38 protein-coding genes and 1 pseudogene are annotated in these 46,104 nt (G+C 66.0%); 29 read left to right on the top strand and 10 right to left on the bottom strand.

The features are described from left to right. Positions 1-70: 70 nt before the first annotated feature. From A5906_RS14020 to A5906_RS14005, 4 genes are all read right to left on the bottom strand, one after another. Complete coding sequence (locus A5906_RS14020; RefSeq protein WP_080135782.1) at positions 71-1,117, bottom strand: ABC transporter substrate-binding protein; 1,047 nt, start codon at positions 1,115-1,117, stop codon at positions 71-73. 30 nt (positions 1,118-1,147) lie between these two features. Further along, positions 1,148-2,242: an ABC transporter ATP-binding protein gene (locus A5906_RS14015; protein ID WP_080136100.1), complete on the bottom strand. Its 1,095-nt coding sequence runs from the start codon at positions 2,240-2,242 to the stop codon at positions 1,148-1,150. Positions 2,243-2,348: 106 nt separating this feature from the next. Further along, the gene (locus tag A5906_RS14010; protein WP_080135781.1) at positions 2,349-3,098 is read right to left on the bottom strand and encodes an aspartate/glutamate racemase family protein; all 750 of its coding nucleotides are present in this window, start codon (positions 3,096-3,098) and stop codon (positions 2,349-2,351) included. 3 nt (positions 3,099-3,101) lie between these two features. Next, the gene (locus tag A5906_RS14005) at positions 3,102-3,812 is read right to left on the bottom strand and encodes a GntR family transcriptional regulator (protein WP_080135780.1); all 711 of its coding nucleotides are present in this window, start codon (positions 3,810-3,812) and stop codon (positions 3,102-3,104) included. A gap of 199 nt (positions 3,813-4,011) precedes the next feature. On the opposite strand from A5906_RS14005, the gene A5906_RS14000 reads away from it, so the two are divergent. Genes A5906_RS14000 through hydA (A5906_RS13980) form a run of 5 tightly spaced genes read left to right on the top strand, consistent with a single transcriptional unit; the run spans position 4,012 to position 8,783 of the window. Then, positions 4,012-5,016, top strand: coding sequence for an ABC transporter substrate-binding protein (locus tag A5906_RS14000; RefSeq protein WP_080135779.1), 1,005 nt, complete (start codon positions 4,012-4,014; stop codon positions 5,014-5,016). Further along, positions 5,000-5,851, top strand: a complete 852-nt coding sequence (locus A5906_RS13995; protein WP_080135778.1) for an ABC transporter permease — start codon at positions 5,000-5,002, stop codon at positions 5,849-5,851. The genes A5906_RS14000 and A5906_RS13995 overlap by 17 nt, the downstream gene beginning before the upstream one ends. After that, positions 5,851-6,621 (top strand): ABC transporter ATP-binding protein, encoded by a 771-nt coding sequence (locus A5906_RS13990; RefSeq protein WP_080135777.1) that lies wholly within the window; start codon positions 5,851-5,853, stop codon positions 6,619-6,621. The genes A5906_RS13995 and A5906_RS13990 overlap by 1 nt, the downstream gene beginning before the upstream one ends. Positions 6,622-6,630: 9 nt before the next feature. Then, positions 6,631-7,362 carry a maleate cis-trans isomerase family protein gene (locus A5906_RS13985; RefSeq protein WP_080135776.1) on the top strand — a complete coding sequence of 244 codons (732 nt, stop codon included), beginning with the start codon at positions 6,631-6,633 and terminating at the stop codon, positions 7,360-7,362. A gap of 11 nt (positions 7,363-7,373) precedes the next feature. Continuing rightward, positions 7,374-8,783 (top strand): dihydropyrimidinase, encoded by a 1,410-nt coding sequence (hydA, locus tag A5906_RS13980; RefSeq protein WP_080136098.1) that lies wholly within the window; start codon positions 7,374-7,376, stop codon positions 8,781-8,783. A gap of 48 nt (positions 8,784-8,831) precedes the next feature. Here the strand turns inward: hydA (A5906_RS13980) and A5906_RS13975 are convergent, their stop codons facing one another. From A5906_RS13975 to A5906_RS13955, 5 genes are all read right to left on the bottom strand, one after another. Beyond that, positions 8,832-9,872, bottom strand: a complete 1,041-nt coding sequence (locus A5906_RS13975; RefSeq protein ID WP_080135775.1) for a Bug family tripartite tricarboxylate transporter substrate binding protein — start codon at positions 9,870-9,872, stop codon at positions 8,832-8,834. A 209-nt stretch (positions 9,873-10,081) separates the two neighbouring features. Next, positions 10,082-10,837: a siderophore-interacting protein gene (locus A5906_RS13970; protein WP_245326727.1), complete on the bottom strand. Its 756-nt coding sequence runs from the start codon at positions 10,835-10,837 to the stop codon at positions 10,082-10,084. Positions 10,838-10,852: 15 nt separating this feature from the next. Continuing rightward, complete coding sequence (locus A5906_RS13965) at positions 10,853-11,542, bottom strand: O-methyltransferase (protein ID WP_080135773.1); 690 nt, start codon at positions 11,540-11,542, stop codon at positions 10,853-10,855. A gap of 105 nt (positions 11,543-11,647) precedes the next feature. Beyond that, a complete protein-coding gene (locus A5906_RS13960; RefSeq protein WP_080135772.1) occupies positions 11,648-12,466 on the bottom strand; it encodes an AraC family transcriptional regulator in 819 nt (272 codons plus the stop codon). 97 nt (positions 12,467-12,563) lie between these two features. Beyond that, on the bottom strand, positions 12,564-13,532 hold the full coding sequence (locus A5906_RS13955) for a LysR family transcriptional regulator (protein WP_080135771.1): 969 nt from the start codon (positions 13,530-13,532) through the stop codon (positions 12,564-12,566). Positions 13,533-13,707: 175 nt separating this feature from the next. Between A5906_RS13955 and A5906_RS13950 the strand changes: the two genes are divergently transcribed. The 16 genes from A5906_RS13950 to A5906_RS13875 all read left to right on the top strand — a co-directional run bounded on the left by A5906_RS13950 (position 13,708) and on the right by A5906_RS13875 (position 35,708). Next, complete coding sequence (locus A5906_RS13950; protein ID WP_080135770.1) at positions 13,708-14,328, top strand: UbiX family flavin prenyltransferase; 621 nt, start codon at positions 13,708-13,710, stop codon at positions 14,326-14,328. 29 nt (positions 14,329-14,357) lie between these two features. Next, positions 14,358-15,773 (top strand): UbiD family decarboxylase, encoded by a 1,416-nt coding sequence (locus A5906_RS13945; RefSeq protein WP_080135769.1) that lies wholly within the window; start codon positions 14,358-14,360, stop codon positions 15,771-15,773. 124 nt (positions 15,774-15,897) lie between these two features. Further along, positions 15,898-16,737, top strand: a complete 840-nt coding sequence (locus tag A5906_RS13940) for a helix-turn-helix transcriptional regulator (protein ID WP_080135768.1) — start codon at positions 15,898-15,900, stop codon at positions 16,735-16,737. A 129-nt stretch (positions 16,738-16,866) separates the two neighbouring features. Further along, positions 16,867-19,869: a xanthine dehydrogenase family protein molybdopterin-binding subunit gene (locus tag A5906_RS13935; RefSeq protein ID WP_080135767.1), complete on the top strand. Its 3,003-nt coding sequence runs from the start codon at positions 16,867-16,869 to the stop codon at positions 19,867-19,869. Then, on the top strand, positions 19,866-20,681 hold the full coding sequence (locus A5906_RS13930; RefSeq protein ID WP_080135766.1) for an FAD binding domain-containing protein: 816 nt from the start codon (positions 19,866-19,868) through the stop codon (positions 20,679-20,681). The genes A5906_RS13935 and A5906_RS13930 overlap by 4 nt, the downstream gene beginning before the upstream one ends. Beyond that, complete coding sequence (locus tag A5906_RS13925; RefSeq protein ID WP_080135765.1) at positions 20,678-21,196, top strand: (2Fe-2S)-binding protein; 519 nt, start codon at positions 20,678-20,680, stop codon at positions 21,194-21,196. Before A5906_RS13930 ends, A5906_RS13925 begins: the two co-directional genes overlap by 4 nt. Continuing rightward, positions 21,189-22,733, top strand: coding sequence for an AMP-binding protein (locus A5906_RS13920; protein ID WP_080135764.1), 1,545 nt, complete (start codon positions 21,189-21,191; stop codon positions 22,731-22,733). Before A5906_RS13925 ends, A5906_RS13920 begins: the two co-directional genes overlap by 8 nt. 29 nt (positions 22,734-22,762) lie before the next feature. Beyond that, on the top strand, positions 22,763-23,569 hold the full coding sequence (locus tag A5906_RS13915) for an enoyl-CoA hydratase/isomerase family protein (RefSeq protein WP_080135763.1): 807 nt from the start codon (positions 22,763-22,765) through the stop codon (positions 23,567-23,569). 71 nt (positions 23,570-23,640) lie between these two features. Beyond that, the gene (locus tag A5906_RS13910) at positions 23,641-24,972 is read left to right on the top strand and encodes an MFS transporter (RefSeq protein WP_080135762.1); all 1,332 of its coding nucleotides are present in this window, start codon (positions 23,641-23,643) and stop codon (positions 24,970-24,972) included. Positions 24,973-25,111: 139 nt separating this feature from the next. After that, entirely contained in the window at positions 25,112-26,560 is a 1,449-nt protein-coding gene (locus tag A5906_RS13905) for an NAD-dependent succinate-semialdehyde dehydrogenase (protein WP_080136096.1), read from the top strand. Between the two features lie 874 nt (positions 26,561-27,434). Continuing rightward, a complete protein-coding gene (locus A5906_RS13900) occupies positions 27,435-29,444 on the top strand; it encodes a hydantoinase/oxoprolinase family protein (protein WP_080135761.1) in 2,010 nt (669 codons plus the stop codon). After that, positions 29,441-31,021 (top strand): hydantoinase B/oxoprolinase family protein, encoded by a 1,581-nt coding sequence (locus A5906_RS13895; RefSeq protein ID WP_080135760.1) that lies wholly within the window; start codon positions 29,441-29,443, stop codon positions 31,019-31,021. Before A5906_RS13900 ends, A5906_RS13895 begins: the two co-directional genes overlap by 4 nt. Positions 31,022-31,032: 11 nt before the next feature. Then, complete coding sequence (locus A5906_RS13890; protein ID WP_080135759.1) at positions 31,033-32,328, top strand: aminotransferase class III-fold pyridoxal phosphate-dependent enzyme; 1,296 nt, start codon at positions 31,033-31,035, stop codon at positions 32,326-32,328. Next, positions 32,325-34,007 (top strand): long-chain-fatty-acid--CoA ligase, encoded by a 1,683-nt coding sequence (locus A5906_RS13885; protein WP_080135758.1) that lies wholly within the window; start codon positions 32,325-32,327, stop codon positions 34,005-34,007. Before A5906_RS13890 ends, A5906_RS13885 begins: the two co-directional genes overlap by 4 nt. Positions 34,008-34,110: 103 nt before the next feature. Further along, positions 34,111-35,043, top strand: a complete 933-nt coding sequence (locus A5906_RS13880) for an N-carbamoyl-D-amino-acid hydrolase (protein WP_080135757.1) — start codon at positions 34,111-34,113, stop codon at positions 35,041-35,043. A 5-nt stretch (positions 35,044-35,048) separates the two neighbouring features. After that, on the top strand, positions 35,049-35,708 hold the full coding sequence (locus tag A5906_RS13875; protein WP_186465173.1) for a flavin reductase family protein: 660 nt from the start codon (positions 35,049-35,051) through the stop codon (positions 35,706-35,708). Here the strand turns inward: A5906_RS13875 and A5906_RS13870 are convergent. Continuing rightward, positions 35,705-36,367 carry an aspartate/glutamate racemase family protein gene (locus A5906_RS13870; protein ID WP_080135755.1) on the bottom strand — a complete coding sequence of 221 codons (663 nt, stop codon included), beginning with the start codon at positions 36,365-36,367 and terminating at the stop codon, positions 35,705-35,707. The genes A5906_RS13875 and A5906_RS13870 overlap by 4 nt on opposite strands. A 56-nt stretch (positions 36,368-36,423) precedes the next feature. Between A5906_RS13870 and hydA (A5906_RS13865) the strand changes: the two genes are divergently transcribed. The 8 genes and pseudogenes from hydA (A5906_RS13865) to A5906_RS13830 all read left to right on the top strand — a co-directional run. Next, positions 36,424-37,893, top strand: a complete 1,470-nt coding sequence (gene hydA, locus A5906_RS13865; protein ID WP_080135754.1) for a dihydropyrimidinase — start codon at positions 36,424-36,426, stop codon at positions 37,891-37,893. Positions 37,894-37,909: 16 nt separating this feature from the next. After that, positions 37,910-38,884: an NAD-dependent epimerase/dehydratase family protein gene (locus A5906_RS13860; protein ID WP_080135753.1), complete on the top strand. Its 975-nt coding sequence runs from the start codon at positions 37,910-37,912 to the stop codon at positions 38,882-38,884. Position 38,885: 1 nt separating this feature from the next. Further along, entirely contained in the window at positions 38,886-39,635 is a 750-nt protein-coding gene (locus tag A5906_RS13855) for an SDR family oxidoreductase (RefSeq protein ID WP_080135752.1), read from the top strand. Further along, the gene (locus A5906_RS13850) at positions 39,632-41,068 is read left to right on the top strand and encodes an NAD(P)-binding domain-containing protein (protein WP_080135751.1); all 1,437 of its coding nucleotides are present in this window, start codon (positions 39,632-39,634) and stop codon (positions 41,066-41,068) included. The genes A5906_RS13855 and A5906_RS13850 overlap by 4 nt, the downstream gene beginning before the upstream one ends. A gap of 119 nt (positions 41,069-41,187) precedes the next feature. Beyond that, positions 41,188-42,807, top strand: coding sequence for an ABC transporter substrate-binding protein (locus tag A5906_RS13845; protein ID WP_080135750.1), 1,620 nt, complete (start codon positions 41,188-41,190; stop codon positions 42,805-42,807). A 28-nt stretch (positions 42,808-42,835) separates the two neighbouring features. Then, a complete protein-coding gene (locus A5906_RS13840) occupies positions 42,836-43,870 on the top strand; it encodes an ABC transporter permease (protein ID WP_018647561.1) in 1,035 nt (344 codons plus the stop codon). Further along, positions 43,867-44,715 (top strand): ABC transporter permease, encoded by an 849-nt coding sequence (locus tag A5906_RS13835; protein ID WP_080135749.1) that lies wholly within the window; start codon positions 43,867-43,869, stop codon positions 44,713-44,715. The genes A5906_RS13840 and A5906_RS13835 overlap by 4 nt, the downstream gene beginning before the upstream one ends. Continuing rightward, a pseudogene (locus tag A5906_RS13830) lies at positions 44,712-46,104 on the top strand (ATP-binding cassette domain-containing protein); the annotation flags it as partial. The gene A5906_RS13835 and the pseudogene A5906_RS13830, both read left to right, overlap by 4 nt.

Below are 46,104 nucleotides of genomic sequence, written 5' to 3'. Positions count from 1 at the left end.
CTCCCGCAAGCGGGAGAGGCGGAGCGAGCCCGTTGCTGCTCTTGCGCTTCAACCTGCTGCCTTTTCATTTTTAAATCTTGATCTCGCGGTTGAAGCGCTCGATCCAGGCCGAGCGCTGCTCGTTGATCTTCTTCCAGTCCTGGAACACGAATTTCTGCTTCAGCTCGGCGGTGTCCTTGGCCAGCACGCGCGCGATCTCGCCACCCATCGTCACCTTGGAATTGGTCGGCACGATCAGGTAGGGCGGGTTCATCAGCGTGGTCTGCACCTCCGGCGTCAGCGCCGCCTCGATCAGCTTGAAGGCGAGCTCGCGATTCGGCGAGTTCTTGACGATGTGGATCGTGGTCTTGAAGGCGATGGCGCCCTCCTTCGGTGCCACGAACTCGACCGGCACGCCGCGCGCTTTCAGGATCTGGATGGCGTTGAAATTGCCGGGCGAGATGTCGATCTGGCCCTGCTGGAACAGGGTGGCGAGCGCGCCGGGATTGGCCGCGACCGCCGCGAGATTGGGTTTCAGCTCCTCAAGCGCCTTGAAGCCGGGATCGACGTTGGCCTCGGAGCCGCCGCGCATCTTGGCGATCTCGACCAGCCAGCCGGTGCCGAGCGTCGAGTTGAGATTGGTGATGCCGACGCGGCCCTTGAACTCCGGCTTCCACAGATCGGCCCATGAGGTCGGCGGCGTCTTGACGGCTTCCGGATTATAGGTGAGGCCGACGACCTGGAAGAACGGGGCGGGGCCCATCGGCTCCTGCGCTTCAGTGATCAGGTCTTTGTAATACGCGCTCTTCTCGACCGGATAGGGCTCGACCAGGTCCTGGCCGATGGCGACGAGGGCGGGGCCGGGATCGTGCAGCATGACGTCGATCGGCGGATTGGCCTTGGCGGCGTTGACCTTTGCGATCTGGTCGACCGAGAGCATGGGATCGAGCACCATCGCGGCGTCCGCGTTGGCTTTCCGGAACGCCGGCACCAGCACGGCCTTGTGGGCTTCCTCCCAGCTTCCGGTGAAGGTCGCAAACACCAGCGGGCGGGCCTGGGCGTAGCTCAGCCCCGGAAACGCCTTCATGGCGCCGAGTGTGAGCGCGGTGGTCAGCAGGCTGCGGCGGTTCATGATCATGTCGAACTCCCCTCTGGACAAAAACTGGATCTAAAGCGTTGCGGGAAAGGCATTGGCGAGCGATGGGGCTAGCGGCGCGAGGCGCACCGCAGCGCCGTTCTCCAGCGCGCGCGTCTCGCCGATGCGTGCCTGTGAGACCTTGACGCCGGAGCCGTCGGCAGTGGTGACCTCATGCACGACGGTGGCGCCCAGCGGCAGCGACATGCCGACCACGCCGGCAAACCCGGTCTCGTCGCCGACGAATTGCAGATGCTCGGGCCGAATGCAGACGGTGACGCGGCCACCCTCGCTGAGCGTACCGCCCGCGGGACGTGCGATGATCTCGGCGCCGGCATCGAGCCGGACCTTGGCGGCGGTACGATCGGCCGTGACCACGACACCGGGCATGCGGTTGGTGGAGCCGACGAAGGTGTTGACGAACAGGGTCTCCGGACGGTCGTAGACGTCGGACGGCGAGCCGAACTGCTCGAGCTTGCCATGGCTCAGCACGGCGACACGATCGGCCATCGAGAGCGCCTCTTCCTGGTCGTGCGTCACGATCAACGTGGTGATACCGGAGACGCGCTGCAGCCGCTTGACCTCGATCTGCATATCGAGACGCAAATTCTTGTCGAGGGCGGCGAAGGGCTCGTCGAGCAGCAGGATCGACGGCTTGATCGCGAGCGCGCGGGCGAGCGCGACGCGCTGCTGCTGGCCGCCGGAAAGCTGCCGCGGCAGCCGCTCGGCCATGGCCGGGAGTTGCACCAGCTCGAGGAGGCGCTGTGCCTCGCGCTGGCGCGTCGCCTTGTCGATGCCGCGGGCGGCGAGGCCATAGGCGACGTTCTCGCTGATGCTGAGATGGGGAAACAGTGCGTAGTTCTGGAACACGATGCCGACCGCGCGCTTGTTCGGCGGCAGCGCATCGACGATGTCGTCGCCGATGATGATGCGCCCCTGCGTCTGCGCGATGAAGCCGGCGATGATGCGCAAGAGCGTTGTCTTGCCACAGCCGGACGGGCCGAGGAGGGCGATGATCTCGCCGCCCTTGATGTCGAGATTGATGTTCTCGACCGCAAGCGCGCCACTCGGATACCGGTGGGTGACCGCATCGACGACGAGCGACCGGCCGCCTTGCGTTTCAGCCATGATATTGCCTCCCGTTGCCCCAAAGGAGAAAGCAAGTCTCGTGCCCTGTTCCGGCCTTGCGATCGAATATGGATTGAACATTTCGCATCGCCGGCCGCCGCTCTGATCAGCTGTCGCGATGCTCGAGCCGGGCGGCGAGCGGCTCGGCAAGACCGATGGTCGGTTTCGCAGCGGGCCGGCGATACGTGCCCGCCGTCGCCTTGCGCAGCCGCAGCGCGACAAGCGCCTCGGCCTGCTTCACGGCGGCGATGACCTGATCGACCACAGGGACGGGGATCCGGTCGGCGACACGCTCGGCAAGACCCGAGAGCGGGGCGCCCGCAAAGATCAGCACGTCGGCCTCGTCCTCGACGATGGCGCACTGCGCGAGCTCGACCAGCACGTCTTCCTTCTCGGTGCCGACCTCGGAGATCGCCTGAAAGGGCGTATCGAGCATGCGGATGCCGGCGCAGCGTTCCCACAGCCCATGGGCGCGGACGCACTCCTCGTACCAGGGCCCCAGCGCCTGGGCGAAGGTGACGATGGCGAAGCGCCGTCCGGCCATGCAGGCGGTCAGCATCGCGGCTTCCGCCATGCCGACCACGGGAATGTCGAAGGTCTCGCGCGCCGCGAACAGGCCGGGATCGCCGAAGGCCGCGATGATCGCGGCGTCGACCTTCTTGTGCTGCTCGGCCAGCATTTCCAATGCGATGGCGCCGCCGATCTGCGCCTCGGTGCGCGTCGCGATGTAGGGTACGCCGCGGGTCGCGGTGCAGGGGATGATCTCGGTGCCGGGTGCGGCGCCGCGCTGCCCGACACCCAGCATCAGGTCGGTGACTGTGGTGCTGGTGTTGGGGTTGAGCAGCAGCAGCTTCATGGTTCAGGCCGCCGTCTGCTTCGGCTGCGACGTCGCGAGGACTTCGAGCAGCGCCGTGCCGGTGCGCGCGACGTGCGCGCCGAGCAGGCGGCCGGCCGCGTCGCCGTCGCGGGCTTCGAGCGCGGCCAGGATATCGGCGTGCTCGTCCACCGAATTGCTCCAGCGCCTGTTGGCGCCGAGCGCGAGATAGCGCGCGCGTTCGGCGCGGGAGATCAGCGTCTCATGGGCCTCGCGCAGCGGCGTGTTGCGGGCCATGCGTACGATGGTGTTGTGGATCTCGCCATTGATGGCGAAATAATCGTCGAGCTTGCCGTTGCGGTGATGACCCTCCATGCGGGTCTGCAGCGTGCGCAGGCGCGCGAGATCGCGCTCGGTGGCGCGCTCCGCGGCAAGCTCCGCGGCGAGACGCTCGATACCGGCGAGGGCCTCGAACAATTCCGAGATGTCCTCGACCGCGATATCGGCAATGCGCGGGCTGCGATTGGGACGAAGCTCGATCAAGCCTTCGGCAGCGAGCACCTTCATGGCCTCGCGCAGCGGCGTGCGCGACACGCCGAGCTCCTTCGACAGTTTTGTTTCCTGGGTTTGCGAGCCCGGCGGCAGCTCGCCGCGAATGATCATGGTCCGCATCCGCGCGGCGGCGCGCTCATGCAGGCCCATGCGCTTGAGCTTGGGCGACTTTCGTCCCTTCGGCGCTTCCGATTTTGGCTGCACGCGTGCCTCACTGCTTTCGCTTATCCTAGCCGCTTACCGGCCCTTGTGGCTGCCCAAAATATCGACCTATATAGCTGAAAACAATGGCATAGCGCGCAAATTGTATGCAGCATGCAAAAACTGGATTGCGCTGCGGCTGAGGGCGGCGGATGATCGTGTCCGACGCGCGAGATCGCGCGCCTTCGAAACGGAGTGAGCGATGCGGACGGGTTTGCGACTGGGCCTCGTGGTGATGGCGGCGATGTTTGGCGGCAGCGATCTCGCCTCGGCGCAAGCCCCGAAGATCAAGCTCGGCTACGCCAAATGCGCGCACTGCCTGCCGATGTCGCTGATCCCGGGCATGGCGAAGAGCGTCGAGGTCGAGGCCACCGGCTTCAACTCGGGCAATGACGTGCTCACTGCGCTCGTGTCGAAGAGCATTGACGTCGCGCAGGTGACCTATCTCCACTACATCACCGCGCTCGACAAAGGTTTCGACGTCGTCGCCGTATCGGGCCAGATCAACGGCGGCTCGGAATGTCTCTCCTCCGCGAAGCTGAGCCTGCCACCTGAGGACTGGGCCACGTTCAAGACGACTGTTGCGAAGGCGAAGAGCGACGGTCAGCCGCTGAAGGTCGCAGCGTCTCGCGGCAATGCGCAGGACATCCATATGCGCGGCGCGTTCCTCAAGCAGGGTGTCGACCCCAACAAGGACATCCAGTTCATCAACATCCCCAATCCATCCGACCATCTCGCGGCGCTTCAGCGCGGCGAGGTTGACATGATCTGCTCGGTCGAGCCGTTTGCCTCGCAGATCCGGCTCGCCGGCGCCGGCAAGCATTTTGTGCTGCCGTACGAGCAGGCCGCGGGCAATCTGACCAATCTGATCGTCACCCGTTCCGACGTGGTTGCGAGCCAGCGCGCCGGCGTCCAGGGCGTCGTCAGCGCCGTGGTCGAGCTCGACAACAAGCTGATCACCGACAAGGGGCCGTGGATCGAGGTCATCAACAAGCTCACCGGCCTCGACAGGAATGTGGCGACCGAGGCGCTGAAGAATGCCTCGCCCGATCCTGCGATCCATCGCTCGCAGACGCTGGCGATCGCCGCGATGATGCGCGACCTCAAATACATCTCGAAGGACGTCTCCGCGGAAGCGGAGAAGAACATGGACTATTCGTTCCTGGAGCAGGCCACGGGGAAGGCCAAGAATGACCTCGGTTACTGACGTCTCGCCTGCAAGGGGCGCGTTTCGGCTGACGCGGGCCTTCCAGGGGCTTGAACGCCTCATTGTCCCGGCGCTGCTGATCGCGGGCTGGGAGGCATTTGCCCGCAGCGGCATGTTGCCGCCCGCGCTGCTGCCGGCGCCGAGTGCGGTGCTGCACGCGCTCGGCGACTGGGTGTTCGGCTTCGACGAGACCACCCAGACCTATTCCGGGCACTGGCTGCGCGATGCGCTCGCCAGCGCGCTTCGTGTGTTCGGCGGCTTCGCGCTGGCGAGCCTCTTCGGCATCCTCGCCGGGGTTGCGATCGGCTGGTCGCGCCTGTTCGAGAAGACGCTGGAGCCGACGCTGCAGATGCTGCGCCCGATCCCGCCGGTGTCCTGGATTCCGCTGGCGATCATCTGGTTCGGCATCGCCGACAAGCCGGCGATCTTCCTCGTTTTCCTCGGCGCCTTCTTTCCCGTGCTGATGAACAGCATCCATGGCGTGAAAACCGTGGACCACAATCTCGTACGCGCCGGCGCGATGATGGGCGCGAACGGACGGCAGATGCTGACCGACATCGTGCTGCCGGCGGCGCTGCCCTCGATCTTTGCGGGCTTGCGCATCGCGGTCGGCTCGGCCTGGATGCTGACGGTCACGGCCGAGATGGTCGCGGTCAAGAGCGGCCTCGGCTATGTGCTGTGGGATTCCTATTATTTCCTGCGCTACGACATCGTGCTGGCGGCGATGATCTCGATCGGGTTGCTCGGCTATCTCTCCGACCTCGGCCTCAAGGCGATCATGGCGCACGCGCTGCGCTGGCAGCAGACCACCACCGTGCAGGGTAGGGCGGGCTGATGGCGTCAATCGAGCTTCGCAACATCGTCAAGGTGTTTTCCGACAAGCGGCGCGGCCTCCTGACGCTGGACAACATCAATCTCGACATCGAGGCCAACGATTTCGTGTGCCTGCTCGGCCCGTCCGGCTGCGGCAAGTCCACACTCCTGAACATCATTGCCGGCTTCGAGCAGGCGACGAGCGGCCGCACGCTGGTGGACGGCAAGCAGGTGGAGCGGCCGGGCTCGGACCGTGGCGTCGTGTTCCAGCAGCCGACCCTGATGCCGTGGCTGACGGCGATCGACAACATCGCCTTCCACCTCAAGCTCAAGGGCGTCGCCAAGGCCGAGCGGCAACTTCGGGCCATGGAGTTCATCGATCTCGTCGGCCTGCGTGGCTTCGAGCATCACCATCCCTCCGAGATGTCCGGCGGCATGAACCAGCGCGTCGGCATCGCCCGCGCCCTGCTGATGAACCCGAGCGTGATCCTGATGGACGAGCCGTTCGCGGCGCTGGACGCCCAGACCAAGCTCGAAATGCAGGAGGAGCTGGTCGCGATCTGGCAGAAGCGCCGCTGCACCATCGTGTTCGTCACACACAGCGTCGACGAGGCACTGGTGCTCGGCAACAAGATCGTGGTGATGACGAGGCGGCCGGGCCGGATCCGCGAGGCCGTCAATTTCGACCTGCCGCGACCGCGCGACATCACCGGCCCGGAGTTCAACGACGCCAAGCGCCACATCCTGGCTTTGATCCGGGAGGAGTCGACTCGGCTCGCGCAGGCGTCGTAAGGTATCGACATGCGCAAACGTCTCGGCATGATCACGCCGTCCTCCAACTCGGTGCTGGAGCCCGTCACCAGCGCCATGCTGGCAGGCGCCTCCGGCGTCACCGCACATTTCTCGCGCTTCCGCGTCACCGAGATCGCGCTCGATGCTGCCGCGCTGAGCCAGTTCGATGCCTCCGTGTTGCTGCCGGCCGCGGACCTGCTGGCCGATGCCAAGGTCGACGCGATCGCGTGGAATGGCACCTCCGCAAGCTGGCTCGGCATCGGCCGCGACCGAAGCCTGTGCGAGGCGATCACGACGCGCACAAGCGTGCCGGCGACGACATCGACGCTCGCCTGCATCGATGCCGCCCGCGCGCTCGGCACCAGGCGTGTCGGCTTGGTCTCGCCCTACACCGACGACGTGCAGCGGCGGATCGGCGAGGTCTGGACCGAGGAGGGGATCGCCCCGCATGCCGAGCGGCATCTGGGCCTGCGCGACAATTTCTCTTTTGGCGAGGTTGAGCCCTCGGCGATTGCGGACATGATCCGCGCTGTGGCGGCCGAGGGCGCCGACGCCATCGTCATCCTCTGTACCAATCTCGACGGCGCGGCGCTTGCGGCCTCGCTGGAGCGAGAGCTGAATATTGCGGTGCTCGATTCGGTCGCGGTGACGCTGTGGCGGAGCCTTGAGCTTGCCGGCGGCGACATCAGGGCCCTTGCGCAGTGGGGCCGGATATTCCAGACATCAGCGGTCATCAAGTGACGGAGACGCAAGTGACCCAGCTCGATCTCGCCATTCGCGGCGGCACCATCGTGACGGCCAGCGACGAGTTTCGCGCCGATATCGGCATTCGCGATGGCCGCATCGTCAGCATCGCCGAGCGCATCGAGGGGGCGGTGCGCGAGATCGACGCCACGGGCCTGCTGGCGCTGCCGGGCGGCATCGACAGCCATGTCCACATCTCGCAAGCCTCGGGTCCCGACGTCGTCATGGCCGACGATTTTGCTTCGGCGACGCGTGCAGCCGCAGCCGGCGGCAACACCATGGTGTTGCCCTTCGCGCTGCAGGAGAAGGGCACCTCGCTCCGAACCTGCGTCGAGAACTATCGCAAGCTCGCCGAGGGCGAGTGCTACATCGACACCGCCTTCCACCTCATCATCTCCGATCCGACCGCGGTCGTGCTCGGGCAGGAGCTGCCGGCGCTCGTCAAGGACGGCTACACCTCGTTCAAGGTGTTCATGACCTATGACGATCTCGTGCTCAGCGACAAGCAGCTGCTCGAGGTGTTCGAGGTCGCGCGCCGCGAGGAGGCGCTGGTGATGGTTCATTGCGAGGGCTACGACGCCATCCGCTTCCTCACCAGCAAGCTCGAGCGCGAGGGCCACATCGCGCCCTATTATCACGGCACCTCGCGGCCGCAGGCGGTCGAGCGCGAGGCGACGCACCGCGCCATCAGCCATGCCGAGGTGATCGGCGTGCCCATCATGATCGTGCACGTCTCGGGGCGCGAGGCGATGGAGCAGGTGCGCTGGGCGCAGCAGCGCGGTCTGCCCGTGCATGCGGAAACCTGTCCGCAATACATCACCCTGACGGCCGACGACATGAAGGGCCTGAACATGGACATCACGGGCGCAAAGTATGTCTGCTCGCCGCCGCCGCGCGATGCCGAAAGCCAGCAGGCGATCTGGGAAGGCATCACGACCGGCGTGTTCCAGACCTTCTCGTCCGATCACTGCCCGTTCCGCTACGACGATCCCAAGGGCAAGCTGACGCCAAATGCGCGTACCTCGTTCCGCTGGGTGCCGAACGGCATTCCCGGCGTCGAGACCCGGCTGCCGGTCCTGTTCTCCGAAGGCGTCTCGAAGGGCCGCATCAGTCTGCAAAAGTTCGTTGAGCTGACCGCGACCAACCATGCCCGCATCTACGGCCTCTATCCGCGCAAGGGCTCGATCGGCGTCGGCTTCGATGCCGATGTCGTGCTGTGGGATCCGAAGCTGAGGAAGAAGATCCAGCAGGCCGACCTGCACCACGGCGCGGACTACACGCCGTGGGAAGGCTTTGACGTCACCGGCTGGCCGGTCACGACGATCGCGCGGGGCCGCGTCGTCTACGAGCAGGGCAGGATCGTCGGCGACAAGGGCGCGGGCGAGGTGCTGAGTCGCGGCAAATCGAGCCTGGTGTGAGCGCTCAATCGCCTCGATGTGAGCCTCACATCGCCTCGATGTGACTGATCACATCGGCTCGATGCCGATCTTCTTGATGATCCCCGCCCATTTGGTGGTCTCGGAGGTCATGTAGTCGGTCAGGCCTTTGGGGTCCATCACCAAGGGCTCGGCGCCTTGCTCGACGAAAAGGGCGCGCACCTTCGGATCGTTCACGCCTTCGACCATCGCCTTGTAGAGCCTGTCGAGGACGACCTTGTCGGTATTGGCCGGCGCAAGCAGCGCGAGCCAGGCGGCGCTCTCGTAATTCTTCAAGCCGGCCTCGGCTGCGGTCGGCACATCGGGCAGCGCCGTCATGCGCTTGTCGCTGGCGACCGCGAGCGGGCGAGCATCGCCGCTCTTGATCAGGCCAAGGACGTTCGGCAGAAGCTGGAATCCGAGCGGCACCTGCCCTGCGATGAAGTCCGGCGTGTAGGCGGCGATGTTGCGATAGGGAACGTGCGTGAGCTCGGTGCCGGTGAGCTGCTCGAAATAGGCGGCCGACAAATGCTGCGAGGAGCCGACGCCTACCGTGCCGTAGTTCAGCTCGCGCGGACGGCCCTTGGCGTAGTCGATCAGCTCACCGAGCGATTTCGGCGGCAGTTTCGAATTGATCACGATGACATTGGGCATTGTGGCGAACAGGCCGATCGGGGCGAGATCCTTCAGCGGATCGAAAGGAAGCTCCTTGTAGAGCGATCTGTTCGCGGCGAGCGGGCCGGAGGTGCTCATCAGCAAGGTGTAGCCATCAGGGGCCGCATGGGCCGCCGCGGCGGTGCCGATATTGCCGCCGGCGCCGGGACGATTGTCGACCACGAAGGCCTGCCCGAGTGACGTGGACATGCGGTTGAGCAGGATGCGTGTGATCACGTCGCTGGCGCTGCCGCCGGCAAAAGGCACGAGCACCTGGACCGGCCGGGCCGGATAGTCCTGTGCGTTCGCCGTCCCCAGTCCAGCAGCTGCGAGCAAGGCGCCGCCTCCGAGCGAGAGCAGCGACCTGCGATCTGGACGAAGGCCCTCGTTTCGCTGCTGAACGCCGCCCGTGATCTTGCTGCGATCGAATCGTGTCATCTTGGACTGAATCTCCCGACTGCGTCGTGTTCTGCCAGACCTGAGTCCGTCCGGGACAGGAGTCATCGGGGATGAGGGCCAGGTCGCGATTTTTCTGCGCCTGGATCGTAGTTAGGTCGCGAATACGACCGTCATGCCGGCTCGTCTCAAAACTTACCAGCGCGTCTCATTCTGCAGCGGGCGCGACGCCTTGTCCGAGTGAGACGAACTTAATCCAGCCCGGTCTTATCAGGCGCCCAATAGGCCTTGGCCTTGACCCGCGACGACGCGACACCGGCGGCTTTCAGGGCACGGCTGATGCGCTGGATCGAGGATGCTTTGCCGGTGAGCACGAATTGCGCTCCATTTGCAGCAAGGCGCAGCAATTCCGCCTCGACGGTCGCGAGGTGATCCTCGCCGGCGCTGCGCGCGATCAATCTCGCCCCGCTCAGGTTGACGGCATCCAGCACCTGCCGGGATTCCGCGACGTCAGTGGCTTCGAACATGTGGAGCGCGCCGCCGGCGTGCAGGCTGTCACGCAGCGCCGCCGCAAGGCCGAACGAGGTCTCATCGCCGAACAGGACGATCGGCGCGCTCCGGCCGGCGAGATCAAGCGAGCGGCGCGGGCCGAAGAACTGGCAGGTTTCGCCTTCGCGCAAACCGCTCGCCCAGCGGCTGCCGGGGCCATCCCCATGCGTAAAAGCAAGGAGCCGCGTCCTGCCGCGGCCGGTATCCCACGACATCGGCGTGTAGGTGCGCGCGCTCAGGCCCGCGCCCATCGCGACCTGCATTTTTTGCCCCGCGGTCCAGGCGACATCCTTGAGGGCCGCGCCTTCGAGCTCGATGAGCCGAAAGCGCGGCGAGAGCGTCTCGACCGCGATGACGCGCGCAGGGCGCATCAGCCATCGCAGCAACATCCGCGTGACGCGGCCTTGCGGGACCTGCGATGGTTCGGAGATATCAGGTGCTTGACCGGTTTTATTCAAGGCTCGACTCCCGGATTATCTGGACTTGATCGTGAGCTCGTTGCCGCGGCCGGGATCGAACGGCAGCGACAGCGAGAGGTAGCCGTTCTGGGGATCGCGGACGTAGTCGATATAGCCTGAGGCCTCCTCGAACGCGTTCTCGCCGACGATGAGAGCGCCGGGCTTGAGCTGCGGCTCGAGCAGTTTGAGAATGGGGAGATACAGCGTGAAGGCGCCGTCGAGCATCACCATGTCGATCTCGCCCAGCCCGGAGCTGAGCGTTTCGCGGGCATCGCCGAGCCTGAACTCGACGAAGTCGGTGAGACCAGCGGCGGCGACGTTGGCGCGGGCGCGCTCGATCTTGCCGGGTTCGAGATCGGTCCCGATCAGGCGGCCGCCGCCCATGTCGCGCAGAGCGGCCGCCATATAGATCGCGGAAATCCCCATCGAGGAGCCGAACTCGACGATGCGCTTCGCCTTGCAGGTGCGGGCGCACATGTAGAGGAAGCGTCCAAACCGCGGTGAGACGCTCAGGAAATTGTTCGCAAACCGCTGGTAGACCTCATTGAGATCGCGACTCTCGGCCGCGATGGCCTGGCTGATCATCTCCTCGCGACTCGTGCCCTCATTCAAGAAGGCCTGCATCAGCGGCGCGTCTGCGGTCTCCGCTTCCTGATGAAGACGATGAAGGACGCCGGCGACGAGGCCGCCGCTGATCGAATCCATGTATCCAGCTCCCTTGCAATGCGCCCACCGGCGCTTCGGAGCCTGGATACGGGATTGCACCTGCGACCGCATTCCGCGAACGGGACAATCGATTGCGATTTCCGGTCAGTGCGTGCGGCGGTCCGCCAGATATCGCGCCGGCGGCTTGCCCAGCGCCTTGCGGAACATGGTGACGAAGGCGCTTGCTCCCTCATAGCCGAGATCGAGCGCCACCGCTTGAACCGAAGCGCCCTGGTCGAGCCGCTGGAGCGCGATGAGGATGTGAAGCTGCTGGCGCCAGCGGCCGAAACTCATGCCGGTCTCGCGCTGCAAGATGCGGGTGAGGGTGCGCGGAGCGACGCCGATACGCCGGCCCCAATCCTCGATCGTTGCGCGGTCGGAGGGCATTTGCATCATCGCGCTGGCGATCCGGCGCAGCCGGACATCGGTGGGCATCGGGAAGCGCAATTCCTCGACGGGCGCTGCCGCGAGCTGGTCGAGCAGCACCGTGGCGAGGCGGCCGTCGGCGCCGTCGAGATCGTACATCACGGGCATGTGGGCCGCATGCTCCAGCAGATTTGCCAGCAACGGCGAGATCGACAGCGCACAGCATTGCCGCGGCAACGTCGGGGCCGCATCCGGCTCGACGAACAGGCAATACATCTCGACATCGCCGGTCACGCTGACGCTGTGCGGGACCTGGCCGGGGATCCACACCGCGCAGCGCGGTGGCACGATCCAGACGCCGTGTCCGGCTTCCAGCCTGACGATGCCGCGCAAGGTCAGGACCAGCTCGTCCTTGCGATGCGCGTGCTTGGCGAGCTCCACGCCCTTGGTGATCATGCGGCCACCGAAGGCGGCGAGGGTGCGCGGCACGGTCTCGGGGTCAAAGCCCCCGAGATCATCGGGGACAACATGTTCGTCGTTGAGCTGGAAGAAGGGCATGGCGGGAGGAGGGCGGATCCAGGCGCGATGGGAGACATCGACAATATCGGCTTGCGATTGCGAGATTCAACGCGGACGGCCGGAATCTCGATTGGTTCTAACCGGCTCGCTTTCGCGGCTTTCGGCCTTCCTTGCGGGAGGGCGGGTTCTTGTCGCCGGAGGATGGCTCCACGAACTCTCTCGCCGCGGCCGCGGCCTGCGCAAGGTCGTGGCTGATGACGTCGAGCACGGCCTTTGCCGCGACCGACACGGGGCGCCGCGGGTGGTGCACCCAGGCGATCGAGCGCACGATCCGCTGCGCATCGAAGCGATGCGCCCGGATGGTGCCGTCCGCCAGCGATTGACGGAGCGCGATGGTCGGCAGCACGGTCGCGAAATCGGTGGTCGCGATCACCTCGCAGAGCGCGGGCAGGGTGTCGAGCTCCAGACGCGGACGGAGGTCGATGCCGATGGCGGCGGCGTGCTCGTCGAGGATCAGGCGCAGGCCGTGGCGCTTCGACGGCAGCACGAGATCGACATTGGCGATGTGATCGAAACGCAGTTTTGCCGGCGGCTTGACCGGGCCGTCCTTGCGGCAGGCGAACACCATCTCCTCATCCATGATTTGGTGCGCGGCGAGCGGCGTCTTGCGGCGCGGCACGTTGATCAGCGCGAAATCGAGCTGGCCGGTGTTGACCCAGTCGACCAGCGTTTCGGTGTAGCCCTCGCAGACCGACAGCGTGATCTCGGGATAGCGGCTGGCGACGGTCGCCGACGACCTCGCCATCGTGCTTTGCGCCACAGAGGTGATGAGCCCGACCGAGACGCGGCCCGAAATGCGCCCGCCGAGCTGCGCCATCTCCTGCCGCGCATATTCGGCGTCGCGTACGATCGGCGCCGTCAGGCGCACCAGGGCCTCGCCGGCGCTGGTCAGGGTCATGCCCTGGACGCTGCGGTCGAACAGTTTCTGGCCGAGCTCGGCTTCGAGCTTGGCGATCTGCATGCTCAGCGCCGGCTGCACGATGTTGAGCTGGCGCGCCGCCCGGGTGACGTTCCTCTCCTCGGCGAGGCACAGGAAATATTGCATCTGCCTGAGTTCCACGGGCGTGTCCTTCGTCGCTGATCTTGCTCGCGGGTCATCATCTTAAATGATTGATCATATAATCAATCATTATTTGTGATGATGGATGCGATTGCCTAGGCTTGCGGCGGATGAAAATGGGCCTCAGAGGGCGTGATCCAAGGGGAGCGAAACCAGAGATATGCAGAACGCCGGCCCCAAGCGGATGATCATCGGCATTTCCGGCGCCTCGGGCGTCACCTATGGCGTGCGCCTGCTGCAGCTGCTGCGCAATGCCGGCGTCGAGACGCATCTGGTGATGTCGAAGACCGCCGAGCAGACCTTTGCCTACGAGACCGATCTGAAGATCGCGGAGGTGAGGGCGCTCGCCAATGTCAACCATGCGATCGACGACATGGCCTCCGCAATCGCGAGCGGCTCGTTCCTCACCGCCGGCATGATCGTGGCACCGTGCTCGATGCGCTCGATGTCCGAGATCGCCTCGGGCGTGACCACGACATTGCTGACCCGGGCTGCCGACGTCGTGCTCAAGGAGCGCCGCCGCCTGGTGCTGATGGTGCGCGAGACGCCGCTGCACACCGGGCATCTCCGGACGATGACGACACTCTCGGAGATCGGCGCGATCATCGCGCCGCCCGTGCCGGCCTTCTACGCCAAGCCCGAGACCGTCGACGACATGGTCGAGCACACTGTCGGCCGCGTGCTCGACCTCTTCGATATCGATATCGGCGTGGTGCGCCGCTGGGGCGAGGACGAGGCGCTCAGGCGCCGCGCGCCGTCGCTGCGCAAGATCGCGCCCTGACGACCTGAAGATCGCGAGGAAAGACCCGTATGCGAATGGACAATGTTGCGGGAAAAGGCTCTCCCGCCGATCTGCGCGCCTGGCTCGCTCATCTCGCCGAGCGCGGCAAGCTCGCGATCGCACGCGAGGGCGTTGCGCTGGCCGACGAGCTCGCCGCCATCGCCAAGCGGCTGGAGCGCGATAGCGCCGTGCTGTTTCCGCACCCCGACGGGCACGCGATCCCGGTCGTCGCGAACCTCTTTGCCGGGCGCGACTGGGTCGCCGAGTCCATCGGCGTCACCGAGGACCAGCTGCTGCCGCGGTTCCTCGCTGCAGCAAGCAATCCGCTGCCGACGCACGAGGTCGCGAGCGGGCCCGTGCAGGACGTCATTCACGAGGACGTCGACCTGCTGCGCCTGCTTCCCGTCCCCAAGCACAATGAGCGCGACAGCGGCCCCTACATCACGGCTGGGCTGCTGATCGCCCGCAATCCCACGACTGGCATTCAGAACGTCTCGATCCATCGCTGCCAGATCTCCGGCAAGAACCGCATCGGCGTGCTGCTGCTGCCGCGGCATACCTTCTCCTACTACCGCCTCGCCGAAGAGCTGGGCCAGGCACTGGAGATCGCGATCGTGATCGGCGCGCATCCGGCCTTGATGCTCGCCTCCCAGGCGATTGCCGCGCTGGACGAGGACGAGATGGCGATTGCCGGTGCGCTGCTCGGCTCGCCCATCGATGTCGTCAAGTGCCGCACCAATTCGGTTCGCGTGCCCGCGCATGCGGAGATCGTGATCGAGGGGCGGATTCTGCAAGGCGTGCGCGAGCCGGAGGGGCCGTTCGGCGAATTCCCTCAATATTACGGCCCGCGCGCCAATCGCGAGGTGATCGAGGTCGATGCGATCACGCATCGCAAGGCGCCTATCTTCCACACCATCGTCGGCGGCGGGTTCGAGCATCTGATCCTCGGCGGCGTGCCGCGCGAGGCGACGCTGCTCCAGCATCTGCGCCGAAGCTTCCCTAATGTGCTCGACGTTCGCCTGACGCGCGGCGGCACCTGCCGCTATCATCTCGCGATCAAGATCGACAAGGCCAATGACGGCGAGCCCAAGAACATCATGATGTGTGCCTTCGGCGCGCATTACGACATCAAGCAGGTTGTCGTGGTGGACAAGGACGTCGACATCTCCTCGTCCGAGGAGATCGAATGGGCGGTGGCAACGCGCTTCCAGGCCGACCGCGATCTCATGGTGGTGTCGGGCGCGCTCGGCTCGAAGCTTGATCCGACGACGGACAATGGCATCGGCGCGAAGATGGGTCTGGACGCGACCGCGCCCGGCAGCGCACCCGAACTCGCCTTCGAGCGCATTCGCGTCAAGGGCGAGGACGAGGTCGATCTCGCCACCGCCTTGCAGGCCGATCCCGGCGCCGCGGTCGCGCGATTGCTTGCGGAGGCGCGCGCATGAGCCGATTGCGGCGAGAAGGCAACTTGCGTCGGTTTGCGCGGTTGGAATATGAAGCGGGTGCTGCTTATAGTGCCGCGCCAACAAGCCAATCGTTTTGCAGCGCAATGCTGGGAGGAGGGAACTGATGTCGACGGCCCTGCGCATCGCTCATGGCGCTTTCGGCAGGGTCGCTCTGCTCGACATGGATCGTTCGCTGGTCCGCCACGCCCATCACCACTGCCACGTCCTGCTCAAGGTCGAGGGCGCCGACACGCAGTTCATGGTCGGTGACCAGGTCACGCCGTTGACGGACACCGCCGCCGTGCTGGTCGACGGCTGGAAGCCGCATGCCTATGTGCATGACGTCAACCGGCCGCGCACGCTGATCATGGCGCTCTATATCGAGCCGGAATGGCTGAAGGAGTTCCGCCCCGGTTGGGCCGCGAGCGGCGCGCCGGGCTTCTTCGAGCGGCCGTCGGGCGAGGTGTCGCCGCGCATTCGTCAGCTCACGCTGCATCTTGCGGCCGAAATGATGGCGAATCCCGATGCGGTGCGAACGCACGAGCAGACGCTGTCGGACCTGATGATCGCCGTGATCGAGCGTTTCACACCCTGGCGCAGCTTCCCGACCTCGATCCGCGGCATGAGCGCGGTGAGCTGCGACTGGCGCATCCGCCGCGCGATGGATGCGATGCGCGTGCAGGATTCCTATGGCGGCGTCGATCAGTTCGTGAAGGGCGCAGGACTGTCGCGCGCGCAATTCTTCCGCCTGTTCGAGACCTCGCTCGGCGTCTCGCCAAAGATCTATCTCAACGTGGTCCGCATGGAGCGCGCGCTCGACGCTGTCATGCGCGAGGACACGCCGCTCGGAGAGCTCAGCGAGCGTTTTGGCTTTCCGGAGCCGGCGCATTTCACCCGCTTCTTTCGCGATCACGCCGGCGTCAGCCCGCGCGAGTTTCGCAACGTCTCGCGTCTTGCTGGCTGATATTGCGCTGCACGCGCTCGAATGAGACGATTTGGTAAGTCGTGAGAGCGGGCGGTATGGCCCGCGCAGCCCCTGTCCTGACATCTGTCGCCGTCGCGTCAAAGAACGCGTCGGGAGGTATGCCGGGACATGTTGCAGGCGGTCAAATCCGCAAATCCGGGACATGGCGATGAGCCGTGGGTCGGGCGCTCGATCGAGCGCGTCGAAGACGCCGCGCTGCTCTCCGGCCGCGGCCGCTTCATCGACGATCTCGGCGTTCCGCCCGGCACGCTGCACGCGGCGATTTTGCGTTCGCCGCACGCGCATGCCGATATTCTCTCGATCGATCCTGAAGCCGCAAAACGCCTGCCGGGCGTCGCGGCGGTTCTGACCGGCAGCGACGTCAAGGCGGTCACCACGAGCCTCGTCGTCGGCGTGAAGGCTCCGGTCGAATGCTGGCCGATCGCGATCGACCGGGTGCGCTATGTCGGCGAGCCAGTGGCGATCATTGTCGCGGCCGATCGGGCCCGTGCGGAGGATGCGGCCGAGCTGATCAACGTCGAGTACCGCCCGCGCGGTGCTGTCGTCGATCCGCTTGGCGCACTCGCGGCAGATGCCCCTGTGCTGCACGATGGTTTTCCCGGCAATCTCGCCAGCGACCGCTCGTTCCGCTACGGCGATCCTGAGCAAGCCTTTGCGGAGGCGCCGTATCGCTTCTCCATCGACATCAAATATCCCCGCAACTCCTGCACGCCGATCGAGACCTATGGCGTCGTCGCCTCGCACGACGCCGGCGAGGATGGGTATGAGGTGCTCGCCAATTTCCAGGGCCCCTTCAGCATCCACACGGTGATCGCGCGAGCGCTGAAAGTGCCGGGGAATCGCTTGCGGCTGCGCACGCCGCCGGATTCCGGCGGCAGCTTTGGCGTCAAGCAGGGCGTATTTCCCTATATCGTGCTGATTGCGGCCGCGGCGCGCATCACGGGCCGGCCGGTGAAATGGATCGAGGACCGGATCGAACATCTCGCGGCCTCGGTCTCGGCGACCAACCGCGCGACGACGCTGGCGGCAGCGGTCGCGGCTGACGGAAAGATCCTCGCGCTGGACTGGGACCAGGTCGAGGACTGCGGCGCTCACTTGCGCGCGCCGGAGCCGGCGACGCTCTACCGCATGCACGGCAACCTGACCGGCGCCTACGACATCAGCCACGTCAAGGTCCGCAACCGCGTCGTCGTCACCAACAAGACGCCGACCGGCCTCAACCGCGGCTTTGGCGGGCCGCAGGTCTATTTCGCGCTGGAGCGGCTGGTGCAGCGGATCGCGATCGGTCTTGGCCTTGATCCGCTCGATGTCATCAAGCGCAATCTGATTGGTGCCGGCGCGTTTCCCTATCGCACCGCGACGGGCGCGCTCCTCGACTCCGGCAATTACCAGGAAGCCGTCGCGCGTGCGGTCGAACAGGGGCGGCTCGCGGAGCTGAAGGCGAAGCGCGACGCGGCGCGGGCGCAGGGGCGTCTCTACGGCATCGGCTTCACCGCGGTCGTCGAGCCCAGCGTCTCCAACATGGGCTACATCACCACCGTGCTGACGGCGGCCGAGCGCCGCAAGGCAGGTCCCAAGAACGGCGCGCAGGCGACCGCGACCGTCGGGCTCGATCCGGTCGGGAGCGTCACGGTTCACGTCGCGTCGGTGCCGCAGGGGCAGGGGCATCGTACCGTGCTGTCGCAGGTCGTTGCCGATGTGTTCGGCCTTCAGCCGAAGGACATTCGCGTCAACACCGAGATCGACACCGCGAAGGACGCCTGGTCGATCGCTTCAGGGAATTATGCCAGCCGCTTTGCCGCTGCGGTTGCCGGCACGGCCAAGCTAGCGGCAGAACGTGTCGCCGGCCGTCTTGCCCGCATCGCCGCCAGCCAGCTCAATGTCGAAGCCGCAGACATCGTGTTCGCAAAGGGCTTCGTCGCCTCAAAGCACAATCCGGAGAACCGCATCGCGTTCTCGCGTGTCGCCGCGCTCAGCCACTGGTCGCCGGGCTCGCTCCCAGATGACGCCGGCCAGACCATCCGCGAGACCCTGTTCTGGACCCCGCCGGAGCTGACGCCGCCCGACGACGAAGACCGCATCAATTCCTCGCTCTGCCACGGTTTCATCTTCGACTTCTGCGGCGTCGAGGTTGACCGCACCACGCTGGAGACGCGGATCGATCGCTACGTCACCATGCACGATTGCGGCACCATTTTGCATCCGGGCATGGTCAACGGCCAGATCCGCGGGGGTTTTGCCCAGGCGCTCGGGGCGGCGCTCCTCGAGGAATATGCCTACGCCGATGACGGAAGTTTTCTGACGGGAACGCTCGCCGACTATCTGCTGCCGACCACGACCGAGGTGCCGGAGCCCGAGATCTTCCACATGGAGACGCCGTCGCCGTTCACGCCGCTCGGCGCCAAGGGCGTCGGCGAAGGCAATTGCATGTCGACACCGGTGTGCCTTGCCAACGCGGTGGCGGATGCGCTCGGCATTGCCGATATCACCTTGCCGCTGGTTCCGGCGCGCCTCGTCGAACTCGTGCGCGGTGCCGAGCCGCCGCCTCCCGCGGGCGGCGCGACGGCTGCGCCCGTGCGCGAGGGCGACAGGAGGCTTCGCGGCGAGGGGCAGGCCTCGGTGAAAGGCGCGCCTGAGCAGGTCTGGGCGATGCTGCTCGATCCCGCGACGCTGCAATCGGTCATTCCCGGCTGCCAGAGTGTCGACAAGATCACCGACACGCATTTCCGTGCCGACGTGACGCTCGGCATCGGCCCGGTCACAGGGCGCTATCGTGCCGACGTGGAACTGTTCGATCTCGACGCGCCGCGTGCTGTCACCTTACGCGGCGGCGCCACCGGCGCACTGGGTTTCGGCAGCGCGGAGGGGCGCGTCACGCTCGTGCCCGACGGCAACGGCGGAACCAAGCTGACCTACAGCTATGACGCCGCCATCGGCGGCAAGGTCGCCAGCATCGGCGGCCGTCTGCTTGATGGTGCGACGCGCGTGATCATCGGCCAGTTCTTCACCGCGCTCGCGCGCAAGGCCGGTGGCGGTGGGGCGGAAGGCGGCGGTTTCTCGCTGTTCGCGTTGCTGGCGAAGGCGGCCAGCCTGTTCGGAGGGCGCCGATGAAGCCGCCCGCGTTCGACTATCTCCGCGCCGGGAACATCAGTGAAGCCCTCGAAGGGCTCGCGCAGCAGGGCAGCGATGCCCGCGTGCTCGCCGGCGGGCAGTCGTTGATGGCGATGCTCAACATGCGCCTCGCCAAGCCAAAACTGCTGATCGACATCATGCGGATCAAGGAGCTGCGTCAGATCGAGCGCAAGGGCGATGCCGTCGTCATCGGCGCCGGCGTTCGCCAGGCTGATCTCCTGGCCTGGCCTGACCTTGCCGAGGCGCTGCCGCTGGTGGCGTTGGCGCTGCCCTGGGTCGGCCACATGCAGACCCGCAGCCGCGGCACCATCTGCGGCTCGCTCGCCCATGCCGATCCCAGCGCCGAGATGCCGTTGGCGCTGGTCGCACTCGGCGGCGAGGTGCTCTTGCGCAACGCCCGGCGCCGGCGCCGTGTCGTGGCAAAGGACTTCTTCGCCGGCATGATGCTGACGGCGCGCGCCGATGACGAGCTGATCGAGGGCATCTCGCTGCCGGTCGCCAAGGTATCGCGCTTCGCCTTCCGTGAGGTCGCTCGCCGGCATGGGGATTTCGCCATCGTCGCCTGCGCCGCCATGAGGACGCCCGCGGGCGTGCGTCTCGCCGTCGGCGGTGTTGCCGATGTTCCGACCGCCCGCGACTGGCCGCGGCTGGAGGGCAGCGCGCTCGACGATGCTCTCAACGCTTTTGCCTGGGAGCTCGGCGCCCGTGACGACGTCCACGCCTCCGCGCGCTACCGCCGCGACCTCGTGCGCATGATCGGCCGCGATCTGATCGGCGAGGTGCTGCAATGACCCGTCTCAAGGCAGACAGCCGCCATGCGGTCCGCTTCACGCTCAACGGGACGTCGGTCGAGGCGGAGGCCGAGCCGCGGATGCTGCTCTCCGATTTCCTGCGCCACCAGCTGGGCGCGACCGGCACCCATGTCGGATGTGAGCACGGTGTCTGCGGCGCCTGCACCATCGTCGTCGACGGCATGCTGACGCGCTCCTGCCTGACGCTCGCCGCGCAGGTCGACGACTGCGAGCTCAGGACGGTCGAAGGGCTGGCGCCCTCGGCCGACCGGCTCGGCGTGCTGCAACAGGCGTTCCGTCGCAACCACGCGCTCCAGTGCGGCTTCTGCACCGCCGGCATCCTGATGTCGCTCGACCATTATCTCGCCAGAAATCCAAATCCGAGCGAGGCGGAGATCCGCGATCTCCTCAGCGGGCATATCTGCCGCTGCACCGGCTACACCCCGATCATCAAGGCGGCACTCGAAGCCGCCGCCGAACTCGCCTCATCCAACAAAGAGACGTCAGATGCTTGATCTCGCCAGCAGCTTCGTTGCCAGCGCCGCGCGCGATCCCGATGCCATTGCTCTCGTCGACGGCGATCTCCGCCTGACCTACCGGCAATGGTACGACAAGATCTCCGCGCTGGTAGCCTCGTTCGACCGACTTGGCCTCAAGGGCGGCGATCACGTCGTCACGCTGCTGCAGAACCGCTGGGAGGCGGCGACGCTGCACTGGGCCTGCCAGTTCGCAGGGCTCGTGATCACGCCGATCAACTGGCGGGCCAAGGCCGACGAGCTCGATTACTGCATCGAGAATGCCGAAGCCTCCGCGGTGTTCTATCAGGACATCTCTGCCGAAGCGGTGCAGGACTCGGCGTTATCGGGCAGTCTGCTGCGTGTCTCCGTCGATCCGGGAACGGGTGATGCGACCAGCTTTGCCGATCTGATCAAGGATCGCGCGACCGATGCCGCGCCGCGCGTCGGTGCCGATGCCTGGTCAATCATGCTCTACACGTCAGGCACGACCTCGCGGCCGAAAGGCGTGCCGCGCCGGCACCGCGCCGAACGCGCCGCGGCGATCGCCCACGTCGCACAAAACCTCTACGGTCGCGGCGAGCGCACGCTCGGCGTGATGCCGCTCTATCACACCATGGGCGTCCGCTCGTTGCTGGCGATGTCGCTGATCGGCGGCACCTTCATTTGCCTGCCACGCTATGACAGCCGGCAGGCGCTGGCGCTGATCGAGCGGGAAGCGATCACCAACCTCTATCTGGTGCCGACGCTCTATCACGACCTCGTCCATCACGAGGCGTTTGCCGGGACCCATGTCTCCAGCGTACGCAAGCTCGGATTCGCCGGCGCGTCGATGACCGATGGCCTGCTGAAGAAACTGAACGAGGCATTCAAGCCGGAACTGTTCGTCAATCATTACGGCAGCTCGGAGATCTACACCTTCACGATCGACCAGAACGCGGCGGCAAAGCCCGGCTCGGCCGGCAAGGCCGGCTTGAACCAGCATGTCAAGGTCGTCCGCATCGGCGCGCGATCGGTGACGGAGCTTGCCGCGGTCGGCGAGGAGGGCGAGATCATTGCGACGCTGGCCGGCGACGAGGCTTTTGAGGGCTACTGGCGGCGCCCCGAGGCCGATGCCAAGTCGCTGCGCGAGGGCTGGTACTTTACCGGCGACACCGGCTACCTCGATCCCGACGGCGACCTCTTTGTCACCGGCCGCGTCGACGACATGATCATCACCGGCGGCGAGAACGTCTCGCCGGTCGAGATCGAGAGCTGCCTGTCGCTGCATCCCGCCGTCGACGAGGTCGCGGTGGTCGGCGTCGCTGATGAGAGATGGGGCAAGGTCGTCGCCGCCTTCGTCAAGCGCAACCGCGCGGTGTCTGAAGGAGAGCTGGAGCAGTTCTGCCGCACCTCGGGCCTTGCCAATTTCAAACGGCCGCGCCGCTACGTCTTCGTCGATGCGATCCCGAAATCGCCCGTCGGCAAGCTGCTGCGGCGACTGCTCGTCGCCGGAGAATACGAAGCCGAGCGTTTGCCGCCGTCGGACGCGGCCTGATCATCCCCCATCAACAGAAGGAAGCACAGATGCCGTCACCTTATACATTCGCCGATCCGCGACTCGCCAAGCTCGACGGGTTCAAGGTCGAGATCGACGAGGCGCACGAGCGCGCCGACATCATCTTGGGGAGGCCGCCCTACAACGTCGTGGCGATGCCGCAGCGCGACCAGCTGCGGCTGACCTTCGAGACGCTGGACGAGGATCCGCGCGTCCGCGTCATCGTGGTGCGCGGCGAGGGTGAGCACTTCTCCAGCGGCGGCAATATCGGGGGCTTCATGGAGGCAAGCCCCGAGCACGTTTCCAAGCTCGCCTGGAACATCGCCGCGCCGGCGCGCTGCGCCAAGCCTGTGATCGTCGCCAACCGCGGCTATTGCTTCGGCGTCGGCTTCGAGCTGTCGCTCGCCTGCGACTTCCGCATCGCCTCCGAGACCACGCAATACGCGCTGCCGGAGCAGAAGCTCGGCCAGATCCCAGGCTCGGGCGGCTCGGCCCGGCTGCAGAAGATGGTCGGCATCACGCGCACCAAGGACATCGTGATGCGCTCCAAGCGCATCTCGGCCAAGCAGGCCTATGAGTGGGGCATCGCCACCGAATGCGTGCCTGACGCCGAGCTGGAGAAGGCGACCGACAGGCTGGTCGACGAGCTCCGCACCTTCTCGCCGCTGGCGCAACGCACCGCCAAGAAGCTGCTCAACGACACCGAGGATTCGACGCTCGCCATCGCCATCGAGCTGGAAGGCCATTGCTATAGCCGCCTGCGCCAGTCCGAAGACTTCAAGGAGGGGGTCGAGGCCTTCAACGCCAAGCGTCCGCCGAAATTCGTCGGCCGCTGACGCGCGACTGAACTGCCGCGGTCCGCAATGGCGCGGACCGCGGCGCCATTCAAACGGGGGAGGTAAACAACATGGCTGAGATGGATATGCCGGTCGCCGGTGCACAGGCGTCCGCAGATAACAAGCAGATGGTCAATGCGATCATCGCGTCGGTGCTCGGATGGGCGCTGGACCTGTTCGATTTGTTCATTCTGCTCTATGTGGCGCCGGTGGTCGGCGCGCTGTTCTTTCCGTCGAGCAATGCGGCGTTGTCGCTGGCCGCGGTCTACGGCTCGTTCGCCGTGACGCTCCTGATGCGGCCGTTGGGCTCGGCGGTATTCGGCCATTATGCCGACGTGCACGGCCGCAAGCAGGCCATGCTGGTGGCCATCATCGGCGTCGGTCTCAGCACGGCGGCGTTCGGCCTGTTGCCGACCATCGCACAGGTCGGCGTGATCGCGCCGATCGTGTTCCTGGTCCTGCGCCTGGTACAGGGCGTGTTTGTCGGCGGTGTCGTGGCGTCCACCCACACCATCGGTACCGAGTCTGTGCCGCCGCATTGGCGTGGCGCGATGTCGGGCCTGGTCGGGGGCGGCGGAGCCGGCATCGGCGCGCTGCTTGCGTCCTTCATCTTCCTGATCACGTCGTCGGTCTTCCCCGGCGATGCCTTTGCTGTCTGGGGTTGGCGCTTCATGTTCTTCTCGGGGCTGCTGAGCTCGCTGCTCGGCTGGTTCATCTTCCGCAACCTCGAGGAGTCCCCGTACTTCAAGGAGCTCAAGCGCCAGCAGGGCAACAAGCAGGCGAAAGTCTCGAAGGCGCCGGTCAAGGACGTCTTCTCCGGCGAATATCGCGGCGTGCTGCTGGTCAATCTGCTCATCACCTTCGGCGGCGGCGCCGGCTATTATCTGACCTCGGGCTATCTGCCGAGCTTCCTGAAAGTCATCAACGCGGTCCCGAACCAGACCTCGTCGCTGATCCTGATGGGGGCGAGCGTCTCGGCGTTCTTCTCGGCCGTGCTGATCGGCGCGCTGAGCGACTGGATCGGCCGCAAGAAGACGTTCTTGCTGATCGGTGTGCTGGCGGCAGTGCTGCTGCCGCTGTGCTATCTCAACCTCGCGGCGACGAAGGACACGACGCAGATCACGCTGCTTGCGCTCGCCATCGCCTTCATCGGCAATGCCGGCTACGCGCCGGTGCTGATCTTCCTCAACGAGCGCTTCCCGACCGCGCTGCGCGCCAGCGGCACCGGCCTATCCTGGAATATCGGCTTTGCGCTGGGCGGCATGATGCCGACCTTCGTCTCGCTGGTGAGCGCGAGCCCGGCCCAGATTCCGATGTCGCTGGCGTATTTCGCGGTCGGCGTGTTCGTGGTCTACCTGATCGGGGCGGTCGTGATCCCCGAGACCAAGGGCAATTTCCGCTGAGCCTTGCGCCGGCGCGGCCGCTTTGCCGCCGCGCCGGCTCGCTCGAGCTGCGGAGACATTGATCCCTTTTCGCCGGCCTCCTTTCCGTGTAGCTCTGCGACGGCTTGAAATTGGGGCGCTGGGCCCGCCGATGACCGAAATGGAGGCAACAGGGATGTATCCGAAAGTTCAAATGTTCATTGCCGGCGAGTGGACCGACGGCACGTCCGGCAAGTCGGAGGACATCCTCAATCCCGCCACCGGCCAGCCGATCGGCAAGACGCCGCACGCCTCGAAGGCCGATCTCGACCGCGCGCTGGAGGCGGCCCGAGCCGGCTTCGAGGTCTGGCGCAAGACCTCGCCGTTCGACCGCTACAAGCTGATGCGGAAGGCCGCGGACATCATCCGCTCCCGCGCCGCCGAGATCGCGCCTGTCATGACCATGGAGCAGGGCAAGCCGGTGGTGGAAGCGCAGGGCGAGACCATGCTGGCCGGCGACCTCATCGACTGGTTCTCCGAGGAAGCCCGCCGCGCCTATGGTCGTATCGTGCCGCCGCGGATGGGCAACGTATCCCAGCTCGTGACCAAGGAGCCGGTCGGCCCGGTCGCCGCGTTCACCCCGTGGAATTTCCCGATCAACCAGGCCGTCCGCAAGATATCGGCCGCGCTCGCCGCCGGCTGCTCGATCATCGTCAAGGGCCCGGAAGAAACCCCGGCGAGCTGCATGGAGCTGGTGCGCGCCTATGCCGATGCCGGCATTCCGCCCGGCGTCGTCCAGCTGGTGTTCGGCGTGCCGTCGGAGGTGTCGGAATATCTCATCCCGCATCCGATCATCCGCAAGATCAGCTTTACGGGCTCGACCGCGGTCGGCAAGCATCTGGCTGCGCTGGCCGGCCTGCACATGAAGCGCGTGACCATGGAGCTCGGCGGCCATGCGCCGGCGATCGTGTTCGCGGATGCGGATCTCGACAACGCCGCCAAGATTCTTTCGGCCAACAAGTTCCGCAATGCCGGCCAGGTCTGCGTTTCGCCGACGCGCTTCCTGGTGCATGAAAGCGTCTACCAGCCGTTCGTGGACAAGTTCGTGGCGGCGGCCAAGAGCCTCAAGGTCGGCAACGGCCTGGACAAGGACACCCGTATGGGTCCGCTGGCGAATCCGCGCCGCGTCGACGCCATGGAAGGTCTGGTCTCCGACGCCGTCCAGCGCGGCGCCAAGGTGCAGGCCGGCGGCAAGCGCATCGGCAATGAAGGCTTCTTCTTTGAGCCGACGGTGATCACCGACGTGCCGCGCGATGCCCGCATCATGAACGAGGAGCCGTTCGGCCCGCTGGCGCCGATCACGTCGTTCCGCAGCTATGACGAGGTGGTGGCCGAGGCCAACCGTCTGCCTTACGGCCTCGCGGCCTACGCCTACACCACCTCGACCAAGACCATGCAGGCGATCGGCGCCGACATCGAGAGCGGCATGGTCTCGATCAACCACCACGGCCTCGCGCTGCCGGAAGTGCCGTTTGGCGGCATCAAGGATTCCGGCTACGGCTCGGAGGGCGGTCTCGAGGCGATCGAGGGGTACCTCAATACGAAGTTCGTGACCCAGGCGAGCTCGTAAGAAGCAAAGCTTTGTAAGGTGGGTTAGCCCCGCAGCCGCGCGTAGCGCAGTCCGCTGGGCGTAACCCATCTCTCTTCTTGCGCGGAGTGCAAAGAGGTGGGTTACGCTTGCGCTAACCCACCCCACGGCACCTTTGTGCGTGCCATCGCCGATAGTCCGTCATTGCGAGCCAACGGGTGCGCGCGAAGCGCGGTCCGATGACAGGCTCCGCGAGGCAATCCAGACTGTCAGCCGCGGAAAGATTCTGGATTGCTTCGCTGCGCTCGCAATGACGCGGAGGCATTTTTGAACTCCAGCCCATTCCCGTCACCTTGGGGTGACCGCTTCTTCGGCGCCCTCCAAAGGCGACGGCGCCGCTGCGCCAACGCGGCCGTGCATCTTCGAGGCTCCGATGGGCGGGCGCCCCTCGATATCCTCACTTACTGTTCGTACAATAAAGAGAGGCTGAGCCGACTGCCATGCATAGCTCATAGGCAGGCGAATATCTCTCAGCGCCGGTCGATCGCCTGCAAATTAGACAGGTGATCTTGGTCGCTCCGATTGCAGTGCAGCGGACATCGCGATTTGCGCGGGGAAATCCGTGGTGCGCTGCACTTTTCCCGCGTGGAACGGTCCGCGCTCGCGTGCCGTCAGCGCAGGCAGCGATGCACCAAAACGTGCAGCGGGTGGCGCCGCGCGCGGCTGAGGTCGCGCACTGGTCTAGCGGTTTGCGACAACCCTGGCCCTAGCCCGCACCCATCGCTCTGTCGCACGCTCGCTCATGATGGCATGACAGGGGATGCATGATGAGCGGTCTCGGTTTGGCATTGAACGTTGCGATCGACGGGAAGGACCCGGCGTCCGGTTCGGGCGTCACGTGTAGCTGACTGTGCAGATGAGCTACTCCGACAATCATTGGGAGGTCGGCACCGATATCGGTGGCACCTTCACCGACATCATCGCGATCCGGCGCGATTCTGCGGAAGCTCGGATCGCGAAGGTGCCGTCGCGCCCCGACGCGCCCGTTCAGGCGATGCTGGAAGCCATCGAGGCGGTCGGCCTGCGCAAGAGCGAGGTCAAGCGCTTCGTCCACGGCACCACGCGCGTCACCAACGCCATCGTCGAGGGCCGGTTGCCGAAGGTGGCGCTGGTCGCGACCGAAGGCTTTGCCGATGTGCTGGAGATAGCGCGCTATCGCCGCAGGGATCTCTACCGTCTCGATATTCCACCGAAATCGCCGCCCTTGGTGCCGCCCGAGCGATGCTTTGGGCTCGCCGAGCGCCTCGACCACGAGGGCCGGGTGCTGAAGGCGCTGGAAGAGGCCGAGATCGAGCGTCTGGTGGCCTGGCTGAAACAGACCCGCGTGCAGAGCGTCGCCGTGGCCTTGCTTCACGCCTACGCCAACCCGGTCCATGAAAAGATGCTGGGCGAGCGGCTCAGGGATGTCGTCGCTCACGTCTCGCTCTCGCATGAGGTCAATCCGGAGGCGCGCGAATATGAGCGGACCTCGGCGACGGTGTTCAACGCGGCGGCGATGCCGATCGCTGTGGAATATCTCAGCGAGCTGGAGCAGCGGCTGCCGATCGGGCCCGGTCTGCAGGTGTTTCATTCCGCCGGCGCCATGATCCCGATCTCGGCGGTGAAGCGGCGGCCGCTGGTGATGGCGATGTCAGGGCCGGCGGCGGGTGTCTCGGCCTCCGTCAGCATCGCGCGCCAGCTCGGCACCTCGCGCATGCTGACGTTCGACATGGGCGGCACCACGACCGACGTCTGCCTGATCGTGGATGGCCAGGCCGAGATGACCGATGGCCGCATGCTCGGCGACAAGCCGCTGCGCCAGCCGATGCTTGCCGTTCATTCCATTGGCGCGGGCGGCGGATCGATCGTGCGCAGCGGCCCGGGCGGCTTGACCGTTGGACCCGAGAGTGCCGGCTCCGAGCCCGGCCCCGCTTGCTATGGCCGCGGCGGCACGAAGCCGACCATCACCGATGCCAATGCCGTGCTCGGCTATCTCAACCCCGAAACGAAACTTGGTGATCGCATCGGCATCGACATCGAGAGGGCCAAGCGCGTTATCGAACCGATCGCGCATGCCCTGGGCCTCGGCTTGACCGAAACGGCGCTCGGCATCATCAAGGTTGCCAATGCAACGATGGCCCGCGCGCTCCGGCGCGTCACGGTCGAACGCGGTATCGATGGCCGCGACTGCACGCTGCTCGCCTTCGGTGGTGGCGGCCCGATGCATGCCGCGGGTCTTGCCAACCTCTACGGGATTGCGCAGGTCGTCGTCCCGAGTGCGTCGAGTGCCTTCTCAGCGCTGGGCTGCCTCACCGCAGATTTCAGTTTCCTCCAGCAGCAGACGCTGCGCGCCGCGCTCGACGGCATCGATCTTGCCCGCGTGTCGGAGCGGATCGGCACCCTGGTTGACGATGCCTCGGCGCCCCTGATCGCCAATGGCGTTGCCAAGGCGGAGATCCAGGTCGAGCTGGTGGCCCTGATGCGATACGCCGCGCAGAACGATGCCATCCCTGTGTCCTTCACGCTGCCGCTCGACGTCGCACAGCTGAAGAAAGACTTTCTGACGCGGCATCACGAGCTGTTCGGCTATGCGACCGGCGAGCCCTGTGTCATCGAATCCGTGCGGGTGCAGGCGCGTCGCCCGTCGACGACCGTCGTCAGCCGGCCGGCGACCGCGGCGAGGGCGGTGTCGTCAGGCCAGCGGACCTGCTCGTTCGACGGCTTCCACGACGTCGCGACAGCGATCATCGACCGCGCCGCGCTCGCGGACACCGTCACCGGTCCGGCCATCATCGAGGACGCATGGTCAACCGTGGTGGTGCCGCCGGGCTGGCAGGCAAGGCCGGACGCCGCAGGCAATCTGTTCCTGACGCGGAGGGCGGCATGAAGCTCGATCCGTTCGTCGTCGAGGTCATCAGGCACGGGCTTTCGGCCGCAGCCGAGGAGATGAGCCTGGTGATGACGCGCTCGGCGCGCTCGCCGCTGCTGCGCGAGGCCGGTGACCTCTCGTCCGCAATCACCGACGGCCATGGCGGCCTGGTCGGGCAGGGCCGCGACATCCCGATCCATCTCGGCGCGATGGCCTACACCATCCCTGAATTGCTGAAGGTGATGCCGCGCGACAGCCTGAATGACGGCGACGTGGTGATCTACAATGTCGGCGCGCTCGGCGGCAACCATCTCAACGACGTCAAGGTCGTGCGTCCCGTCTTCGTCGACGGTGAAATCGTGGCCTTTGCGGTCAGTCTCGCGCACTGGCCCGACATCGGCGGCACCTGGCCCGGCAGCTATTTCGCCAAGGCCATCGACACGTTCCAGGAGGCGATGCGGATTCCGCCGGTGCTGATCGCAACCGCAGCCGGCGTCAACACGCCGATCGTGCAGCTGCTCAAGGCCAACGTCCGGGATCCCGAGTCCTGCGAAGGCGATCTCCTGGCGCAGATCGCCGCGACCAAGGCCGGCGAGAAGCGCATCGTCGAGCTCTGCCGCGAGCACGGCAAGGCGGTGTTCACCGCGACGCAGTCGCGCCTGCACGATCTCTCGGAAATCGAGATGCGGGAAGCGCTTCGCGCGCTGCCGGACGGCATCTACGAGGGCGAGGACTATCTCGACGACGGCAGCGCGAACAACGCGCCCGCACGCATCCACGTCAAGATCACGATTCGCGGCGATGAAGCGACGTTCGATCTCTCCGGGAGCTGCGACCGCGTCTCGAACTTCTGCAACACGACGCCGTTCATGGCACGTTCGGCTGTCGCCTATGCCGCGCGCATCATGAGCGGGCGCGACATGAACCAGAACGCGGGCGCGCTCAGGCCGCTGACCATCATCACGCGCCCGGGCTCGATCCTGGAGCCGGGCTGGACCGCATCCGTTGCCGCCGGCAACCACGAGACGTCGATGCGCATCGTGGACGCGATTTTTCGCGCCATGCAGGACACGATTCCGGAGCGCCTGTCGGCGGGCGGCGCGACCACCGCGGGCGTGCTGTTCTTCGCCGAGCCGCGGCCGAACGGTTCCTGGAAGATGCTCTATGAGGTCCATGGCGGTGGCGAAGGTGCGCGGCATGACCGCGCGGGCACCTCGGCGACGAGGGTGCATCTCTCCAACACCTCGAACACGCCGGTCGAGGTGATCGAGGCGAACTACGCGATCCGTCTCGAGCAGCAGGCCATTCGCCGGCACTCCGGCGGCGCGGGGGCTCATCGCGGCGGTGACGGCTCCGTCCGCACCTACTGCATCCTTGCCCCTTCAATGCACCTGACCACCTGCGTCGAGCGGATGGTGATGGCGCCCTGGGGCATGCAGGGCGGCTATCCCGGCAAGGCCTGCCGCATCTCGCTGGTCCGGCAGGGGGCCAACGTCGCCATCGACGGCAAGTCGAACCTGGTGTTGCAGCAAGGCGATCTCGTCACGATCGAAATGTGCGGCGGCGGCGGCTACGGCGCCGCTGCGGCCAAGTGAGGGGGCGCGCGATGAGCAGATTGTTGCGAACCGGACTGAATGCGGGCGAGGCCGCACCGATGGCGGTGGTCGGCGGCGAGGGCGTTTATTTTCATCTGTCGGATGGCCGCAAGCTGATCGACGGCAGCAATACCGGCGGCGGCCTCGGCCATCGGCACCCTGCGATGGTGGAGGCGATCCGCCGCGCGGCGGATACGCCCGTCGTCAACGAGGGCTGGACCTGGATCGGCCGCGAGCAGGCCGCCGACGACCTGATGGCGACCGCGTTTAGGGGCGAAGAGGATTGGGTCGGCGCGGTCCGCTTCTGCATCAGCGGCAGCGAGGCCAACGACATGGCGCTGTCGCTCTGCCAGGCGCTGACGCAGCGTTCCGCGCTGGCAACGCGCGAGCGCGCCTATCACGGCATCACCGGCCTGTCGCGCAGCATGACGGTGCAGCCGCAATGGCACGGCGGGCTCGCGGTCCACGCAGGCGGCTCGAAGCTGCCTGCGCCGATGGCGCCGGTGCGGATCCTGCCGGCACCGCATGGTGGGATCTATGGCGGGCCGGCCACCAATACGCCGCCGAGTGAATATCTCGCCGATGCCCCGCGCCTCCTCTCGGACACCGCGGCAACGATCATCGACTACACGCAAGGCGGCATCTACTACGACGGCGCCTATCAGGACGAGGTGGCGCGCTGCGCGCGGCAGGCCGGCTCGTACTGGATCGCCGACGAGGTCGTCACCGGCGCTGGCCGCGCGGGCCGCTGGTTCGCCTTCCAGGGCGCGGAGAGCCGCCCGGATATCGTGACGCTGGGAAAATCGCTCGGCGGCGGCGCGGCGGCAGTCGCCGCGGTCGTGGTGTCCAAGGACATCGTCGAGCGGCTCAAGGGCACGAGCTGGCAGAATTACGGCACGCTGCGCGGCCACCCCATCAGCATGGCGGCCGTCAGCGCGTACCTGAAGGTCGTCAGCGACGACAGGATTCTGGAGCACGTCAAAGACCTCGAAAAGCTGTTTGCCCGCCGGCTGCTGGCGATCGCGCAAAAGCATTCGAGCGTGCAGCGGGTGGCCGGGCAGGGGCTGCACTGGACGGTGGAGCTGCACGGCCCGGACTGGCGCACCTGGCACGCCGACACGACCGAGGTGCCGATCGCTTCGCGCGTCGCGGAACGGGCGCTCGAGGCCGGCGCGGTCATAGGTACCAGCGGCGAGCAGACCTCGCTGTTCCTGGCGCCGCCGCTGGTGATCTCCGAGCGCGAGGCGACGCTGCTGCTCGATGCGCTCGACCACGGACTCGACATTGCCGACAGGGAGCACGGGTGACCGCGGAGCACGCAGCACCTCGTCGTTCGCCGGCCTGGCCGGCGGATGAGCCCTGGCATCTCGCGGTGCCTGGTGGGACGCTGTACGACGCGCTGGTCCGCGCGGCGAATGATCGGCCGTCGCATCCGGCGACAGTGTTCTACGGTGCGAGCCTGAGCTACGCCGAGCTGCGCGATCGCGTCGATGCCATGGCCGGCTTCCTGCAAGGCGTTTGCGGCATCAAGCGCGGCAATCGCGTCATGATCGCGCTGCAGAACTCGCCGCAATATGCCATCGCCTATTATGCGGTGATGCGGGCGGACGCCGTGATCGTGCCGGTCAATCCCATGAACAAGACGAGCGAGATCTCGTATCTCGCCGCGGACAGCGGCGCCAGGGTCGCCTTCATCGGCAGCGAACTCAGCGATGTGTTTGCACCGCTGGTCGGGGATGCCATCGCGCATGCAATCGTCGCGCAGTATCGCGACGAGGTTCCAGCCGCGACGCCTTACACGCTGCCGTCATGTGTGACTGAAGCACCGTCGGAGCTGCCCTCGTCGCCGGGCTGGCATTCCTGGTCGTCTGCGATCGCGCAAGGTTTTCCGCCGGGTGCGATGGAGGCCGGGCCGGACGATCTCATGATCCTGCCCTACACGTCGGGGACCACAGGCAAGCCCAAGGCGTGCATGCATACCCATCGCAGCGCGCTGTTCACCGCCGTGTTGCAGGCGCGCTGGTATGGGCTCGACGGCAGCGACGTGATGACCGGCTTCATGCCGCTGTTCCATGTCGCGGGCATGCAGGGCTCGATGAACGCCGCCATCGTCACCGGCGCCACGCTGCTGCTGATGGCGCGCTGGGACAGGGATCTGCTCCCGGACCTGTTCGAGACCTATGGCGTCACGTTCTGGAACGCTGCGCCGACCATGATCGTGGATGTGCTCGCCAGCGCCAGCTTCCGCGACAGATGCTTTGCGAAACTCAAGGTGCTGACCGGCGGCGGCGCCGCGATGCCGACCGCAATTGCCGAGCGGCTGAAGGGACGCTTCGGTCTCGACTTCGTCGAGGGCTACGGCATGACCGAGACGATGTCGCCGACCCATCTCAACCCGATGGCCGCGCCGAAGCGGCAATGCCTCGGCATCGCCGTGCAGGAGACCGACGCGAGGATCATCGATCCCGAAAGCCTGGCCGAGCTCGGCGACAACGTCGTCGGCGAGATCGTCGTGCACGGGCCGCAGGTGTTGCAAGGTTACTGGAACAGGCCGCAGGCGGATGCCGAAGCCTTCATCGACCTCGACGGCAAGCGGTTCCTGCGCACGGGCGATCTCGGCTATCGCGATGCCGAAGGTTATTTCTTCGCAGTCGACCGCCTGAAGCGGATGATCAATGTCAGCGGCTTCAAGGTGTGGCCGGCCGAGGTCGAGGCGGCGATGTACCAGAACCGCGCCATCCGCGAGTGCTGCATCATCTCGGCGCCGGATGATTACCGCGGCGAGACGGTCAAGGCGCTGGTGGTGCTGAATGAAGCCGCGCGCGCGACGATTTCGGCGGACGATATCGTCGGCTGGGCGCGCGGCGTGATGGCGAGCTACAAGGCGCCGCGCGCCGTGGTCTTCGTCGATGCCTTGCCGCGTACCGCAAGCAACAAGATCAATTGGCGGCTTCTGCAGGACGCCGAATGGGGGCGGACGGCATGAAAACTGCTTGGCTGGAAAAGCGGTGCAAGGCCGCGATATGCTGCGCTCGCCGGAACATCCCCGAAGCCGCCGCTTCCCCCGAGAGATTACCAGGAATTCGCTGATGCGCATCGTCAATGTCGCCGCCGCCCAGATGGGCCCGATCCAGAAAGCCGACAGCCGCGAGGCCGTGGTCAAGCGCATGATCGCGCTGATGGATGAGGCCAAGAGCAAGGGCGCCGATCTGATCGTCTATCCCGAGCTGGCACTGACGACGTTCTTCCCGCGCTGGTACGTCGAGGACCGCTCGGAGTTCGACAACTGGTTCGAGCGCGAGATGCCGAACGCGGCGACGAAGCCGCTGTTCGAGCGTGCGGCGCAGCACGGGATGGCGATGAATTTCGGCTATGCCGAGCTGACGCCGGACGGACACCATTTCAACACCGCGATCCTGACCGACAAGTCCGGCAAGATCGTCGGGAAATATCGCAAGGTCCATCTGCCCGGTCATGTGGACTATGACACCAAGCGCTCGCATCAGCATCTGGAGAAGCGTTATTTCGAGCCGGGTGATCTCGGCTTCAAGGTCTGGCGCGAGCTTGGCGGCATCATCGGCATGGCGATCTGCAACGATCGCCGCTGGCCCGAGACCTATCGCGTCATGGGCCTGCAGGGCGTCGAGATGGTGCTGATCGGCTACAACACGCCGTCGGTGAATGCGGAGAAGAGCGAGGAGGGCGTCGAGAAGCGGCTGTTCCATAACCGCCTCTCGGTGCAGGCCGGCGCCTATCAGAACGCGACCTGGGTGGTCGCCGTCGGCAAGGCGGGCAATGAGGACGGCCACCCGCTGTTCGGCGGCAGCCTGATCGTCGATCCCGATGGCGAGATCGTCGCCGAAGCCAAGACCGAGGACGACGAGGTTCTGGTCCATGCCTGCGACCTCGATGCCACGACCTTCGGCAAGACCACGATCTTCGATTTCGCCCGGCATCGCCGCATCGAGCATTACGGCCTGATCACCAGCCAGACCGGCGCGGTGCCGCCGCCGGAGAAGTGACGCCGATGGCGGACAAGGGCATATCACTGCGCGAACTCGATCCCCGCGATCGCTACAAGCTGCTCTGCGGCGTGGTCGTGCCGCGGCCGATCGCGCTGGTGACGACGCTGGACGAGAACGGCGCGGTCAACGCCGCGCCGTTCAGCTTCTTCAACGTGTTCTCGGAAAACCCGGCGCTGATCGTGCTCGGGCTCCAGCACAAGCCGGACCACTCGCCGAAGGACACCACCCGCAACATCCATCGCGACGGCGAGTTCGTCGTGCACATGGTGGACGAGGCGCTGTCGGTCGCGATGAACGACTGCGCGGTCGATTTCCCCTCCGGGGACAGCGAGGTCGCCGCGACGGGCCTGGCGACGCTTCCCTCGGTCGATGTGAAGGTGCCGCGCCTTGCGGCTGCGCCCTTCGCGCTGGAATGCCGGCGCCATGTCGTGCTGAATTTCTCGCCCGATCGCGAGCTCCTGGTCGGCGAGGTGCTCAGGGTGCACGCCCGCGAGGGCCTCGTCGATGAGGCCAACATGTATGTCGATCTCGACGCCTACCGGCCGATCGGCCGCATGTTCGGCAATCTCTACACCACGCAGCGGGACACGTTTGCTTTGACGCGCGAGAGCCATGCGCAATGGCTGGCGCGTCAGGACAAGAAAGAGCTGAAGGACGCCTAGTGAGCCGAGAACTGCACCGTACCCAGCGCCATGGTGACGGCCGCCTGTGTCGGGTCGATCACGGGAATGCGCAGCGCGTCCTCCAGCGGGCGGCGATGGCGGGCCATGCCGGCGCAGCCCATGACGATGGCGCGAGCGCCGTCCTCATCGCGCAGCGTCCGGCCAACCTCGATCATTCTTGCCAGCGTGTCGTCGCCCGAGGCGGTTTCGGCAACGCTCATGTTCAGCGGCCGCTCGCCGGCAAGGCGATCGGTCAATCCCATCTGTCTGAGATAGCGCATGTGACGCGGGATCGAGCGCTGCGCGATCGCGATGACACCAAACGTCTCGGCGCGCGACAGCGCGGTCAGGACGCCGCACTCGGCAATGCCGAACACCGGCCGGTCGGTTCCTTCGCGGCAGACCTGAAGCCCGGGATCGCTGTAGCAGGCGATCACGAAGGCGGCAGAACTGTTGTCGCTTTCGACGAGCTTTCGCAGCGGCATCGCAACGCTATCGACATCCGCCTGGCTTTCAATGCCGAACGGGCCTTCCGCCAGCGTCTGGCAGACAACTTCCGGCCCGTCCTCGAAAGCGAGCGGCTTCAACGCGTCCTCCAGCCCTTGCGTGACCTTTTGGTTGGAGTTCGGGTTGATGACGAGAATGCGCGGCCGGGACATGATGGTCTTCCTGCGAAATTGCGAGTACGTGCCTTGAGCCTATCACGGAGTGCCTCATGACTGAACCCGCTTACGACCTGATCATCCGCGGCGGCCGCGTCGCCACCACCACCGACGTCTTCGAGGCCGACGTCGCCATATCGGGCGAGACCATCGCGGCCATCGGGCGCGGGCTTCCCCCCGGCAAGCGCGAGATCGACGCGCGCGGCAAGCTGGTGCTGCCCGGGGGCGTCGACAGCCACGCCCATATCGAGCAGCTGTCGGCGGCGGGCATCATGAACGCCGACACTTTTGAGAGCGCGACCGTGTCGGCGGCCTTTGGCGGCACCACCACGGTGATCCCGTTCGCCGCCCAGCATGTCGGCATGAAGCTGCCGCAGGTGGTGGAGGACTATCATGCGCTGGCGAAGAAGGGCGCGGTGATCGACTATGCCTTTCACATGATCATCGCGGATGCGACCAGGGAAACGGTCGAGGAACACATTCCGGCGCTGGTGAAGCAGGGGCACGCTTCGATCAAGATCTTCATGACCTACGACCGGCTCAAGGTCGACGACGAGCCGCTGCTCGACATCCTGCTCGCCGCGCGCCAGTCCGGCGCGATGCTGTGCGCCCATGCCGAGAACCACGGCATCATCGCCTGGATGGTGAAGCGGCTGCTTTCGCGCGGCTATACCATGCCGAAATACCATGCCGTCAGTCACGCCCGCGTGTCGGAGGCCGAAGCCTTCACGCGGCTGATCGGCATGGCGGCGCTGATCGACCAGCCGATCATGATCTTCCATGTCTCGACCGCCGAAGGCGCCAAGGTGATCCGCGACTCGCGCGGGCAGGGGCTGAAGGTGTTTGCGGAGACCTGTCCGCAGTATCTGTTCCTGACTGCCGATGATCTCGACAAGCCTGGATCGGAAGGCGCCAAATGGATGTGCAGCCCGCCGCCGCGCACGCATGCCGACCAGGAGGCGTTGTGGCAGGCGCTGTCGCTCGGCGATCTCCAGACCATCTCGTCGGATCACGCGCCGTATCGCTATGACGAGACCGGCAAGCTGCGCGCCGGCCCCAACCCGAACTTCAAGCAGGTAGCAAACGGTCTGCCGGGTCTGGAGCTGCGGCTGCCGCTCTTGTTCGACGCGATGGTCTCGAAGGGCCGGCTGGGCCTGGAAAAGTTCGTCGAGCTGACCGCGACGGCGCCGGCAAAGATCTACAATCTGCATCCGCGCAAGGGCTCGATCGCGGTCGGCGCCGATGCCGACATCGCGATCTGGGATCCCAACCGGGAGACCGTGATCGCCGACGAGATGATGCACGATCTCGCCGGTTACACGCCGTTCGCGGGCCGCAAACTGAAGGGTTGGCCGGTGTCCGTGCTCTCGCGTGGCCGCGTGATCGTCGAGGGCAACAAGTGTCTCGCGAGCGCCGGCAGTGGAAAATTCCTGGCGCGCAGCGGTGGCGAGGCGGCAAAGCCGACGGGGCGGCTGGTCGCGGACATGGATCCGGAACGGAACTTTGGGGCGAAACTGCTGTGATGGTGGATCGCGCGCGATGAAGATCGTCGTCTTCGGCGGCACCGGCTTTGTCGGCCTCAATCTTGCCGGGGTGCTGCTCGCGCGGGGGCACGAGGTGACGCTGCATGATCGTGCGCCGCTGCCTGCGGCTGCGCAGCGATCGCTGGCTGACTACGGCGCACGGCTTAAAGCAGTAAAGGGCGATATCACCGACGTCGAAGCCATCGACGCCCTTATCGCAAAAGGCTGCGATGCGATTGTGCTGGGCGCCGCGGTCACGGCCGGAGATGAGCTCGAACGGGCGTCGACCGCGCGCGTTCTCGAGATCAACGTGATGGCGCAGATCCCGATCCTGCTGTCCGCGATCCGTCACGGCGTTCGCCGCGTCGTCAATTTGTCGTCGGCATCGGCTTACGGCGCTGCCGGCCAGCGGGTCAAAGTGCTGGACGAGGAAACGCCCTGCGATCCCGTCACGTTCTACGCCATCAGCAAGTTCACCTCGGAACGATCGGTGGCACGGCACGCCGAACTTTTTGGCGGCGATTTCCTGAGCGTTCGGTTGAGTGCCGTGTTCGGCCCGTGGGAGCGGCCCGGCTCGGTGCGCGATACGCCCAGCCTCCAGTTCCAGATCCTTGCCGCGTTCGCGCGCGGCGAGCCGGCCCTTCTCCCTGCGCCAGGCATCAAGGACTGGACCTATGCGCCAGACGCCGCCGAAGCCGTGGCATTGCTGATCGAAGCCGAGCGGCCGCGTCATCGGCTCTACAACATCTCCAGCGGCACCGCCTGGACCGCGCTGCAATGGGGCGAGGCGTTTGCGGTCCTGCATCCCAAGCTGGAGTGCCGGCTCGCGTCTCCTGGAGAGAAGACCTTCATCAAGCTCCACGGTGGAGATCGTGCGCCCATGTCGGTCAAGCGGATGGCCGATGAATTCGGCTGGCGCGCGCGGTTCGGCTGCGCCGAGTCCGCCGCCGCGATGAGTACCTGGTGGAAGCAGCACAAGGAGTGGATCTGACATGCGGCTGCAGGCGCGCACCGCCATCGTCACCGGAGCGGGCTCTGGCATCGGCCGCGCCAGCGCAAAGCTGTTCGCGGAGGAGGGCGCGCGGCTCGCGCTGGTCGATCGTGATGCCGCAGGGCTTGAGGAAACGCTGAGCCTCGTCGGTGCGGCAACGACGCATGTGGGTGACGTCGGTGATGCCGGTTTCGCCGAAGCCGTTGTGAATGATGTCGTGGCGCGGCACGGCCGACTCGACGTCCTGATGACCGCCGCCGGTTTCTCCTGCGGCGGCACGGTGCTGACCACGAGCATTGAAGACTGGGACGCGGTGTTCCGCGCCAATGTCGGCGGCACCTGGCTGTGGGCGCGGGCTGCCGTGCCGCGGATGCAGCGACAACAGAGCGGTTCGATCATCACGCTGGCCTCGCAGCTCGCGATCGCCGGCGGCAAGGGCAACAGCGCTTACATCGCCGCCAAGGGCGCGATCGTCAGCCTCACGCGCACCATGGCGGTGGATTTCGCCACCGACGGCATTCGCGTCAATGCGATTGCGCCGGGCGCGATCGATACGCCGATGCTTCGCCGCAGCTTTGCCCGTCACGCCAATCCGGACGAGGTGCGCGAAGCCTCGCGCAACCGCCACGCCATGAAACGGTTCGGCGCGGCGGAAGAGATCGCGCAGACCGCGCTGCATCTCGCCAGCGATGCATCCTCGTTCACCACAGGCACCGTGATGGTGGTCGACGGAGGCTGGCTCGCGGCATGAGTGAGGCGCTGACAGAGCTCGAAGCGGACGTCCGTGCCGATCTCGCCATGATCGCGCATCCCGGCGCCGCATGGCTCGAGCCGAAGACGGGGCCGGACGGCAAGCCGGCGCTGGACGTGCTCATCATCGGCGCGGGCCAATCCGGCATCGCCATCGGCTTCGGCCTGATGCGCTCCCGAGTCAGCAACATCCTGCTGCTCGACAAGGCCGAAGAGGGGAAGGAGGGCCCGTGGCTCACCTATGCCCGCATGCCGACGCTGCGCAGCCCAAAGGACTACACCGGCCCCGACCTCGATATCCCCAGCCTGACCTACCAGTCCTGGCACGAAGCCCGCTTCGGCAAGGAGAGCTGGCAACAGCTCGGCCTGATCGAGCGCGGCCGTTGGGCGGAGTACTTGCTGTGGCTGCGGCGCACGATCGGCCTGCCGGTGCGCAATGGATGCGAGCTGCTGGAGATCGCGCCTGCGTCTGACGGCCTACTCGCTGCGCGCGTGAAACGGGCAGGAGAGGTCGAGACCCTCTACGCCCGCAAGATCGTGCTGGCGACCGGGCAGGAGGGCATGGGAGGCTGGATGGTCCCCGAGCAGCTGGCGCATCTGCCGCCGCGTTCGGTCGCGACCGTCGCCGACGACATCGATTTCGAAGGCCTTCGCGGCAAGCGCGTCGCCGTGCTCGGCGCCGGCGCCTCCGCCTTTGACAATGCGGCAACCGCACTGGAGGCTGGCGCCGCCGAGGTGCACCTGCTCTGCCGCCGCGCGCAGATCCAGGTGATCCAGCCGTATCGTTGGCTGACCTTCCGCGGCTTCCTGCGCCATCTCAGCGATCTCGATGATGCCTGGCGCTGGCGCTTCATGCGAAAAATCCTCGAGATGCGCGAGGGCTTTCCGCAACCGACCTACGACCGCTGCGCGCGTCACGCCAATTTCACATTGCACGAGGCCGCGCCGGTCGAAGCTGCGCGCGAGACCGGCAAGGGCGTTGAACTGCAGACGCCGCGGGGTGCGATCACCGCGGATTTCGTCATCTGCGGCACCGGCATCGACATGAACTTTGCCGGCCGTGGCGAGCTCTCCAGGTTCGCCGGCAACATCGCCACCTGGGCCGACCGCTACCAGCCGCCCGAGGATGAGCGCAACGAACGGCTCGGCCGCTTTCCCTATCTCGCCGACGACTATGCCTTCACCGAGCGCGTGCCGGGACAGACGCCGTGGATCTCCGGCATCCATCTCTTCGCCATTGCTTCCACCATGAGCTTCGGTCCGTCGGGATCATCGATCAACGCGATGACGACCGCCGTTCCAAAACTGGTCCACGGCCTGACGCGCGGACTGTTCCGCGCCGATATCGCGCGCCACTGGGCCTCGTTCAGCGCCTATGACGTGCCGCAGGCGGTGGTCACGCGGCCGGCGCGAAGAACGGAGGAAACGCTGTGATCATCCATGCGCCGCCGCGACCATGCGTCCCCAAAAACGCTCCATGAGACTGGCGCGCAACTTGCTTCTTTCTTAACCTGCCTTGCTGGCGTTCTCGTTCGAAATTCAGGAAAAAACCAATGCGTTTTGTGTCTTTCAGGCCGGCGACTTCAGTGCTCGCTACCGCCGCGATGTTGCTCATCGCCACCGCGCCGTCGCGGGCGCAGACCAGGGCGGAGACCTTGCGCTATGTCACGGGCGCATCCGTCAATACGCTCGATCCCAACATCCCCGGCTCGACCCGCGAGTCCTTCGCATTGAGCATGAGCACCTATGACCGCCTGGTCGCGTTCGGCCGCAAGCAGCTCAATGGCAAATGGGTGTTCGATCTCGACACGATTACCGGCGAGCTCGCCGAATCCTACGAGGTCAGTCCCGACGGCTTGAAGCTCACCTTCCGCCTGCGCAAGGATGCCAAATTCCAGGACGGCTCGCCCGTCACCGCCGAGGACGTCAAATGGTCGCTCGATCGCTGCGTCACCGCGCCGATCTTGGGCAAGGCGCAATTGCTGACGGGCTCCCTGACGTCGGCCGACCAGTTCAAGGTGATCGATCCCCTCACCATCGAGGTGACGCTGCCGAAACCCGACAAGCTTGCGCTGCCCAATCTCGCCACCGTCTACCCGATGATCATCAACTCGAAAGTGGCGAAAGAGCACGCGACCGCGGACGATCCCTGGGCCACAGCCTGGCTGAAGGAGCACACCGCCGGCAGCGGCGCCTATGTGGTCGAGAGCTTCAAGCCCGGCGAGCAGATCATCGTCAAGCGCAACGAGGACTGGAACCGCGGCTCGGCCAACAAGCCGGCGTTCTTCAAGCGGGTCATCGTGCAATCGGTGCCGGAGCCCGCGACCCGCGCCAACCTCGTCGAGCGCGGCGATGCCGATCTCGTGCTCGATCTGCAGGCCAGTGACGTGCAGTCGCTGGAGGCCAAGGGCAAGCTCAAGGTGGTCTCGACGCCGCAATACAATGCGATCACATTTGTCTCGATGAACAACCAGATCCCGCCCTTCGACAACGTCAATGTCCGCCGCGCCGTCGCTTACGCGCTGCCCTATGAGGACATGTTCAAGGCAGCTCTGTTCGGCCGCGGCACGCCGCTGTTCGGCGCGACCTGGGCGGACGGCAAGCCGGCCAACGGCATCTACCCGTTCCAGCAGCCGGTGAAGCTCGATCTCGACAAGGCCAGGGAATATCTGAAAGCCGCAGGTCTCCCCGAGGGCTTCTCGACCACCTTCAGCTTCAACGTCGGCCAAGCCTCGACCGCCGAGCCGATGGCGGCTCTCGTGAAGGAGTCGCTCGGCAAGATCGGGATCAAGGTCGACATCCAGAAGCTGCCGGACGCGCAGATGTCGACGCAGATCAACGAGAAGAAGCTTCCCTTCTACACCGAGGGCATCGTCGCCTGGCTGCCGTCGACCGACTACTTCTACCGCAACTTCTACACCGGAAATCAGCGCTGGAACTACTCTTCGATCAACAACCCGGATCTGGCGGCGATCGCGCAGGAAGCCCGCTTCGAGCCGGACAAGGCCAAGTACGAGGAAGCCGGCCGCAAGCTCAACGCGATGCACTTTGACCTGATGCCGCAGATCATGCTGTGGCAGCCGAACCAGGATGCCGTCATGGCGCCGTCGATCGAAGGCTACACCTACGAGTTCCATCGCCAGGTGGACTATCGCGACGTCAGCCGCAAGTGATACCGGGAAGCGCAGGAGGCTCTGAAAGGTGACGACCGGACTTGGCGCAACAATGGTGCGGGCGGGCAGGCGGCTTTTGTCGTCGCTGCCGGCGCTGTTCGGCGTGCTGGTGTTCACCTTCCTGCTGATGCGTGTCCTGCCCGGGGACCCCGCGGTGTTCTTTGCCTCGGGGCCCAATGCAGGCAAGGAGGAGATCGAGCTGATCCGCAAGCAGATGGGGCTCGACAAATCGGTGCCGGAGCAACTCGTGTTCTATCTCTCCGACATCGGCCACGGCAATCTCGGCCGCTCCATGATGACCGGGCAGCCGGTGCTGAAGGATCTGCGCGAGCGGCTGCCGGCCTCGCTCGAGCTCACCTTCACCGCCCTGCTGATCGCTCTCATCGCCGCGGTGCCGCTCGGTGTGATCGCGGCCTTGCGGCCGGGGTCGGTCGTTGATCACGGCGTGCGGCTGTTCTGCGCGCTCGGCGTCTGCGTGCCGACCTTCGTCTCGGGCCTGCTCTTGATCTATGTCTTCTATTATCTGCTCGGGCTTGCGCCTGATCCCACCGGGCGGATTGACGTCTTCACCTCGCTCCCGCCGCAGCGCACCGGCTTCCTGTCGATCGATTTCCTGCTGGCCGGCGACTTCGAGGGCTGGTGGGCGGCCTGCAAGCAGCTGATCCTGCCGGCGGTGAGCATGGCGCTGTTCGTGATCGCGCCGCTGGCGCGGATCACGCGGGCCTCGATGCTGGTGTCGCTCGGCAGCGATTTCGTGCGCACCGCGCGCTCGGTCGGATTGTCCTGGCGCAAGGTGGTCGTCACTTACGCGCTGCGAAACGCGATCCTGCCCGTCATCACCATCGCCGGCATCGTGTTCTCGACCATGCTGGGCGCCAATGTGCTGGTGGAGAAGGTGTTCTCCTGGCCGGGCGTTGCCTCCTATGCGCTCGATGCGCTGCTGTCGTCCGACTACGCGCCGGTGCAGGGTTTCGTGCTGCTGATGGCGAGCCTGTTCGTGCTGGTCAATCTCGTGGTCGATATCTGCTACGGCATCGCCGATCCCAGGGTGTCGATCGAATGACCAGTGCAACCCTCCGCCATTCGGTCTGGATCCTGCGCGGCAATCCGCTCACGGCGGTGGCCGCGGCCGGCGTGACGCTGTTCGTCCTGCTCGCGATCTTCGGCCCCTGGATTGTGCCTTACGATCCCGTGGTCTCCAACGTCTCGGAGGCGCTTTTGCCGCCGAGCGCGGCGCATCTCGCCGGCACCGACCAGCTGGGGCGTGACGTGTTCAGCCGTCTCATCATTGCCGCGCGGCTGGATCTCACGATCGCGGTCTCCGCGGTCGGCATCTCCTTCGTGATCGGCGCCGTGGTCGGCTCATTCTGCGGCTATGCCGGCGGCCGGCTCGATCGCGCGGTCGGCCGCTTCGTCGACGTGATGATGGCCTTTCCGTTGTTCGTGCTGGCGATGGCGATGGTCGCAGCTCTCGGCAACCGGATCGAGAACATCGTGATCGCAACCGCGATCATCAATCTTCCCTTCTACATCCGCTTCGCGCGGGCCGAGGTCAACGTCCGCCGCAATGTCGGCTGGGTCGAGGCCGCGCGCGCCTGCGGCGAGAGCCACTTTTCCGTGGTGCTGCGTTTCCTGCTGCCGAACATCCTGCCGGCGATGGCGGTGCAGATCTCGCTCAATCTCGGCTGGGCCATTCTCAATGCGGCCGGCCTGTCCTTCATCGGCCTTGGCGTCAAGCCGCCGACGCCGGAATGGGGCATCATGGTCGCGGAGGGCGCGCGCTTCATCTCCACGGGACGGTGGTGGCTGGTGGCCTTTCCGGGCCTTGCGCTGATGATGGCCGTGCTGTGCTTCAACCTGCTCGGGGACGGGATGCGGGATATTCTCGATCCCCGCATGCGCACATGAGCGAAGAACTGCTCAGGATCGAGGACCTCCACGTCTCGTTCTCGACGCGGCGTGGCATGGTCGAGGCCGTGCGTGGCGTGTCGCTTACGGTCGGGGGCGGCGAGATGCTCGGCCTCGTCGGCGAGAGCGGCTCGGGCAAGTCGGTGACCGGCTTTGCGACGACGCGGCTGCTCGATGCCGCCGGCCGCGTCACCGGCGGCAAGATATTGTTTCGCGGGCAGGACGTGACCAAGCTCCGCGGCGATGACCTCCGTCACCTCCAGGGTGCCGCGATGTCGATGATCTTCCAGAACCCGCGCGCCGCGCTCAACCCGATCCGCGCGATCGGCCTGCAGATCGCGGACGCGATCCTCACCCACAAGAAGATCTCGAAGGATGCCGCGCGGGCCGAGGCGCTGGAATTGTTGCGGGCCGTCCAGATCCGCGACCCCGAGGCGCGGATGAATGCCTATCCGCACGAGCTCTCGGGTGGCATGTGCCAGCGGGTCATGATCGCGATCGCGATCTCCTGCAATCCGGCGCTCCTGATCGCGGACGAGCCGACCACCGGCCTCGACGTCACCACCCAGAAGGTGGTGATGGACCTGCTCGCGGGGATCGCGGCCGCGCGCGGCATGGCGACGATCCTGATCACGCATGATCTCGGCCTCGCTGCGCGCTATTGCCGCCGCATCGCGGTGATGGAGCGCGGCCGTATCGTCGAGGAGGCAAGTTCAAAGACGCTCTTCACAGCGCCGCAGCACGCCTATACAAGGCGCCTGGTCGCGGCTTCGCCCACCGCGACGTCACGGATCGAGGATCTCGTGACGGAGGAGGAGCGGGAGCGTTACTCCGCGGTTGTCAGCACACCCAGGCAGAGCCCCGCGCACGGGACGCCGCCGCTGCTGGAGGTGCGCAAGCTCGCAAAGCGCTTCGACCAGGGTTCTGCGGCCGTCGCCGACTTCTCGATGACGATGGCCGGCGGCGAGAGCGTCGGTCTGGTCGGCGAGTCCGGTTCCGGCAAGAGCACGACGTCGCGCATGATCTGCCGTCTGATTGATCCCAGCGAAGGCGATATCGTTTTCGACGGGCAGTCGATCGGCCATGTCGCCTCGCGCGACTTTCACCGCTCGCCACTGCGCAAAGACATCCAGATGGTGTTCCAGGACCCGAACGAGAGCCTCAACCCGCGCTACACGGCCTTCGACTGCATTGCCCATCCCTTGATGCGGCTCGATGGCATGCGGGCGGGGGAAGCGTTGCGGCAACGGGTGGAGGAATGCGCCGCGCGGGTCGGGCTGCCGCTCGATCTCTTGCCGCGTTTTCCGCACCAGCTCTCCGGTGGCCAGAAGGCCCGCGTCGGCATTGCCCGTGCCATCGCCTGCCGGCCGCGCCTGCTCGTGCTCGACG

This window comes from Bradyrhizobium sacchari, from assembly GCF_002068095.1.
GTDB classification, from domain to species: domain Bacteria; phylum Pseudomonadota; class Alphaproteobacteria; order Rhizobiales; family Xanthobacteraceae; genus Bradyrhizobium; species Bradyrhizobium sacchari.
This window is presented reverse-complemented; position numbering and strand designations above follow the sequence as displayed.

Bases quoted from the DNA above. Each gene is read 5' to 3' on its own strand.
- A5906_RS14020 (WP_080135782.1), bottom strand. From the start codon at position 1,117: ATGATCATGAACCGCCGCAGCCTGCTGACCACCGCGCTCACACTCGGC.
- A5906_RS14015 (WP_080136100.1), bottom strand. From the start codon at position 2,242: ATGGCTGAAACGCAAGGCGGCCGGTCGCTCGTCGTCGATGCGGTCACC.
- A5906_RS14010 (WP_080135781.1), bottom strand. From the start codon at position 3,098: ATGAAGCTGCTGCTGCTCAACCCCAACACCAGCACCACAGTCACCGAC.
- A5906_RS14000 (WP_080135779.1), top strand. From the start codon at position 4,012: ATGCGGACGGGTTTGCGACTGGGCCTCGTGGTGATGGCGGCGATGTTT.
- A5906_RS13995 (WP_080135778.1), top strand. From the start codon at position 5,000: ATGACCTCGGTTACTGACGTCTCGCCTGCAAGGGGCGCGTTTCGGCTG.
- A5906_RS13990 (WP_080135777.1), top strand. From the start codon at position 5,851: ATGGCGTCAATCGAGCTTCGCAACATCGTCAAGGTGTTTTCCGACAAG.
- A5906_RS13985 (WP_080135776.1), top strand. From the start codon at position 6,631: ATGCGCAAACGTCTCGGCATGATCACGCCGTCCTCCAACTCGGTGCTG.
- A5906_RS13975 (WP_080135775.1), bottom strand. From the start codon at position 9,872: ATGACACGATTCGATCGCAGCAAGATCACGGGCGGCGTTCAGCAGCGA.
- A5906_RS13965 (WP_080135773.1), bottom strand. From the start codon at position 11,542: ATGGATTCGATCAGCGGCGGCCTCGTCGCCGGCGTCCTTCATCGTCTT.
- A5906_RS13960 (WP_080135772.1), bottom strand. From the start codon at position 12,466: ATGCCCTTCTTCCAGCTCAACGACGAACATGTTGTCCCCGATGATCTC.
- A5906_RS13955 (WP_080135771.1), bottom strand. From the start codon at position 13,532: ATGCAATATTTCCTGTGCCTCGCCGAGGAGAGGAACGTCACCCGGGCG.
- A5906_RS13950 (WP_080135770.1), top strand. From the start codon at position 13,708: ATGCAGAACGCCGGCCCCAAGCGGATGATCATCGGCATTTCCGGCGCC.
- A5906_RS13945 (WP_080135769.1), top strand. From the start codon at position 14,358: ATGCGAATGGACAATGTTGCGGGAAAAGGCTCTCCCGCCGATCTGCGC.
- A5906_RS13940 (WP_080135768.1), top strand. From the start codon at position 15,898: ATGTCGACGGCCCTGCGCATCGCTCATGGCGCTTTCGGCAGGGTCGCT.
- A5906_RS13935 (WP_080135767.1), top strand. From the start codon at position 16,867: ATGTTGCAGGCGGTCAAATCCGCAAATCCGGGACATGGCGATGAGCCG.
- A5906_RS13930 (WP_080135766.1), top strand. From the start codon at position 19,866: ATGAAGCCGCCCGCGTTCGACTATCTCCGCGCCGGGAACATCAGTGAA.
- A5906_RS13925 (WP_080135765.1), top strand. From the start codon at position 20,678: ATGACCCGTCTCAAGGCAGACAGCCGCCATGCGGTCCGCTTCACGCTC.
- A5906_RS13920 (WP_080135764.1), top strand. From the start codon at position 21,189: ATGCTTGATCTCGCCAGCAGCTTCGTTGCCAGCGCCGCGCGCGATCCC.
- A5906_RS13915 (WP_080135763.1), top strand. From the start codon at position 22,763: ATGCCGTCACCTTATACATTCGCCGATCCGCGACTCGCCAAGCTCGAC.
- A5906_RS13910 (WP_080135762.1), top strand. From the start codon at position 23,641: ATGGCTGAGATGGATATGCCGGTCGCCGGTGCACAGGCGTCCGCAGAT.
- A5906_RS13905 (WP_080136096.1), top strand. From the start codon at position 25,112: ATGGAGGCAACAGGGATGTATCCGAAAGTTCAAATGTTCATTGCCGGC.
- A5906_RS13900 (WP_080135761.1), top strand. From the start codon at position 27,435: ATGAGCTACTCCGACAATCATTGGGAGGTCGGCACCGATATCGGTGGC.
- A5906_RS13895 (WP_080135760.1), top strand. From the start codon at position 29,441: ATGAAGCTCGATCCGTTCGTCGTCGAGGTCATCAGGCACGGGCTTTCG.
- A5906_RS13890 (WP_080135759.1), top strand. From the start codon at position 31,033: ATGAGCAGATTGTTGCGAACCGGACTGAATGCGGGCGAGGCCGCACCG.
- A5906_RS13880 (WP_080135757.1), top strand. From the start codon at position 34,111: ATGCGCATCGTCAATGTCGCCGCCGCCCAGATGGGCCCGATCCAGAAA.
- A5906_RS13875 (WP_186465173.1), top strand. From the start codon at position 35,049: ATGGCGGACAAGGGCATATCACTGCGCGAACTCGATCCCCGCGATCGC.
- A5906_RS13870 (WP_080135755.1), bottom strand. From the start codon at position 36,367: ATGTCCCGGCCGCGCATTCTCGTCATCAACCCGAACTCCAACCAAAAG.
- hydA (WP_080135754.1), top strand. From the start codon at position 36,424: ATGACTGAACCCGCTTACGACCTGATCATCCGCGGCGGCCGCGTCGCC.
- A5906_RS13860 (WP_080135753.1), top strand. From the start codon at position 37,910: ATGAAGATCGTCGTCTTCGGCGGCACCGGCTTTGTCGGCCTCAATCTT.
- A5906_RS13855 (WP_080135752.1), top strand. From the start codon at position 38,886: ATGCGGCTGCAGGCGCGCACCGCCATCGTCACCGGAGCGGGCTCTGGC.
- A5906_RS13850 (WP_080135751.1), top strand. From the start codon at position 39,632: ATGAGTGAGGCGCTGACAGAGCTCGAAGCGGACGTCCGTGCCGATCTC.
- A5906_RS13845 (WP_080135750.1), top strand. From the start codon at position 41,188: ATGCGTTTTGTGTCTTTCAGGCCGGCGACTTCAGTGCTCGCTACCGCC.
- A5906_RS13835 (WP_080135749.1), top strand. From the start codon at position 43,867: ATGACCAGTGCAACCCTCCGCCATTCGGTCTGGATCCTGCGCGGCAAT.